Consider the following 57,671-nt stretch of genomic DNA (forward strand, 5'->3'; position numbering starts at 1 on the left):
GCAGCAGCAGGTAGAGCGTCAGCACAGCCGTAATCAATACTTCTAGCAGGCTGTCAGCGACACCAACAATCACCTCAAGCAGTTGGTCAGGCAGCTGAGCCACCTCGTCGGGCAGCATTTGCGCCAGCTGCGTTGTCAGCGCTGTGACATTTAAAGGAATGTGCTGAACCACTAGCCAAGCGTCTAGCGCCTGAAACTGCTCGCTACCCGACTCTAGCCAGTTGGGCAAGCGCGTTCCCAAATCTCCGAGCTGCAGTAGCAGAGCCGGCACCAGGGTAAAACCCAGAACCCCCACTAACCCAACCGTCAAAAGCAAAATTAGGGCAATACTGACACCGGGTCTAATGCCGCGCTTTTCGAGTTGCTCAATCGGATAGCTCAGCAGAAACGACAGCAGCGTGGCGGCAATCAGCATGGTAAACGGCGCTTGAAAGGTCTGAAAGACCTTGTAAAGCAGCCAGATATTCAGAATGGTTAGAGGCAGGGCAATTTCCCACACCAGCCAACGGGGCAGCTTATCAAATGCTTGCATGGTCAAGAGGCATAGCCTATTAATGCGGTCTATAAGACCTACGGTAGCGTCTTGCGATTGAGGCAAACGGCGCGCTGAGGTAGAGATTAGCGACTAACAAATGCCTTGGAAGGTCTGCCTGAGAGAGCGAAAAATTAGAGTTCCGCTAAACCTAAGTTTTTGAGGGAGACGGTATCTCTGGGCAACCTGCTGTCTGTCGGTTGGTGACGTCTTCTAGGGTAGGTGGTCAGGTGGCGGCGGCAGACGCCAAAAGCCGCAGCAGACTCAGCTTCAAACTGCCTTACTGTTCTTTAAAGGTAGTGCAACGTTGGGGTTCCATACTGCGCTCGCTAGGAGTGTAGAGGGAATGCTTAAGAAGCCATCCCTCAAGGTTAAACATGTTTACGCAAACCCGTAAGTTTCGCATTGGCGGTTATCAGCCGGGGCAAAAGCCGGACGACGTTAAGCATCACCAGATTGGCCGCTTTGGGAAAGAGGAGCTGCCGGGGCGGGTCGATTTGCGCCACCACATGACTGAGGTCGAAGCGCAGGTGGGCAACAGCTGCGTGGCCAATGCCTTTGTGGGGGCCTACGAATATCTAGCTAAGCGCGATCTGGGCGATGCCGGTGACGTCAGCCGTCTGTTTGTCTACTACAACGCGCGATCGCAGACCGGCAGCCACAACGAAGACCGCGGCACCCAGATGTACTGTGCGATCGAAACCCTGATGCAGCATGGGGCCTGCTCCGAAGACCTCTGGCCCAACGACGAAGAGCTGATCTTCACCGAGCCCGACACCGGAGCCTACGACCACGCCTCCAACTTCAAAATTATTGAAGCCGAGACCATCGACACTGACTTAGATCTCTGGCGGCATACGCTGGCTGAGGGCTACCCGATCGCCTTTGCTCTCAACACCTTTGAATCGTTTGACGAAGCCACCCGCAACAAAGGCCGCGTGCCCCAGCCCAAGCGCTCCGACAACGTGCGCGAAACCCACGGCTGGCACGCCATGCTCTGCGTTGGCTACTCTGACAAAGACCGCTTCTTTATTGTGCGTAACTCCTGGGGGCCAGAGTGGGGCGATCGCGGCTACTGCTACATTCCCTACGACTACATCATCCACGACGACTACAACGGCCATGACTCTTGGATTATCAAATCCCTGAGCGAACTCGACTTTAGCGCCGAAGTTTGGGAAGAGGACGAGTCATTCTTTGCCGACGATTGCTCGCTCTTGCTCTACGACTTCTATATTCACACCGAAGACCCCGAAGGCTTTACCGACGCGATCGCGGCCCTCTGCCTCAACTACGTTGAAAGCGAAGACGACTACTACTTCGACTACGACTATAACGAAGATGAAGGCAGCCCCTACCTGCTCAACATCCTCAACTTTGACCTCAGCGTCGAAGACGGCACCGAATTTGTCGCCGAGCTAGACGCCCTCTGCCAAGAGTATGCCGTCGATGAGTCCTACAGTTTTGGCTACGGCAGCAGCGACGAAGAGACAACCGAGGAAGACGAGGCCGGGGAGGAAGAATTCACAGAAGAGGAATCCGAGGAAGAGTACACCGACGAGGAGTCTGAGGAGGAGTACACCGACGAGGAGTCTGAGGAAGAATCCGAAGAAGAGGAAGAGGAGTATTCTGAGGAAGACGAGGAGTCCGAAGACGAGTACACCGAAGAAGAATAGCCGACTGACGGTACCCTGATTTCGATCAGCATGGCCTGCGTTTGAAGAATTTGCTAACGCAAGCCATGCTCACGGCAGCTGAGGATAGTTAGCTATAAGTAGGTCAATGGGCTGCATCGCTCTGGACAGCATGATAAAAGCTGCTTAGGCGGGTGCTACGCTTCAAAAGCTCACTGCGCGTCGACGAGCTACAACCCTTGAATGGATGCTAATTACATCTCAACGTTGAAACAGCGGGTCAGACAGCTTGCTCTAGAACTTGAGCAAACCAAGGCTCAACTGCAACTGGAACAGCAAGAACGTGCCCACGTAGAAGCGACCCTGCGCGAAAGTAACGAACAGCTTCAGCAGATTCTCAATTCTACCGACGCGGGTATTGCGTTTGTCGACGCTGAGCGGCGCTATCAGTTCGTCAACCGGTTTTATGAAGTGCGCTTCAACCGTTCCCGAGAGAGCATTCTAAATAAATACGTCTGGGATGTGATTGGTGAAGAAGCCTACGCCTCTGTCAAAGACTATGTTGAGCGCGTTTTAAAGGGAGAGCCTCAAAGCTTTGAATTTGGCATGGCCTACCTCAATGGTGACTGTGCCTATCTCACCAGCTGTTTGACGCCAGCCTTCAATAGTAATCAGGAGGTGATTGGCTACTACTTATTTGTTTTCGACAGCACAGAGCGCCGTCGTCTTGAGCAATCTCTTCAGGCAGCCAACACAAAGCTAGAGAAATTAGTCACCATAGATGGCCTCACTCAAGTCGCAAATCGACGAAAATTTGATGACTATTTAGAGCAGGAATGGCGGCGTGCCCTACACAGTCAGCAGCCACTCTCGTTAATTATGTTTGATGTTGATGCATTCAAACGCTACAACGATTACTACGGCCACCAAATTGGCGATGCCTGCTTGATTAGCATTGCTCAGACGGTGAAGTCAACCGTTGAACGGACGACTGATGTGGTGGCCCGCTACGGGGGCGAAGAATTTGTGGTTGTTTTACCGGATACTAATTTGTCCGGTTCAGCTGCGATCGCAGAGCAGATTCAACAGGCCATTAAAGCCTTGGCCATCCCCCACGAAGCCTCAACGGTCAGCCCCATTGTCTCAGTTAGTTTGGGTGTTGCCAGTCTAGTACCCACAGCTACCGGGTCGCCCAAGCAGCTCATTGCCAGTGCCGATCGGGCGCTCTATGCCGCTAAGCAGCAGGGGCGCGATCGATACGTTGTCGACAGCACCCAAGGGGAGGGGTAAGGCTGAATAAGAAGTAGCCCAAAAATGACTTGCCTTTATGCTATCTAAAGCCGGGTATCTCGGCTTTTCCCCTATGGAGTAGCTATGGATCCCTTTCAACAGTCTGGTGCGTTTAGCTGGTGCGAGCTGACTACCCCCGATGTCGCCGCCGCTAAAGAGTTTTATGGCCCCCTATTTGGCTGGACACTCAAAGAAGGGGCCGTGGGCAGTACTCCCTACACCGTCATAGAAGCCGGGGGAAGGGAAATTGGCGGCATGGCCCCACCGCCACCAAACCAGCCCAACATGCCGCCCACTTGGGGGGTCTATATCACGGTGGAGGATGTGGATGCGATCGTAGAACAAGCCAAAGCCCTAGGTGGCCAAGTGCTGCTGCCCCCCATCGTGATTGAAGGTACGGGCAAATTTACGCTGATTCGCGATCCGCAGGGAGCGATGTTCTGCGCGATTGAATATACCCAGCGCAGCTAAATGAAGCCTGCGGTATCTACGTCTGCAGAACAGGATGCAGTATTACAAATCAGACGCATTGATCAGATGACGGCGATCGCGATCGTCATTCAAACGAGAACCGGGCAGGCAAAGAGGAAAATGACTTCTTTAGACCAACAGTCATGGACTTTGCTTAATTCAGGCAAAATAGTTAAAAAACTTTAACTGGGTTCTATATTCTCAATTAAAAATCAGGTGAAAGATAGACAGCTAACAGTGCGCTTGAGCGGTAGGCAACCTCGAACTTAATCTAGAGGCTTTCAAAGTTTGCTCCAAGCAAATTAGAGCTTGCAATCGTACTCCCTGCTAGACAAGTAGCTTGAATGGGCGACGATCGCGCGCTAAATTGACCTCAGCCTAGCGTGCCTTCTTTCTCTGCCATTCGATAGGGGCTTCCGCTTGAAGAACTTTTTAGCATTAACAATGAACGCCTCAGTTTTACCTCTTTAACCCAGCCCTAATCCTATGAGTTTTCTTTCACTAGAAGAATTAAAAGAACTCGTCGAACAACCGCAGGGTTTGTGCATATCAATGTATATGCCGACTGTACAAGCGGGTTCAGATACAAAGCAAAATTCTGTCCGATTCAAAAATCTAATTCGGCAAGCGGAAGCGCAGCTAGAACAACATGAATCGCATCCGGTTGATCCAGCTCAATTCCTTGCGCCCGCCCTCGAACTGGATGAAGATGAGTTTTGGCAGCAGCAGAGCGCAGGTTTAGCTTTGTTTGTTGCGGAAGGATTCTTTCGTTTTTATTGCGTGCCGATCGAAATGCTTGAATTGGTGGTTGTGAGCGATCGCTTCCACCTTAAACCGCTAATTCCATTACTAAGCGGAGATGACCGCTTTTATATTCTCACGCTTGGTCAGCGCGATGTGCGCCTTTTGGAAGGCAATCGCTACGGCATCACTCGTGAAGTTGAAATCGAAGGCTTGCCGAAGGATATGGATGAAGCCTTGCAGTATGACGAAACATCGAAGGATCAACAGCGGCGGCAGGAAGGTGGTGCTGGTCGTGCAGGCTTGCAAGGAGGTGGCTCATATCATGGACAAGGAGCCGATCGCGAAAACGTCAAGGAAGATTTGTTGCAATATTTCCTGTTAGTAGATAAAGCGCTGCACAACTTTTTCCGCAATCGCCGTGCGCCGCTTGTTTTAGCCGGAGTTAGTTATTTGCTGCCAATTTACCACGAAGCGAATACCTACAACTTCATTGTAGAAGAAGGCATTCAACACAACACAAAGGAACAAACAGCGCAAGAACTTCATGCAGAGGCTTGGGCGATCGTGGAGCCACAGTTTGAGGCAGGCAAGCAAAGTGCGCTCGATTACTATCACGAGTCGATTGCCGCTGGTAAAGGATCAGATGACTTAGACGAAGTGATTCAAGGTGCGTTTTACGGTCGTGTAGATCAACTTTTCGTTCCTGTTGGGGTGCAGAAATGGGGACATTTTGATCCGGAAGCCATGGAACTTGAAATACACAATGATGCTCAACCGGGTGACGAAGATTTATTGAATGCAGCAGCAATTCAAACTATCTTTCACGGTGGAACTGTGTATGCAGTTGAGCCGCAAGAAATGCCGGATGAGGTATCTATCGCGGCAGTGTTTCGCTACTGATTGCGTGTAACAAGTCATACCCTCCTCTGCTCGGTCAGTAGGGATGAATACCTTGCACGCGATCGCTTTGCTGTGCCCTCCGTTAAAGGTTTAGAGGGCGATCGCATCATGCTGAAAAAACACGGTGTTGAGTTTGTATCAACTCAATCCGTGAGCGGGGCGATCGCAAGGAGGGCACTCCTACCCTAGCCACCTCAGTTTGCACTTCATTGATGGGTAGCCAGGATTCTTCGTCCTGTTTTCCTCCACCTTGCCCCCTCCTGGGACAAGGCTTGCTCACTGCAACACAGAAGGAAACAGACCCCATGCCCTCAATACCTTGAAACAGACGCCAATGGGGCGCTAATCTTCCGTCTGCCTAGCTGACAAACTCCATCCTCGGCCAAAGCGAGTGCACCACATGCTTTACGGTAGTCTCGCCGCTCTAGCCCGCATCATCAAAATCCTCTACACCCTAGCTACGCCGACCCCAACATATGGAGCTGCCCCATCCCGATGCCGTCCAACGCAGCCGACCCAAAAAAATGGTACGGTCGCTCGGGGATGAGACATGGATGGTTATCACAACCAAGACTGTGCGGATCGAGTGAGGCCTTCACTCCTACGAGCGTTGACTAACCAGTTGAATACAGTAGTTTGAGCTACAAACTCTCGCGATATCTCCTCCGAACGGGGGGCCGACTTTGGTTTAGTTTCTGCCCTTAGAGCGAAGGAGACACGCAGCTATTCTCCTAGGCTGAGACCATATTCAACCCGCACATTTCTAAACCGCTAAGACCTTCTTAGCCGTAACTGCGGTAACTCCATCTCAAGGTAGTTAATTCACTGAACTTCTCATTATTTGCCTTCAATTTTTTTGACGGGCAAATAACCAGCAATTTTTGAAAATATTGGATAGTGCCATGCTTACACTTTTTCGCTCTCATTTTTCGGCCGAGTTTTATCGTCCGCTCTCTAACTTTTTAGCGCGGCTAGGCTTAAGTTTCCAAACTGTGCAGATGGGTCGCCTAGCCACCCAGACGGTCGTTGTCAGCGTGCTAGCCATGGCCCTGTGGGTAGGCTCCATCGGTACCTACACTCAGGCTGCTCAGGCAGGCGACAATCTCGATGGCAGAGCCTATGAAGCCGAACATGTGCGTCAGTCCCGTGAGCCAGGTGGCCGCCAAAATGTGTCCGGCAGTGACCAACCCGTAGGAACTCCGAAAGGGCTCTCTCAGGCACCGGAAGACCAGGCTCAGGGTGTTCTAGACAACGTTAAAGATGCGGTTCAAAGCATCTTGCCCGGCAAGTCTGCCGGTGACGGAGTTGGGCAAAATGCTTATAACCCCAACACCAACCCAGACACCAATCCCAATACCCATGCCAATACCAATCCCGTCTCTAGCCAGAAGCGCTAGGGAATATAGTTGGCAGCCCCCATACAGCATTTCCGAAACGAGTGAAGTACATAGTCGCCCTAACCTTTGAAATTTAGGTATTGAACTGTACCTCACGCAGCAAAGAAATGCTGCTTTGCTCCCTCTCTCGAGGACACTCTTACCCTTCTACTGGAAAAATGAGCGATCGCGCTATGTATCGCCTGTTTTGAAAGTAGAGGGGTAAGTTTTTTGCCGTGCAGTTTTTTTGGTAGCAACCGCTCTGCTTAACGCGGATGATTTTGACAGCTAGTCTTCCCTAAAAAGCGGGTTAACCAATCGAAGTTTTTACAAACCCTCTTTGAAGAGGGATGTGAAGCAGGGGATCCAGAATTAGCGTTATTTCACAGATTAACATCAATAGCTAGCAAATTTTCCCAAAATCAGCTCAAGGGAAAGTCTATCTAGAGGATGTTTTAGTAAACGCGGCTAGCAGGGTAGAACTAGATAGTTAAATTCTATGAGGACTATGTCTATGAAGTCTAATCGTTTTATGAACCAACTTTCGGCCTTAGGTCGTAGAATGACTGCAACCCTGGTCTGCCTAATTGCGATCGCCTTCGTTTGGCAGAGCCCACTAGTCTCAAATATTTCAGCCATGGCTGCTCCTGGTGGAACCTTAATTGCGTCTGCAGACGCTGGCAATCAGGTTAAAGGTGCTGCTGAAGATATCAAAGGGGCTTCCAAAAATATAATCCGTGGTACGGAAGATAAAGTTAAAGACGCGGCTAGAAGCAACGCATCGAAAGTCGATCAGGCTGATGACACGGGGAGCGGTGTTGAGCGCAAAGCCAAGCGCGATCGCAATCGCATTGAGCAAAAAGCATCCAAAGACGCCGATCGCACTGAGCAGGCAGCGGAAAAATCAATGAATGCTGTTGAGCGTGCTGTGGACAACATTAAGGGTGCTTTTAGCGACTAGTTTTAGCAACTAAGAGTGCTAAAAACTAAGGTGTCTGGCATCTTAAAAACCACTCTTTGAGCACGTTGTAAGCTCTATTTGCCCACTAATTCAAGCGAATTAGTGGGCATACTTTATTTAAGGGAACAGGCACAATCAGTCCTACCTATTTCGTTCTTTGGCTACGGTTAATAAACCGTAAGCTAGAGCGGCAGGCTCCACGACTTCAGCGTTACTGGGCTCCCCAACAACTTACTGTGCCTTCGCAGTGAGTTGGGCCATGGGAACTGCCAAAGACGGTCACCGTAACAGGTGAAGTTTGAGTTAAACAGCATAAAATGCCAAGATTCAGGCTCACAGTGCATTTTTCGCTTTTCTATCTTCGTTCTTTTGCTATACAGCAGACTCTTCGGCATTGAGCTGCCCCTTTGAGAAAACTAGAAGCAGATCATAGGCAATCCGCTAGGCAACTTGAACCGTATAGTCAGCTATTGTGGTTGTTACGGTTTATGGTCTCGCTCATGTCTCAAAGGTGCTAGAGCCAGACTGTAGACAATCCCTATAGACTAGAACGCGCCATGCCGACCTATCGCTCTAAAACCTCCACCCAGGGACGCAACATGGCCGGGGCTCGCGCCCTCTGGCGCGCCACCGGCATGCAAACCGCAGACTTTGAGAAGCCCATTATTGCGGTGGCCAACTCCTTCACCCAGTTTGTACCGGGCCACGTTCACCTCAAAGATCTGGGCCAACTGGTGTGCCGCGAGATCGAGGCCGCCGGCGGCGTCGCCAAAGAATTCAACACCATTGCCGTCGATGACGGCATTGCCATGGGCCACGACGGCATGCTCTACAGCCTGCCCTCCCGCGAGATCATCGCCGACTCGGTTGAGTACATGGTCAATGCCCACTGCGCCGACGCCCTGGTCTGCATTTCCAATTGCGACAAAATCACCCCCGGCATGCTGATGGCGGCCCTGCGGCTCAACATTCCCGCCGTGTTTGTCTCCGGTGGCCCCATGGAAGCGGGCAAAACCAAGCTCTCGGAGCACAAGCTCGATCTGGTCGATGCCATGGTGGTGGCGGCCGACAGCAGCATCAGTGACGAGGTAGCCGATGAGTACGAGCGCTCGGCCTGCCCCACCTGCGGCTCCTGCTCGGGCATGTTCACCGCCAACTCAATGAACTGCCTCACCGAGGCGATCGGCCTGTCGCTGCCGGGCAACGGCACCACCCTGGCCACTCACTTCGATCGCAAAGATCTCTTCCTCACCGCCGCCCGCACCATTGTCGACATCACCCGCCGCTACTACGAGCAGGGCGACGAGTCGGTGCTGCCCCGCTCGATCGCCAGCTTCAAGGCTTTTGAGAATGCGATGATGCTGGACATCGCCATGGGCGGCTCCACCAACACGATTCTGCACCTGCTGGCTGCCGCCCACGAGGCCGAGGTCAACTTTACCCTCACCGACATCGATCGCCTCTCGCGCCAGGTGCCCCAGTTCTGCAAAGTTGCGCCCAATATCCCCGACTACCACGTGGAAGACGTGCACCGAGCGGGCGGCATCCCCGCCATTTTGGGCGAGCTGGATCGCGCCGGGCTATTGCACACCGAGGTGCCCACCGTTCACAGCCCCACAATGAAGGACTCCCTCGATCGCTGGGATGTGCGCCGCACCGACGACGAAGCCGTTCACACCTTCTTTAAGGCTGGCCCGGCGGGCATTCCTACCCAGCAGGCCTTTAGCCAGTCAACCCGCTGGCCCACGCTGGATTTAGATCGCGAAAAGGGCTGCATTCGCAGTGTCGACCATGCCTACAGTGCCGAGGGCGGCCTGGCAGTGCTCTACGGCAACCTGGCCGAGCGTGGCTGCATTGTCAAAACCGCTGGTGTCGACGAGAGCATTCTGGTGTTTGAGGGCAAGGCCCGCATCTACGAAAGCCAGGATGCAGCGGTGAATGGCATTCTCAAAGATGAGGTGCAGGCGGGCGATGTGGTGATTATTCGCTACGAGGGGCCGAAGGGCGGGCCGGGTATGCAGGAGATGCTCTACCCTACTAGCTACCTGAAGTCAAAGGGCCTGGGCAAGGTCTGTGCGCTGCTCACCGACGGGCGCTTTTCGGGCGGTACCTCAGGGCTCTCCATTGGCCACGCCTCGCCAGAGGCGGGGGCGGGCGGCAACATTGCCCTGGTGGAAGAGGGCGATCGCATCTTGATCGACATTCCCAACCGCACCATCAACGTCGATCTATCGGCGGAGGAGTTGGCCAATCGCCGGGTGGCCATGGAGGCTAAAGGCAAAAACGCCTGGAAGCCCGCTCAGCCCCGCCAGCGGCGGGTGACCGCTGCCCTCAAAGCCTACGCGCTGCTGGCCACCAGCGCTGACCAGGGCGGCGTGCGCAACCTGGAGATGCTGGAGTAGATCCTCCCACTTAGCAGGCTCCGTTGCCCAAACTGGGTGGCCCTTGCTCCAGATGAAATACCTGGTAGCGATCGCGCCCCTGCTGCTTGGCGGCGTAGAGGGCGGCATCAGCCTGGTCAATTAGGGTTTGAGGCTGCTGCTCGACGGTGGGCACGACGCTGGCAATGCCGAGGCTGAGGGTGATGCGCTGGCCCAGGGGCGAGGCACCGTGAAACAGCGCCAGCTCTACCAAGGCCTGCTGAATGGCGCGGGCGATCGCCTCGGCTCCAGCCCGATCAGTGTTGGGCAGCACCAGGGCAAACTCCTCGCCGCCGTAGCGGGCCACCAGGTCAGCGGGGCGTTTGGCTGCCTGCTCTAGGGCCTGAGCGACCCGCTGGAGGCACACATCCCCTGCTGGGTGACCGTAGGTGTCGTTGTACTGCTTAAAGTGGTCAATGTCGCACAGAATCAGGCTCAGGGGAGCCTGTGCTCGCAGCAGACGGCCCCACTCCTGCTGAAGATAGGTATCAAAGCTGCGCCGGTTGGCCACCTGGGTGAGGCCGTCGTGGGTGGCCAGATGTTCGAGCTGGCGGTTGACGTTTTGAATGTGCTGGTAAAGCTGCGACTGCTGAATTGCGATCGCCAGCTGAATAGCCAGCCGCTTCAGCACGTCTAGCTCAGAGGTTTCCCAAGGGGGCGGGCTCTGGCCGTGGTAAGCCAGCAGCATGCCCCACAGGTTGTTGTTCTGCACAATCGGCACAATCACCTTGGCCTTGGCCTGGATCAAGTGATCCACATGGCTGGGAATCGTCTCCTCCGTCTGGATATCGGCATAGGCTCTGACCTCGCCTCGTTGATCACTCGCCAGGTGGGTTTTGTCGGCGCTGGTTTGGATTCTTTGACCCAGCAGGGACGGCAGCCCCAGCGTCGCGGCTTCGGCAATCACCGTGCCACTGCCATCGGCCTCAAACCGATAGATCATCACTCGATCGGTGCCCAAAAACTGCTGCACCTCAGTCACGGTAGTGGTGAGAATTGCTTTCAGGTCGAGGGTTTGGCGAATGCGTTGGGCAATTTCACTCAGCAGCCGCTCCTGCTCAGCCCGCCGCCGCAGGGCTGCCACCTCCGATCGCCTGAGTTCAGTAATATCGGTAAACGAAAGCACCACCGCATAGGATTGGGGGTTATTTGGGTGCTGCAAGGGACGGGTGTTGCAGGAAATCCAGGTGGTGCCGTGGGGTTTGACCAGACCCAGCACCCAATTGTTGACGGGCTGCCCGGTTCTCAACGTGATCCACACTGGGTGGTCGTCGTTGGGGCAGGGAGAGCCATCGTCTTGGATAAAGTTCAACGTCATGTCGGCCAGCGATCGCCCTACGATCTGCCAGATCTGTAGTCCTAGGATCTTGGCCGCGCTGGCATTGCAGGTGAGCAGGGTGCCGTCTGCCTGCACCACAGCTACCCCCTCCGAGAGGGCCGCCACCACTGACCGATAGCGCTCCTCACTGTCTTGAAGCTCCTGCAGTAGGGTAGTTTTGGCCTCAAACTCCCTGGCTGAGTGTAAGCTGGCCGCCAAAAAGCCCGCCATCAGCTGTAGGGTTTGCCGATCAGACCCCGTAAAGGCGTTGGGCTGGCGTGAGAAGACTTTGATCACGCCGACCCGTTCTGCCTGATAGGTCAAAGGCACCACCACCATCGATCGGAGCCCCAGAGCCTGAATAACAGAGGACTTGCCCCACCCCTCGAGATCCACATCGGCGCAGTACAGCGTGCGGCCCTCGGTGAGGCACTGTCCGCCCAGGCTGTCGGTCAGGGGCAGTCGCCAGCCCAAATGGGCTTGAGCGATGCCGCTGCCGGCCTGGCACACGAGTTCGGTGCCTTCAAGGAGTTCAACGGCGGCCCCATCAGCGCGGGTGAGGGATAGAGCACTTGCGGCGATCACCGTCATCACCTGTTCGAGATGGGGATTGACCAGGGCCACCTTTTGCTGGGTCTCGACCACCTCAGACAGTCGCTCTAACTCCTGTTGTAGGGCACTTTCGGCCTGCCTGCGCTCGGCTTCGAGCTGGGCTCGTTCGCTGATGTCTTTCATAAAGCAGTAGTGACCTTGGCGCTGCTGCCGGTCATCGTAGGCCGTCACCATAAACAACTGCTTGTGGAAAATGGAGCCATCCTTGCGCCAGCCTCGAGCTTCGATATTGACACTGCCCTGAACCAGCATGGTGTCATAGGCCTGGTTGAGCCGACCTAGATCGTCGGGGTGAACGGTAATTTGCCAAGGTTGGCCCACCAGTTCCTCCGGGCTATAGCCCACCATGGCGGCATAGGCCTGGTTGACGCTGACGTAGCGCCCGGCGTTGTCCAAGCGCGAAATGCCCTCGACGGCATGAGCCAGGGCGGTGCTGATTTCGCGCAGCTCTTGCTCGGCCTGCACGCGATCGCTAATATCTTGGGCAATGCCGTACAGACGCACGACCTCACCCTGGGCGTTGCATTCAGCCTGACCTCGATCGTTGAGATAGCGGATGGTGCCGTCGCTGCCGGTACAGCGGATTCGTATGCTGTAGGGTTTGCCAGTCGTCAAGGCGTGTTCGACTGCCTGGCGCAGGTGGTCGCTATCGTCTGGGTGGTAAAGCCGCAGCAGTTCGTCGAAGCTGGGTTCGCCCAAGGCAGGGTCGCGCCCCAAGATGCGAAATTTTTCGGCGGACCAGATGACGTTTTGGGTGGCAACGTCATACTCCCAACTGCCGATGCGGCCGACACTCTGGGACTCTAGCAGCATGGCTTGGCTTTTGCGCAGGGCCAGCTCTGACTGCTGGCGCTCGTTGATATCCTGAATTTGAGACACAAAATAGAGCGGCACCTGATGCTCGTCGGTCACAATTGACACGCTGAGCAGCACCCAAATCCAGTGGCCTTGGCGGTGACGGTAGCGCTTTTCTAGGTGGTAGTGGCGAATCTCTTGGTTGAGCAGCTGCCTCACCAGGTCTAGATCGGTGTCTAGGTCGTCGGGGTGGGTAATGGCCTGAAACGTGGTGGCGAGCAGCTCGGCCTCGCCATAGCCTGTAATTTCGCACAGGGAACGGTTCACTTCCAGCCAATGGCCCTCTAGGCTGACCAAGGCCATGCCAATGCCGGCGTAGTCAAAGGCGTTGCGAAACCGTCGGTTGCTCAGGTGAAGAGCGCGGTTGCTGGCCTCTAGCTCGGCGTTGCGCTCGGCCAGCTCAGCGGTGCGCTCAGCCACCTTGACCTCTAACGACTGATTTAGCTGTCGCAGGGCGATCTCGGTGCGTTTGCGATCGCTAATGTTATAGGCTGTCGATCGGCTACTGACGTAGTTGCCCTGCTCGTCGTACTCAGCGATCGCGTTGAGCAAAATCCATCGGGTGGAGCCGTCGGCCGCCACCAGCTCAAACTCCAGGTCGTCAATGCGGCCTCGCTGCTTAAACAGAGGAAAGTTGGCGGCAAAGGTAGCCTGGCTGGTTGGGGTAATCACATCCCAAAAGCGCAGCCGGCCCACTACTGCCTCGCGGTCATAGCCCAGCCACCCCAGCTCGGTGTCGTTAATCTCAATAAATACCCCGTTGCTGTCGAGCGAGTGATAGCCGCAGGGAGCCCGATGGTAGAGGTTTTCGATGGCCACTCGCTGGGCGACTGTGGTCGCTATCAGCTGGCGGCTCGACAGCTGCAGCTCTAGCTGATCCATCACCACGGCGGCCAAGTCAACCAGGGTTTGGGCTTCGTCGGCGGTGAGCTGGCGGGGCTGGCGGTCGAGAATGCATAGGGTACCGAGGGTATGGCCATCGGGGGTGATGAGGGGAGCGGCGGCGTAAAACCTGAGGCCCAGCTCGCCCTGCACCAGACTATGGAACTGCGTGCGCGGGTCCTGACGGGCGTCGGCAATGGCATAGACCTCGCTTTGCAAAATCGCCGAGGCGCACAGCCCCAACTCTCGGTCGATCTGCTCCAGGGTCACCCCATGGCGCGACTTAAACCAGATGCGATCGCGATCGACTATGGTCACCAACGCCATAGGCACCTGAAACAGGCGAGCGGCGATCGCCGTAATCCGATCTAGGGCCCGATCCGACGGCGTATCGAGGATGTAGTAGCGCTGCACCGCCGCCAGCCGTTCAGCGTCGTCGGTTAAATTATTCATCCTGAGCCCGTGTGGCGAATTGTATGCAAACATGTGGGTTTGCATGCTTTCTTTATGATGCCCTCACATTCGGCGGGGCGATCGACGCGCCCTCGACCTTCACAGTCTGTAGTTAACGGGCTGTAGTTGATAGGTTTGGGCAAACTCAGCGCTGCAGACGCCCCCTGCCTGAACTTTAAAGCCCAGGGCGGTTTCCTAGCTCTCCCTCAGGGCATAACGATCGCGAGCGGCCAGCCAGGGCCAAAAATCGTTGCCGGCTAGGGGGCGAGCGATGTGGTAGCCCTGGGCCAGGTCGCAGCCAATGGTAGTTAGATAATCGAGAGTTTCAGCGTCCTCAACCCCCTCAGCGGTGCAGCGCAGCCCCAGACTGTGGCCCAGATCCACAATAAACTTCACCACCGTGCGCGACTCGGGAGACGTCATCGCCGTCATCACAAACGACTTGTCAACCTTAATCTCTGAGAAGGGCAGCCGCACCAGCTGTAGCATCGACGAAAACCCGGTGCCAAAATCGTCGATCGACAGGTGAAAGCCAATCATCCGCAGTCGGGTGAGCAGATCGAGGGAGGCCACTGGGTCATCCATCGCGCTGGTTTCGGTAAGCTCAAAAATCAGCCGGGTAGGGTCGACACTCTGGGCCTGACAGCGCTCCTGCACGCGCTCAAACAGAGCCCCGTTGCCCAGGGTGCGGGCCGAAATATTCACCGATAGCATCAGCTGGTTGCAGATCGCTGGAGACAGTGGGGTTGCCCCCGCCTTGCAGAGCGGCCCAAACCAGGCCAGGGCCTGCTCAATGACCTGATCGGTGAGAGGGTCAATCAGGTCACAGCTCTCCGCCAGGGGAATAAACCGCCCCGGCGGCAACAGACCGTAGGCGGGGTGACGCCACCGCACCAGGGCCTCAACCCCGGCCAGTTCACCCGTGGTACAGAGCACTTTGGGCTGGTAGGCCAGCACAAACTCACGGCGATCGAGGGCCTGGTGCAGGTCCGCTGGGGTCAGTTCCGGCGGGAGAGGGGCACCGGCAACCGGGGCCGGCAGGAGCGGGCTGGCAACTTGGCCCAGCAGCATTTCTCGCAGCTGAGGGGGCGAAAAGGGCTTGGCCAGCACCCCGGCAATATCGAGGCCGTGCTCGACCGCCGATCGCCCGGCCGCATCAAGCACTCGACTGCCGACGCCGCTGGTGATGATGATCTTGGCCCGACAGGATAGCTTGGCCAGCCGTGCCATAACCTGAACCCCATCCATGGTGGGCATCACCAGGTCGAGGGCAATGTGGGTGGGCCGCCACTCGTGGAGCAGGTCAAAGAACCGATCCGGGTCGGGGGTGAAACACACCTCCAGCCCAGCAAATTCAGCAATCCGCTGAATGGTTTCCCCGGTCATGGGATCGTCATCTAAAATCAACAGTCGGCGATCGTCCATGCCCTGCCCATTGCCCCCCTCAAACCGTTCTCGTGCTGCCATGGCCCCAGCCAATTTCCTCTCAGCCTGCCCACCCACACCTACCCATCCAGCACATCGCCAACTTTTTGGACTAAATTGGCCCGCCAGCAGGGCTTACTCAGCACCTTGACTCCAGAGCGAGCCGCCCTGGGTGAATAATGACCTGTGCTGAACAATTTTCAGGACCGCTGCTGCTAGCCGATGCCCGTAGTTACACACCAGGTTATGGTCTTTGACTAGGAAAAACCGTTCTTGACCAATCGCAGAGACTGCCATCGCTACGCTTTCAGAAACGTCTTGGGTTCCGTGATGTTTGGGTGAACATAGCCTAACCGGCGAGCCCTGCCCCAGCTTCAGCGCGATCGCGATCGATCCGTTGGACTGTTGGGCAAACCTACATACCATGCTAAGCCTTTGCGCGGTGCCCTGGCCCGTGTCTTTCGTTGTAGATGAGGGCTTACCAGGCTAAATAGATGCGCTCGGGCATTGCCCACATCATGATTGTGTTGGAGACGACAATTAGTTTGGATAGGTCTGCCGCAGCTCAGCCAGGGAAAAGTTGAGGAGATTAGGTCATGGGCAGCGGGGAGCAGTCAGCGCCTCTCGAATCTTTTGCGAGAGTTCGGTGCGGCCGTAGGGCTTGCTGAGCAGCTGTATGCCCGCATCCAACCGGCCTTGATGGACAATTGCATTTTCGCTGTAGCCCGAGGTGTAAAGCACCCGCAGCCCCGGCTTGATCTGCTGGGCCAGCTCAGCTAGTTCACGCCCGCTCATGCCGCCGGGCATCACCACATCGGTAAACAGCAGGTCAACGTTGTCTTGCTGGTGGAGCATGGCCAGAGCAGCCGGACCGCTATTGGCCGCCAGCACCCGGTAGCCCAGGTCAACCAGCTGATCGTGGGCGTAGCTGCGCACTAGCTCGTTGTCTTCCACCAGCAAAATTAGCTCTGATTGGCCGACCACCACTCCCTCTGGAGCGGGCAGGGAAGGCTGAATATCGCCCCAAAATCGAGGTAGATACATTCTGATGGTGGTGCCGTGACCCGGCTCGGAGTAGATTTTGATGTGCCCCCCCGACTGCTTGATGAAGCCGTAGACCATGCTCAGTCCCAGGCCGGTGCCCTTGCCCTGTTCTTTAGTGGTAAAGAAGGGCTCAAACACGCGCTCTAGATGCTCGGGGTCGATGCCTACGCCCGTATCCGACACCGACACCATGACGTAATGCCCCGGCACCACCTCCACATGCTGGCTGGCGTAGTCTTGACTGAGGTATGTGTTGGCGGTTTCAAGGGTGAGCTGGCCCCCTTGAACCATTGCATCGCGGGCATTGAGGCAGAGATTGAGCAGGGCGTTTTCCAGTTGGGCTGGGTCGACTAGGGCAGGCCACAGCTCGGCGTTCTCCACGGTAGCGATGGCAATGTGCTCGCCCAGGGTGCGGCGCAGCAGCCCATCCATACCGGCCATCAGCCGATTGACATCCACCGCTTCGGGGTCGAGGGCCTGGCGACGGGCAAAGGACAACAGCCGCTGGGTGAGTTCGGCTCCCCGCTGGGCGGCGCTGCCAATCATCTTTGCCAGGGGGTGCAGGTGTGGGTCAGCTTCTAGCATTTCGCTCAGTAGCTCGGCGTTGCCCAAGATGACGGTGAGCAGATTGTTGAAGTCGTGGGCAATGCCACCAGTCAGCTGCCCCACAGATTCTAGCCGCTGCGACTGGTGCAGACGCTCTTCAAGGGCCATGCGATCGGTAACATCCTGAAAATACACGGTCAGGCCCTCGATAGAGGGGTAGGCCCGCACCTCAAACCAAACGTTTAAGGGGGGATAAAACTCTCGAAACTCGACCGATTGCCCCTCGGCCAAGGCCATTTTGTACTGCTGCTCGAAGACAGTCCCAACCGCCTCTGGAAACGCTTCCCACAGGGATTGGCCCAGCAGATCGGCTCGCTGGCGCAGCAGCACTTGCTCAGCCCTACGGTTCACAAAGGTGAAGCGCCACTGGCGATCAAGGGTGAAAAAAGCGTCGGTAATGCTCTCCAGGGTGGTGTTGAGGCGATCGGCAATCTGGCGGGCCTCCTGTTCGAGCTGCTTTTGGTCGTGAATTTCGATCGCAGTGCCGTACCACTTAACGATTTGCTCGGCTTCGTCACGAATGGGCACTGCCTGCACCAGATGCCAACGGTAGTCGCCGTCATAGCGCCGCGTCCGAAGCTCAACCCGGTAGGGGCTGGCAGACTGCACCGCCGCCGTCCACATGGCCAAGCAGGGGTCAACGTCGTCAGGGTGCAGCAGGGTCATCCAGATCTGGCTTGGGGGCGTATCAGGGTCATAGATGCCGGTGTAGACCCGCAGAGCATGGCTGGCGTAGTCGACGGTGCCGTTAGGCTCGGCGGTCCACACGATCAGGGGCATAGCGTCGGCCAGCTGGCGAAACCGCTGCTCACTGCGCTCTAGAGATGCTTCGGCCTGCTTTTGAGCAGTGATGTCTTGGAATGCCCCCTGCACGGCCACGATGGTGCCCCGGTCGTTGCGCAGGGGCTGGCCAATGACGCGCACCCACACCCGTCGCTGGCGGGCCGTAATAATTTGCAGCTCTTCGTCAAAGGGCCGGCCGGTTTCGGTGCAGGCAGCAAAGACGGTGGCAATGCGATCGCGGTACTCAGGGGCATAAAACTCAATTCCTTTTGCCACGGTGGGAGCAAAGCCCGGCTCGACCTCATGGATGCGGCACACTTCCTCAGACCAACTCACCAATTGGGGGTCGAGGCGCACCATCCAGCCGCCCAATTGACCGCTCTCACTGGCGATTTGCAGCAGAGTTTGCTGAGTCCTTAAGGTGTCGTAGGTCTCGCTGAGTAACTGCTGGGCCTCTTTAACCCGGTGAAAGTACTGCAAAATTGCCAGAGTGAGACCACCGGTAGTGGCGGTTGCTAGAGCCGCCACCAGTCGATTGGCGATCGCATAGGCCAGGGCCGACCCCGTCAGATCTGAGGGCGACACAAAAAAGCCCGCCGCCGTTAGCCCCACACCAGCCACGGTCGCCCCCACAACCCACCGGCTATTGCGAGACAGCCCCGCCCCCGCCACTAGCGGCAGATACAGCATGCCGTGGGCAAACCCCAGGGGGGTGACTATATCGGCCAGAAACACCCCCACAAACCCAGCGAGGGTCAACCCCCGAGCCCAGCGGGGCGAGGGGCGAGGCACCCGAAATGTTAGAGCTGGGCCGCGAGAAAACATTCTCTAAGCTAACCTTTGGCGAGGGCTTGACGAACATGGTAGGCCAGCTCAGCTCGCTGGTAGGGCTTGGCTAGCAGTAAGATTCCAGGTTCTTGAGCCTCCTGGTTCACCAGGGCATTTTCGGTATAGCCAGAGGTGTAGAGGACCCGCAGCTGCGGCCGCAGCTGGTGGGCCGCAGCTACCAGATCGCAGCCAGTCATGCCGCCGGGCATGATCACATCGGTAAACAGCAGATCGATTTCAGGCCATTGATGGAGCAGCTCTAGGGCAGTCGGGCCATTTTCTGCCGCTAACACCCGATACCCCAGACTTTCGAGCTGCTGCTGGGCGTAGTCGCGCACCAGAGCGTTGTCTTCAACCAGCAAAATTAGCTCTGAGCCACTAGAACAAGCGTCCACCCATAGAGGAGAAAGCTGTGGGCTGCGACGGCCCTCTAAAGCTGGCCTACCATCACGGCATCGCGGCAAGTATAGCCGCACGGTGGTGCCTACCCCTGGCTCAGAGTCAATGGTGACGTAGCCGTTGGACTGGCGGACAAAGCCATAGACCATGCTCAGTCCTAACCCGGTGCCCTTGCCCTTGGCCTTGGTGGTAAAAAACGGTTCAAAAACCTGGCTCAACAGCTCTGGCCCCATACCCGCCCCATGGTCTGACACAGCAATTACAACATAGTCGCCGGGAGAGAAGTCGCCCTGGGGCTTGTCGCTGGGCGAGATAATGCAGGTTTGAGCGGTCGTGAGGGTAAGGCAGCCTACGCCACCCATCGCATCGCGGGCGTTGAGGCAGAGGTTGAGCAGGGCATTCTCCAGCTGGCTGGCATCGACTAGGGCGAACCCTAAGTAAGCGTCGTAGCGACAGCGCACCTCCACCTGTTCTCCCAACGTGCGGCGCAGCATTGCATCCATGCGGTCAAGTAGCTGGTTGACATCAACGGGTTTGGGGTCGAGGATTTGGCGGCGGGCAAAGACCAGCAGGCGCTGGGTGAGGTCAGCCCCCCGATGGGCCGCTCCGCTGATCATATCGGCCAGCGATCGCAGCCGAGGCTGAGTGTCGAGCAGTTCGACCAGCAGCTCGGCGTTACCCAAAATTACCGTCAACAGATTGTTAAAGTCATGGGCAACTCCACCGGTTAGCTGGCCAATGGCCTCCATTTTTTGGCTTTGCAGCAGCTGCGCCTCCAGGTTCTTTTGCTCAGTGAGGTTAAGCATGCCGCCAATCATCCGAATCGCCTGCCCCTGCTCATTGCGAATCACATAGCCGCGATCCATGACGTAGGCATAGCGGCCATCGTGGCAGCGAAAGCGATACTCATCTGTCCAGCTAGTAGCGTCTCCCTTCAGGGCTGTCTGCATTGAGGCCAGCAGCCGCTGGCGATCGTCGGGGTGCAGGCGGCTACGCCACCAGTCGTAAGAGGCCTCAACATCCTCGTCGTCGTAGCCAAACAGAGTTTTATACCCCTCGCCTCGCCAGGTGACATCGGTGCTCAAGTCCCAATCCCAAATGGCATCGTTGGTGGCCTTCGAAACCAGCCGAAACCGCTCTTCACTGGCCCGCAGGGTAGCCTCAGCCGTCTTCTGCGCAGTCACGTCGATTACCGTGCCTAGCTGCCGGCAGGGTTGCCCCTCGGCGTCTACCTCAATGTTGCCCCGGTCCGACAGCCAGCGCACATCCCCATCGGGGCGACGAATGCGGTAGGTGACCTCCAAAATTCCGCTCAACCTACCGACTTGGGCATGGTTGCTCAGCAGTTCGGGCCGATCTTCGGGCAGCACCCGCTCGATGAACCGCTCAAAGCTCTCAATGGGATCTTCAGGATGCAGGCCAAACAGGCGATAAGTGCCCGCCGACCAGACCAGGTGGTTGGTATTCAAGTCGAGGGCCCAGCTGCCCATGTTGCCAATGCGTTCGGCGCTGGTGAGCAAGGTGGCCTGCTGACGAATGCGGGTGGTCAAGCGCGCCTCGTTCTGTCGATGTTCAGCGTCAAGCTGCACCCGTTCGCCAATGTCGCCGTAGGCCGCGATCGCCGACTCCGATCGCGGCCTGCGGCGACGGGCCAGAGCACAGTCCAGGGCTCGACCAATCTCAGCGGCGGTTTGTCCCCAAATCAGGTAGTCCTCGGCCCCAGACCAAACCGCCTCTAATCCCAAGGCGGTCTGGTCCGGTTTAACTAGCACAACCACCGGCACGTCAGGTGCTTGGGCCTGAAGCGCCCCTAGCTGAGCCAGTGCCGTCGTTGCCGAGTCAGCCAAATTCAGCAAAATGCCGTCAACTCGATGGCCAGCGGCGAGGTGAGCCAGGGCAGCATCGACCTGCTCTAGGGCAACTATCGCCAGTTCAGACACAGGACGATCGCGTCCCAATGCCGATGAATTCTCCCCCACCCAAAGAATCTGATTGGCCAGATGCCCGGTCATAGGATTCCTCTTAGGCTCCATAGATGTGGCCCGTTGCTGTGGCTACTCCTTGTAGCGATCGGGCAACACGTTGTTCTTATCTATGGTAAGCATCGAGTCATACCCAAAAATATCTATGGCAATAATATCGTCGGGTCTTAGGCTTTCTGGGAAGGTGGCATGAACAGGTTATTCTGAGCATGATTTTGCATTCAGAGGGCAGTTCCCTATGGCTCCACCGTTTAAAGTCTGCATTGTGTTGGGCACTCGCCCCGAGGCGATTAAACTTGCGCCGGTGATTCAGTGTTTTCGTCAGTGCCCCGACTTTGACACCCAGGTGCTGCTCACCGGCCAGCATCGGGAGATGGTGGATCAGGTCATGGCGCTGTTTAACCTAGGCGCTGACCAAGATTTAGCGATTATGCAGCCCCGCCAAACCCTGACCGACATCACCTGTCGCAGCCTGCAGGGGTTGGAGGCGCTGTTTCAAGAACGTCGCCCCGATATTGTGCTGGTGCAGGGCGACACTACGACGGCCTTCGCCGCGGCCCTAGCGGCTTTTTATCAAAAGATTCCGGTGGGCCATGTCGAGGCCGGGCTGCGTACCGACAACATCTATAACCCCTTTCCCGAGGAGGCTAACCGGCGGCTGGTCTCCCAAATTACCCAGCTGCACTTTGCGCCCACGGCTCTCTCGGTGCAGCACCTAGAGCGATCGGGGGTGACCGGCAATCTGCATCAAACCGGCAACACCGTCATCGACGCCTTGCTGTCGGTGGCCGATCGCCATCCCGGCTGCGAGGTGCCGGGGCTAGACTGGAGCCGCCACCGAGTAATTTTATCGACGGTACACCGGCGTGAGAACTGGGGCGCACCCCTGGGGGCGATCGCCCAGGGGTTTCTCAAGGTGCTCGAACAGTTCCCCGATACCGCCCTGCTGCTGCCCTTGCACCGCAACCCGACGGTGCGAGAACCCCTCCAGGCCGCCCTTGGCGATCATCCCCGCGCCTTTTTGACTGAGCCTCTCGACTACACCCAACTGGTGGGCGCAATTCAGCGATGCTACCTGGTGATGACTGACTCGGGCGGCTTGCAGGAAGAAGCCCCTAGCCTGGGTAAACCGGTGCTGGTGCTGCGGGATAACACGGAACGCCCTGAGGCCGTGATGGCAGGCACCGCCAAGCTGATCGGCACCGATGCCGACCGCATGCTGGCCGAGGCCGAGACGCTGCTGCTGCACCCCGCGGCCTACCAGACCATGGCCGAGGCGATCAACCCCTTTGGCGACGGTCAGGCCTCCCAGCGAATTTTGGAGATTACGCGAGCCTACCTGCAACGGACCACAGAGGCGTCGGTTCGGCAGCCTCTGACGTGCTAGCGGTTGCCCCTTTAGCGGGGTTGGGGCGATCGCTGGAGAGCGTCCCACCATACAGCCCAATTTTGCGGAAGGGGTATAGTGCCGCCCGACGCTGCTGGGGCGATCGCTCCCAGGCTTACTCTGCTTGGGGTTGGCCCCGATCGAACTGCTGGGTTTCTAGCACCCCTTCCGCCTGGTTGGCGATCTGCCGCAGGCCATCTAGCATGTCGGCCTTAGCTGTGGCCCACAGCCCCCGCTGGTTGGCTTCGAGCAGGCGCTCGGCCATATCCCGCAGCGCCCAAGGGTTTGAGGTTTGCACAAAGGCCTGCACCGCTGGATCGAGCAGGTAGGCCTGGGCCACGCCTTCATACATATGGTCGGCGACGCAGTGGGCCGTGGCATCGTAGGCGAATAGGTAATCGACGGTGGCGGCCATCTCAAAGGCCCCCTTATAGCCGTGGCGCATGACGCCCTCGATCCACTTGGGGTTGACCACGCGGGAGCGGTAGACCTTGGCAATTTCGGCGTCGAGCGATCGCACCTTGGGCTTGGCCGTCACCGCGTTGTCGCCAAAGTAAGTGGCGGGCTGCTGCCCCTGGAGAGTTCTGGCAGCTACCGTCATGCCCCCCTGAAATTGGTAGTAGTCGTCGGAGTCGAGCAGGTCGTGCTCGCGGTTGTCCTGGTTGTGGAGCACCACTTGCAGATGCTTGAGCCGCTGCTCAAAGGCTTCGGGCATGGCGTGGCCTTGGGCGTCGCGACCGTAGGCGTAGCCGCTCCAGTTTAGGTAGGCACGGGCCAGGTCTTCGTCGCTAGTCCAGTTTTGCGATTCGATCAGCCCCTGCAAGCCAGCCCCATAGGCTCCTGGCTTAGAGCCAAAGATGCGGTAGCGCGATCGCAGCTCCGCCTGCTCTGCCGTCAGCCCCTGCCGCTGCCATTCGGCACTCTCCTGCTGCGATCGCGCCGCTAGGGGATTTTGCTCTGGCGGTTCATCTAAAGCCGCCACCGCCACTACGGCCTGGTCTACCAGGTCAATCAGATTGGGGAAAGCATCGCGAAAGAAGCCCGAAATCCGCAGGGTGACATCGACGCGGGGCCGCCCGAGCGCCGACAGTGGCAGCACCTCAAAATCGACCACTCGCCGCGAGGGGCCATCCCACACCGGGCGCACCCCCATCAGGGCCAGGGCTTCAGCAATGTCATCCCCGCCGGTGCGCATGGTGGAGGTGCCCCACACCGACAGGCCCAGGGTTTGGGGATAGTCGCCGTGATCCTGGGTGTACTGCTCCACCAGCACTTCCGCCGCCCGCCGCCCCACATCCCAGGCGCTCTCGGTGGGAATGGCACGAATATCTACCGAGAAGAAATTGCGCCCGGTGGGCAGCACGTCGGGGCGATTGCGGGTGGGGGCTCCAGCCGGGCCGCTGGGCACGTAGCGCCCGTCGAGGCCAGCCAGCAAATTGGCGATCTCGTCGGTGGTGCGGGTCAGGGCGGGGATGAGGCTGTGCTGAATCCAGTGGAGTTCAGTGGCGAGGACTGTCCCCCTCTCCCCCAACTCCTCTTCCCTCTCCCCCAGCCCCTCTCCCTGGGGGAGAGGGGAGCTAGAACGTCCTCCGGTTCCCTCTCCCCGAGGGAGAGGGCTAGGGAGAGGGCGGCTCGGGGCAGCAACTTGTGGCAATAACTCCTCCACCAAACGCGACGCTTCCTCTTCCAAGGCCTCGACAACGTCTCCAGCGATGCGGCAGGTGGAGAGGTGAGGGGACGAGGGGATGAAGGGTTCACCTAGATCAACAGTGAGGGGATCGATGTCGAGACTCCAGGATTCTGCGATCGCTCGCGTTAATCCCTGTCGGCCAGGACCAGGGTGGCGGGCGATCGCCACAATCAAGTCCCGCAGTTGCTGGCCATCGGGGCATTGCCCGAAGATATGTAGCCCGTCGCGAATCTGGGCTTCCTTGAGGTCGCAAAGATAGGTGTCGAGGGTCGGGAGGAGGGTGGGGATGGGTGGGTGGGTAGATGGGTGGATGGGTGGATGGGTAGGGGAAATTTCGGTTAGGAGGCTAGTTTCAGTGAGCAGGGTGAGGATGCGATCGCCAATCAGCGCCAACCGGCTCGGATCTAAACTTTGGGCTTCGTAGTATTCGTCCACCAAACCTTCCAGCTTTTCGAGGGGGCCATAGAGTTCGGCGCGGGTCAGCGGTGGAGTGAGGTGGTCAAGAATGACCGCCTGGGCGCGCCGCTTCGCCTGAGAACCTTCGCCGGGGTCGTTGACGATAAACGGGTACAGGTGAGGCATGGGGCCAAACATGGCCTCGGGGTAGCAGTCCTGGGATAAGCCAACGCCCTTGCCAGGCAGCCATTCCAAATTGCCGTGCTTGCCCAGGTGAACGATCGCCTGAGCCCCAAAGCTATGCCTTAGCCAGAGATAAAAGGCCAGGTAGTCGTGGGTCGGCTCCAGATCGGGCGAGTGGTAGTTGAGGGAGGGGTCGAGGTCATAGCCCCGGCTGGGCTGAACGCCGATGAAAATGTTGCCGAGCTGGATGCCGGGAATGGGGAAGGGGGCGGGTAAGGTGTGGGAAGTAGGGGGTAGAGAGTTTTGAATTTTGAATTTTGAATTTTGAATTTTCCCCTCATCTCTTCCATCTTCCCCATCTCCCGCAGGCATGCCCCAACGATCGCTCATACCAACACGCACCGCTTCCGGCAAAGTCTCAAAATGCTGACGGTAATCAGCCAAGGACAGGAACTGGCGAACTTCCCGAAAATCGCGGCCTTCGGGGTCATTAGTTACCCCTGCGGTGAGCTGGCGAATTAGGTCGTCGCCATTGATGGGAATGTCGCCCAGGGTGTAGCCCGCCGCCTTGAGGGCGTGGAGAACTTCGATCGCACTCTGAGGCGTGTTTAAACCAACTCCATTCGCCAAACGGCCATCGCGGTTGGGGTAGTTGGCGAGAATCATGGCGATGCGGCGATCGCCTGCCGGGGTGCGGCGCAGGGTAGCCCAACGGGCAGCTAGGTCAACGACAAAGGCGATGCGATCGCCCACCGGCTCGTAGGTGACCACATCGGTTTCTAACGCTTCACTGCGCTGGTTGACCGATTTAAACGAAACAGCGCGGGTGATGATGCGCCCATCCACCTCGGGCAGGGCCACATTCATCGCAATATCGCGGGGCGAGAGGCCCAGGCTCTGGCTTTCCCATGCGGCTTTGGTACCACCGCTAAGAATCACTTGCAGCACCGGCACGTCCAGGGTTTCCCACAGATCTAAATTGGGCGTGGCACCGTCCAGTTTCGCCACCGAAAAGCTGGTAGTATTCAGCAGCACGTCAATGCCCTGGCCCTCTTTAGGCCTAAGCAGAGCAACCAAATCCTTCTGCACCTCAGGATCTTGCAGCGACGACACAAACACAGGCACCGGACGCAGATGCCGTTGCACCAAGGCCGCACACAGCGCGTCAATGGGCGCAGTGTTGCCCGCCAAGTAGTGAGCCCGGTAGAAGATCAAGCCGATTTTGGCCGTTGTCTGCTCCAGTTCCCCTCTCCCCACAGGAGAGGGGCTAGGGGAGAGGGAGCCGGGGTCCAGTTCTTGCTGACCAGTGGGATATACCCCAACTTTGGGAATTTCCTGGGGCTCGGGGGGGTGGTAGGCGGTGTGGAGAAGGCGATCGCACACCCACATCAACCCGTTCGCCATATTCTCGACGCCGCCTTCGTTGAGGTAGCGCCACAGCTGGTTGGCCACCGTCAGCGGCACGGTGGAATGGCTGATTAGATCGGGGGCGGGGCGATCGTCGCCGGGCAGCACAATCAGGGCAGCCCCGGTTTCGGTAGCCATATCCCTGACGACTTCCAGTCCGTAGGGCCAGTAGGCGCGACCCCCCAGCAGCCGCACCACGATGAGTTGGGCGTGGCGCAGCACATCGTCAGCGTAGGTGTCGATCGCCAACTGCTGTTGAAGCTGAAGCAGGTTGGCCACTCGCAGGGCCGGAAAATCGACCGGAAAACTGGCCCGAGCCAGGCTCTGAATTTCAGTGTCAGCGGCGGTGAGAAACACCAGCGGTGCTGGGGTCTGCTCGACAAAAATGACGCCCTCAGTATCCGGCGTCCAGCCGCCGGGGGTAGCGGCTAAGCGATGCATGGGCGGTCTCTAGAACAACAACAAATCTGAAGGAACTCTAGCGTAAGCCAGGGTCGGCCCTCAACGGAAGCTACCATAGGGACTCCCCAACATGGGGCTGCCCAAACCTTAAGGCTTTCTTTGGCAACTCCCCGTTTCGAACCACCGCAGTGGGCGCCCTCGGCCTCAGAATATAGAAATGCCTGACTCTATAGCCCATGGCACCAAACAGGTCATGCCCAAGGCTGCTCTAGTTTTGCTAGAGCAGTTTTTGCGTCAGTACTGCCAGCAGCACCAGCTGACCCTGCTCTCCGCAGCTGACCTACCCGCCGACACCCCTGACGACGACAGTTTTTGGTGTCTCGGGGGGCCAGAACTTGCGGTGGTGGTAACGGCGCACCCTCAGGATGACGATCACGTCGTGGTTGGTCTCACCGCCGAAGCTGCCGTCGTAGAAGCATTTTTGGCCCAGCGGGGCCTGAGCCAGCCCGTATTTGCCACCAGCCTCAGCGCCCTCAGCCAGTTTATGCTGGCCTGGATTCAGGCCTGTGCCGAGGTGCCGGCTCAAATCGTCATCAACCGGCAGCGAGAGCGTCGCCTGCTGCTCAACCAGGTGATTACCAAAATTCAGGGCAGCCTAGAGCTAAGCGAAATTTTAGAAACCACTGTGGCCGAGGTGCGCCAGTTTCTCCAGGCCGATCGGTTGCTGATCTACCAATTCGACCAGGTGCCCAGCACTCCAGTTAAATCGATGGATAGCGCTGCTCCAGACCATTTCAGTGGGGCAGGCCCGATTGGCTACATCACCTACGAGTCGCGATCGCGCGATCGCCTCGCCTCGGTACTCAACTACACCGAAGACCTCTGCTTTCACGACCACCCCGATTATCCCCACCAGGAGCGTCGCTACCGCCACGGGCACCCCCTCGCCATCGACGACGTGGCCCAGGCCTATCCCCATGCCCCCTGCATGGCCACCTTTCTCCAACAGATGCAGGTGAGGTCAAAGGCCGTAGCTCCTATTTTGGTGGGGCAGCAGCTCTGGGGGCTGCTGATTGTGCACCAGTGCGACTACCTGCGCCAGTGGCAACCCTGGGAAACTGAGTTTTTGCAGCACATCGCCGAACACCTGGCGATCGCCATTAGCCAGGCCCAGCTCTACCACCAGCTCCAGCAGCAAACCCAAAACCTGGAGGTTTGTGTTGTCGAACGCACCCAAGACCTGCGCGATGCCCTGGTGGCCGCCGAGGCCGCCAACCGGGCCAAAACCGAGTTTTTAGCCACCATGAGCCACGAGCTGCGCACCCCCCTCACCTACATCATTGGCATGTCGGCCACCCTGCTGCGCTGGTCCCTGGGCGAACTCACCCCCCGCCAGCGCGACTACCTCTCCACCATTCAAACCAGCGGCGAGCATCTGCTGCGCGTCATCAACGACATTCTCGACGTGTCAAAAATTGAGGCTGGGCGCACCGTTTTAGAAGTGCGTCAGTTTTCCCTCACGTCCCTGTGTCGCCAGAGCGTCGATGCCTTTCGCACCGAGGCCGCCCAAAACGACATTGACATTGCCCTTGACCTCAAGCTGCCCAACGGCCAAGACGCCTTCTTAGCCGACCCCCGGCGGGTGCGACAAATTCTGGCCAACCTGCTCAGCAATGCCGTCAAATTTACCAATGCCGGCGGCAAAGTTGTTCTGCGCGTGCGGCGCGAGCAAAACGACGCCGTCTTTCAAGTTGAAGACACCGGCATAGGCATCTCAGCCGCTGCCCAATCTTTGCTGTTCGGCAAGTTTCAGCAGCTTGAGAGTGTGCTCCAGCGAGAACACCCGGGCACGGGCCTGGGCCTAGCCCTCACCAAGCAGCTGGTCGAGCTCCACGGCGGCGCCATCAAAGTCAGCTCTGAGGCCGGCAAGGGTTCTATTTTTACCGTCAGAATCCCGCTACAGCGATCGACTGAACCCCTCGTCACTGAGCCATCGCTCACGGCTGAACCCGTCGTGGGGCGCATTGTGCTGGTCGAAGACAACGAAGAAACTGCCAGCATCATCTGTGACATGCTCACCGCCGCTGGCTACCAAGTCATCTGGATTGTGGACGGATCGCGAGTGCTCGACCAGGTAGAGCTGCTTCAGCCCGCCGCCATGATTACTAGCCTCAGCCTAGCCAGCGCCGATGGCAACGACATCATTGCCACCCTGCGCCAGCGCTCAAGTTCCCCAGAGCCAAAAATTCTGGCCCTAGTCGATCTAGACAGCCCCGACCAAACAGAGCAAGCCCTTAGAGCTGGAGCCAACGACTGCGTCAGCAAACCCATCGACCCCCGACGACTGCTGGCAACAGTCAACGCCGTGATGACGGCCCAAACGGTGTAGTTCAGCATTCTGCTTGGACATTCCCAATTTAGGGAGTTAACAGGCTAACCCCAATGAATGTCACGGTCTGGAATTGGGGGTTTCGAGTCTAGATGCGGTGGCACCGCTGGTTCAAAGGAGTCAAGCTCTGATCCGGTCACTTCCTCATAAACACAGTGGGCATCATTCCTCAGAACAATGCCCACTGTGCATAGACCAGCGTTGCTTACGTTGAGCCGCCCGCCCTAGGTTTCAGAATTGGAGGGCTGATTGCCAAGGATGGGTGTGAGGTAGGCCACCAAAGCACCAATCAAAAAACCGGCAATGTTGCGCGTCAGAGGTAGCCAGTCGCTGGTGCGGGTCACCACTGGGCCAATGCCAAAGGCAAAGAACAAAATTCCCCACAGTGGCGAGAAAATCAGCACCCACTGCCAGGCAAAAATCTGACCGGGCTTGCGGGGATGGGCCGCAAATCCACAGATCACGCCGCCGACAATGGAGGTAATCAGTGTCAGCACCCACTGCTCTTGGGGCAGGCCGGGCACCACGTTACAGCCCCCCTGGCGCAGGCAGCCCTGAATCGATTCAAGAGCGCTAAGAATGGAATTATCTTCGCCGTTTTCGCGCACAAAGAACTGATTGCCGTAGCGGGTTTGCAGCTCAATCCAGAAGGTGCGGGGCAACAGGTCGTAGACAGCATCGCCCACGCTGAAGTTGAGTAGGTTGCCGCCGCGCGGGTCAGCTACCAGCATGATGCTGCGATCGTCTAGGCCCCAAAAGTCTTTTACTGCGCGGCCTGGGGTTTGGTCATACTGGGTCAGCACCCGCAGCTTCCAGCCCGTCTCAGATTCAAAGTCATTGAGCTTAGAGTCGAGGCTCTCTTCTTGGCGAGCGCTGAGCGACTTGGCCAGGTCGATGATAGCGGTCTGGGTGTCAGGCAAGAGTTCGGGGTTGTCGTAGGCCAGGGCCGGTGCCATCGGCAGCCAGGCGCAGAGGCTTACTACACAAATGACCAAAATGTTTAGCGCGTGTCTCATACTGGCTTGCCGTAAGAACATGAAAACGACGAAGGCACCCACCGCTGGCCCAAGGTAAAGCCAATAGTGGAGTATTTTCCTTAATTTAGTCTATACCTTTGTTAACAGTTGTTTACATAACTCTAATGTTTCTCTGCCCAGGGGGCAAGGGTACTTAGCTGTCAGATCGGACAGTGCTAGCTAATTTGAAGGCTTGGGTGCAGGGTGTAAGGTTTAAGGCAGATTCACACCGTAAACCCTATACCCTGTACCCAAAACCCCTTCTAAAGCCTGTAACTTTCGATTAACGAGAGGGCAGAGGCAGGTGCAAGCTAAAGCACGCCTCACCAGCGGGGCTAGGGACCAGCACGAGATCGCCGCCGTGGGCGCGGGCGATCTCGCGGGCTAAGCTTAGGCCTAGGCCCAGTCCTTCCGTTTGGCGGGCGCGGGCGGGGTCGCCACGATAGAAGCGATCGAACAGGCGGCTGGCTTCACTAGGGGCGAGGGGTGACGTGGCGTTGGTTAGCGTCAGCTGCACCTGTGCCTGAGCGCAGTGGGCTTTGACTCGTACCCAGCCCTGGGGCAGGTTGTATTTAGCCGCATTGGTGATCAGGTTTTGGACGACCTGGGCCAGCAGGTCGCGATCGCCCATCACCCCCAGGCCTAGCTCAATCTCAACGGTCACCGCCAGATCGGGGGCCAGTAGCGAGAGATCCTCCAGCTGATCCTGCACCAGAGCGCTAAAGTCGACCGGCTGGCGATGAATGCTCATCTGCCCGGCATCGGCCAGCGACAGCAGCAGCAGTTTGCGCACGATACCGCTCAGGTGGCGCACCTGGTCGAGTAGCTGGCTGAGGGTTTGCTGGGCTGCTGAGCCGGTTTCGACCTGTTGAATGGCCCGCTCTAGCTCGCCTTGGAGAATGGTGAGAGGAGTCTTAAGCTCGTGGGCAGCATCGCCGCTGAATCGGGAGGCCTGCTGAAAGCTGCGCTCTAGCCGCTCTAGCATGGCGTTGAAAGCAGAAATTAGCGGCACAAACTCGGGGTCGGAGTCGGCGGGCACTCGCTGGTGTAGTCCCTGGGCCGTTACCTGGCCAATGCTATGGCTGAGCTGGCGCACGGGCCGCAGCGCCTGGCCTGCGATCGCCCAGGCTCCGCCCCCAATCACCAGCAGCAGGCCGGGAATGGTCAGGACGTAGATGCGTCGCAGGGTGGCCATCTCCTGGCGGAGCGCGTCGAGGTTAGCGGCGATCGCGAGCTGCCCCAGGGGGGTAGCCCGCACAACCACGCGCCAGGGACCACTGGGAGTTTGCACAGTCATCAGGCGACGCGGCCCTCGGCGACCCTGGGCCGGGTTGGGCGCGGGGGAGATCTGAGCGATCGCGCTGGGCCACTGAGGCGATTGATAGACCACTTCCCCGGTGCGGCCCACCAGCAAAAGCCCCACCTCGGCATCGGCAGGCAGGCCCAGGTCCCGGGCCAGGTCCGATTCTGGGTTAGGGGGCAAGCCACTGCGATCGCTCGGCGGCAGTTCACCGCGATCGCCGGGGCGACCCAGGGGAGCCGTGCGCTCTAAACGAGCGTCGAGGCGATCGAGCTTGGCCTGGTAGATCAGCCAGCTCGACAGTAGGGCAAACCCTAGCAGCGCCCCCCCGGCCAGGGCGGCAGACCACAGCGCCAGCCGCAGCTGCAGGGAGAGTCGGGGCAGCAGCGGTCGCGTCACGGGCGTGCCCCCCGAGAAATTGACTGGGTGCTCTCTTCTGGGGGGCGAAAGCGGTAGCCCACCCCGCGCACGCTCTCGATCCACTGGGCCGCCTCTAGCGGGTCGAGCTTTTTGCGCAGCCGCTGAATGGCCACATCGACGACATTGGTGCTGGGGTTAAAGTCGTAGCCCCAGACATGTTCCAAAATTTGGGTGCGGGTCAGCACTCGGCCGGGCGATCGCATCAAATATTCCAGCAGATTAAACTCCCGCGCTGTCAGCTCAACCTGCTGCCCGCCGCAGGTAACTTCGCGGGTGATGCGATCGAGGCGCAGGGGGCCAGCGGCCAAAAAATTCTGCCGTTCGCCGCTGCTGCGCCGTACCACCGCATGCATGCGGGCCACCAGTTCTTCGACATAGAAGGGCTTGGCGATGTAGTCGTCGGCCCCCAGATTCAGCCCGGCCAGGCGATCGTCTAGCTCGTTGCGGGCGGTAATTAAAATTACCGGCACGGCGTAGCCTGCGCTCCGCAGCGCCTTGAGAATGGCCAGCCCATCCATCCCGGGCACCATGATGTCGAGCAGCACCACGTCGTAAGTGCGATCGGTGGCCAGGGCATAGCCTTCGGTGCCGTTGGGGCAAGTGTCGACCACAAAGCCCTGTTCTTGCAGCCCCTGGGCTACAAAACTAGCAATTTTGGCCTCGTCTTCGACTAATAAAACGTTCATAGGCGCTCACAGCCCAGCACTCGACCAAGCGACTTAGGACAAGCTTTGTGACTTGGGGTTCAGGGTTTAAGGTCTCAGGTTCAAGGCAGGTCGTGAACCCTAGGCCCCAAACCCTAGACCTTGCCCCCTCACTGGCCTGTCACTTTTAACTTAACCAAACTACTAGCACTCCCAGCGGGTCGCAAAAATGACAAAGCTGTAATTTGGCGGCCATGGTTGTGCCATAGTGCCCAGGCTTAATAAAAATCGTCAACCTAAACCACCGGAGCAAATCATCCATGGTAATTCATCGTTCACTGCTGACCGCTGGCCTGGCCGCTGCCCTGGTGGGAGGCCTGGGTCTGGCCGCCTTTAGCCAAACTACCCAGGGCCAACCTCCGCAGCCCGCAGCTACTCCGACCGAGCCCGCCCAGCGGCCCGAGGGCCAGGGTCGAGGTCACGGGGAAGGGTTGGCCAACGCTGCCGCTGAGCTGGGCGTTAGCGAAGCCGCCCTCAAGGCCGCCTTGGGCCTGCCTGCCGAGCCACCACCGCGTCCTGACTTGGCCGCCGCCGCTACAGAGTTGGGGGTGAGCGAAACTGAGCTACAGGAAGCCCTGCGCAGCGGCAGAGATGGCGATCGCGGCCAAAGACTGGCCACCGCCGCTACGCAGCTGGGCGTCAGTGAAGCCGCCTTGAAAGAAGCCCTGGGCCTGCCCGCCGAGCCGCCGCCACGCCCTGACCTGGCCGCTGCCGCCACTGAGCTAGGCGTCAGCGAAACTGACCTACAGGAGGCCCTGCGCAGCAACATGGGCGGAGGCCGAGGGGGTGGATGCGGTCCCGAAGGCGGTGACCCGCCGCAGTAATCCTCCACCGACCGTCAATCGTCACTCCCCTACTGCGCCCTGGATATCACTCCAGGGCGTTTTTTGGTTCAAGACATTGTTCTCAAGCCCGTACCTAATCTCAATTGGGGACTAGCTGCCTTTGGCCACATCGGGCAGCGAGCGCCGCCCGACATACAGCCACAGCAGCCCAGCCACCCCCAGCGCTATGCCGGCGAGGCTCACCACCTGAGCCATTCGCAGCGGCCCCAGCATCAGGCTGTCAAGGCGCAACCCTTCAATCCACAGGCGACCCAGGCTATAGGTAGCAAAGTAAACCAAAAAGAGCGTGCCGGTCTTCAGCCGTTCGGGGTGGCGCAGACCCCAGAAAAATAGCCACAGCACCAGGGCGAATACCCCCAGATTCCATAGCGACTCGTATAGAAAGGTGGGGTGATAGTACTCCACAGCCTCCAGACCGAGGGGGCGCTGGGCGGGGGGAATGTAAACTCGCCAGGGCAAGTTGGTCGGGCCACCAAAGGCTTCGGAGTTAAAGAAATTGCCCCAGCGACCGATAGCTTGGCCCAGCACCAAAGCCGGGGCCACCACATCCGCCAGTGCCCAAAACGACAGTCGATTGAGGCGGGCAAACAACAGCGCCGCCAGCATACCGCCCAAGATCGCCCCGTGAATGGCAATGCCCCCCTGCCAGATGGCGAAGGCACTCAGCGGGTTGTTGGCGTAGCGATCCCACTCAAAGGCGACGTAATAGAGTCTTGCGGCGGGCAGTGCCCCCAGCACCAGCCAGATCGACAAGTCAGCGATCGCCTCAGGGTCAAGCCCGCGCCGCTGGGCCAACCGCTGCGCCAGGGTAATGCCAATTGCCAAGGCAATCGCAATCAGCAGGCCATACCAGCGAATGGCCAATGGCCCCAGCTGAAAGATAATTGGTCCCGGTGACGCCAGCTGCGCTAATCCACCGACCGCTAGCCCCAGTTCTATGCCTGCTAACCCCATTGCCCGCCTACCTGCTTACGTCTTGGCCTCCGAATCGGGAATGCCAAAACCACTATGACATTATATTGAAGCTCTCCGGTCGACACACCGCTGGACTAAACCAGCTAAACGCCAGTTAGGGTCAAAGCACTGGGCCAGGGGCAGGTCTTGGCCCAGTTTTACCGATTCGCCAACATTGGGCTGCAACAAAGATGCTCGCAAGCAATTCTCCCACCCCCGAAAACGGGGGTGGGAGAATCGAGGTTTTTACAGTTTTCCTGAGCGCTAAGCTACCGATGGCGCGTAGCCCGCCGTGGCTGCAAAGCTGCGAATGAGCTTGGCCCGCAGGTAAACCGTTTGCCCCGTCTCAACGCCCAGGTCGCGGTACTGCTCTCGGTTGATGTGAGCGGTAATCGGATGGCCGTTTTCGAGGGTGAGTTCGATGCGAATTGTCCAGCCCAGGTGGATGATGTGGTTGATCGTGGCAGCGACGCTGCCGTCTTGATGGTCGGTGAAGATCTCGATGTCGTGGGGGCGCAAAAACACCTCCCCGTGGGTGGGGGCGTCGCGGTGAAGCGATTTCCAGGTGTTGTCGGGAGAGAGCACGTTGACTGCGCCGATAAAGCTCATCACAAAGGGAGTGGCTGGGTTCTCGTAAACCTCAGCGGGGGAGCCCACCTGCTCGACTCGACCCTGGCTCATCACCACGATTTCGTCGGCAATTTCCATCGCCTCTTCCTGGTCGTGGGTAACGAATACAGTGGTGACATTCACATCGTTGTGGAGATGGCGCAGCCAGTCGCGCAAGTCCTTGCGCACCTTGGCATCAAGGGCACCGAAGGGCTCGTCGAGCAGCAGCACCTGGGGCTCAACGGCGAGGGCCCGCGCCAGGGCCACCCGCTGCCGCTGACCGCCCGACAGCTGAGAGGGGTAGCGATCGCCCAACCCATCCAGCTGCACCAGATCTAGCAGGGTATCAACCCGATTCTTAATCCGCTCTTTGGGCCACTTTTGTAGCTCTAGGGCAAAGGCCACGTTTTTGCGAACGGTGAGGTGCTTAAACAGCGCGTAGTGCTGAAACACAAAACCCACCTGGCGGTCTTGCACCGTCTTGTGGGTGGCATCTTGAGCCGAAATGTAGATTCTGCCGGTGTCGGCCTGCTCTAAACCGGCAATCACCCGCAGCAGGGTCGACTTACCCGAGCCCGAAGGCCCCAGCAGGGCCACCAAAGAACCACTCTTAATATCCAGAGTGATGGGCTCAAGGGCCTGAAAATCCCCAAACCGTTTTGAAACGTTGTCTACTCTGATTCCCACGGGTGTTTCCTAAAATCGACAGTGTGCTTCAACGGGGATGCGACATCGGAGCTTAGCGAAGCGGTGCCACGTTTCCCATCACCTCAAACCCAAACCTAGGCAGCAGGGGCAGGGTGCGCCTCAGTTCTTCAGGGGCGTTCACCAAGTGTCCCCAAAGGGGAATCGCCCACTGACCGAGCTGCAATGTGAACCTACGCTACCCCACCCACAATAAAATTGCAACTCATCCCAAAACCAGACCGATCCAATTCTAAAAAAATGTGCAAATGACTTCAACTTCATTTTGGATCTAAGTCCAAAATTTTATGATACAGTCCATAGACGTAATCCTCGAAAACCCTATCGAGATACCGGAGATTCTTTGGAGAGCTACCCATGACATCACCTCAACGTTATATTTCGCGGCGATCGGCAATCTTGTTTGCGGCCGGTCTAGGGCTGGCGGGTACCCTAGCCGCCTGCGGTAGCACTACATCGACTCCCGAAGCCAGCAATGGCGAATCGACCACCGCTGCCGCCGGCCCCGTAGAGCTCACTCTGGTCTCCTACGCCGTGACCCAGGCTGCTTACGAGCAAATCATTCCTAAGTTCACCGAGAAGTGGAAGACGGAAACGGGTCAAGATGTCACCTTTAACCAGAGCTACGGTGGCTCAGGCTCCCAAACTCGGGCTGTGCTCGACGGGCTAGAGGCTGATGTTGTCGCCCTGGCCCTGGCTGGAGACACCAAGAAAATTGAAGAGGGCGGCCTGATTGAAGCGGGCTGGGAAAGCGAAGCTCCCAACAGCGCCATTGTGCATTCCTCAGTAGCGGCGCTGGTCACCCGCGAGGGCAACCCCAAAAATATCCAGGGATGGGAAGACCTGGCCCGCGACGATGTGCAGGTGGTGACCGCCAACCCCAAAACCTCCGGCGGTGCCAAATGGAACTTTTTAGCAGCCTGGGGTTTTCAGACCCAGACCGGTGGCGATGATGCCGCTGCCCTAGACTTCGTCACCAAGGTCTATCAGAATGTGCCGGTGCTGCCCAAGGATGCGCGAGAATCCACCGACGTGTTTTTCAACCGAGGCCAGGGCGATGTGCTCATCAACTACGAAAACGAAGTGCTGCTGGCCGCCCAAAATGGCGAAGAGCTGCCTTTTGTAGTTCCCGAGGTGAATATTTCCATTGATAACCCCGTTGCCGTTGTCGATGCCAATGTGGATAAGCACGGCACCCGCGAGGTCGCTGAAGCCTTTGTGGAGTTTCTGTTTACCCCAGAGGCCCAAGAGGAGTTTGCCAAAGTGGGCTTCCGCCCCTCCGACCCAGAGGTGGGTGAACAGTTTGCCGATCAGTTTCCTAAAATCGAAACCCTGTTTACGGTGGCTGATCTAGGCGGTTGGGAAGAGATCGACAAAAAGTTCTTTGCCGATGGGGCAATTTTTGACCAGGTTCAATCCAAGGTCGGCAAGTAGGTAGATGGCCCTTACCTCAGCCCTAGTCGATTGAGCGCAGGCTGAGGTAAGGGTCATTAGAAATCGATCAATCGACATGTTTTCTCTGCACCCATGACTTCATCCCCACCGTCTTCATCCCCGGGTCTTTGGCACCAGATTCTCCATGCTCCCTGGACTTGGCGGGTCACCTGGTTCTATCTCATTCTGTTTTTGTTTTTGCCGATGGCGGCGCTCGTACTCAAGGCGCTGACCCTCAACCCGGCAGAAATTTGGCGCATTGCTACCGATCCGGTAGCCATCTCGACCTACAACGTCACCTTTTTTACGGCGCTGGTGGCCAGCATTATCAACGGCTTTGCTGGGCTGATTATTGCCTGGGTGCTGGTGCGCTACGAGTTTCCGGGAAAGCGATTTTTAGATGCCATCATCGATCTGCCCTTTGCTCTACCCACGGCGGTGGCTGGCTTAACCCTGTCCACTATCTACAGCACCAACGGCTGGATTGGCGGCTTTCTAGAGCCCTTTGGCATCAAAGTATCGTTTACCCGACTGGGGGTGCTGGTGGCGATGATCTTCATCGCGCTGCCCTTTTCGGTGCGGACGGTGCAGCCAGTGCTGCAAGACATGGAGCCAGAAATGGAGGAGGCCGCCTGGTCTATGGGGGCTTCCCAGTGGCAGACCTTTAGGCGGGTAATTTTGCCGCCGCTGATGCCTGCCATTCTTACGGGCGTGGCCATGGGCTTTTCGCGGGCGGTGGGCGAATACGGCTCAGTGGTGATTATTGCGGGCAATATTCCCTTTCAAGACCTAATCGCCCCAGTGCTGATCGTTCAGCGTTTGGAACAATTTGACTACGCCGGGGCCACGGTAATTGGCACGGTGCTGCTGCTGATTTCGCTATCGGCACTGCTGGTGATCAACCTTATTCAAGCCCGCGGGAGGCGCTTCTATGGCTGATTCATCTCTACAACAACCCGTTGCCGCCGCTGGGTCTAAATCTCAGGGAGCAGCGTTTCAGTGGGGCAAGTGGCTGCTGGTAGCCTTTGTCTTTGGCTTCCTGGGGCTAATTTTGCTGGTGCCGACCCTCAACGTCTTTGTTCAAGCATTCAAGGCGGGTCTGCCCGGGTTGCTTGAAACGTTTAGCAACAAGTTCTTTTTGAATGCGGTTAGGCTGACGTTGATTACGGCAGCAATTACGGTACCGCTGAACACGGTATTTGGGCTCTGTGCGGCGCTGTCGTTGGCCAACAAAAATTTTCCGGGGCGATCGCTCCTAATCAGCATCATCGACCTGCCCTTCTCGATATCGCCGGTGGTTGCGGGTCTTATGCTGGTGCTGCTGTTTGGCAACCGGGGGTGGTTTGGGCCTCTGCTCGATGCCAACGGCATCAAGATTATCTTTGCCCTGCCGGGCATCGTCATGGCCAGTATTTTTATCACTATGCCCTTTATTGCCCGTGAGGTGCTGCCCGCCCTCGAAGAAGCGGGCACCCAGCAAGAAGAGGCGGCTGCCACCCTGGGGGCAAGTCAGTGGCAGACCTTTTGGCGGGTCACGCTGCCGTCGATTAAGTGGAGTTTGCTCTACGGCCTAATTTTGACTAACGCGCGGGCCATGGGTGAGTTTGGAGCGGTAACCGTGGTTTCGGGCAACATTGTCGGCAAAACCCAAACCCTGCCCCTCTTTATTGAAGAGGCGCACATCCAATACAACAGCCAAGCGGCCTACACCGCCGCCCTGCTGCTGGCCTGTTTGGCTGTAGTCACCCTGGTGGTGAAGTTTGTGCTAGAGCGCGGCGCCGGCATTCAGAGCAAAAGTCACTAAGGAGGCTTGCGATGGCGTCTATTTCTCCCGACTATGGCCTTGAGGCAATCCACCTTAAGGATCCAGAAAGCCTGGTGCAAACCCAAGTCAAAATTCGCATTCCCAAGGCGCGCCACCCCGACCCGGTCATCTCAAACCTGATCAACCGCTACGGGCTTAAGGTGAATATTTTGGGTGCCCTGCTAGGGGCTAACGGCCAGGAGGACGGCTGGTTTGATCTAGCCATTGAGGGCCAGGCCGGCACAATTCACGAGGCCCTGCTCGATTTAGTCGAGCTAGATGCCGATTTGTGGTTCAACACTGAAGCCGACGACGGTTACTAAGGTTGTCTTGTGATTTTGTTGGGGGGCGGCTTGATGCCCTAGGCGATCGCTCGCTGCCCTACCATTTACTGTCAGCTCAGCTGACCCTACGCGGTTCAATTCTCCAATTCAAACACAGGTCAATCGAGATTGCGGTCAAGAATTCTTGAGCAAGCGTAGTTTTCGAGGGACAATGGCGGGGTAACGAACCTGTAGTGCAGTATGGCAAGGCAAAAAGGCCAGGTTGCGGCGACTGATGCCGTCGAAACCTTGACCACAAAAAGTTTTTTGTTTCAGGGCCTAGAGGCCAAGGACCTGCTCAACGGGTTAGACCCTAGCGTCTTGGTCGTAGAAAAGCTGTACTCTAATCGGCCGGTGTATACGGCCTTTCGTCCGCAGACCTGGTTAGAGCACCTCTACGTGGTGGTCGAGGGCGGCCCGGTGATCATGCGCAGCACCCCCCTCGACCGGGTGATTGCCATGACCTACCCCGGAGCCTGTTTTGGCATGCGCAATTTGCCGGTGGGGTTTGGGCCGGTGGTGCGGGCGTTTCCTAGCTTAGTAGAGGCTTATAAAACCACCGACGTGATCAAGGTGCCGGTGACGGTGGTGCAATCGCTGTACGACCAGCACGAAGCTTTTCGCGATCGCTACTCGCTTCTATTTGAGCTACGCGAAAAGTTTCAGTATCACCTGCTCAATTGCAGCACTTATCCCCCCCAGGCGGTGGCGGCGCTGCTGCGGGCGCTGATCTACCAAGAGCGCAGCCTGGGCAGTCAACCCCAGGGCACCAGCTCCAGCTACTGCTTTGACCTGCCCATCGATCTAATTGCCCGCGCCTGCCAGCTCAACCACCGCACCGTTGAGCAGGTCTTAAAGGGGCTAACGAAAGCAGGCTACATCAAAACCAGCAAAACCGCCGAGTCGGCCAATGACCAGGTGCAGGTAGTTGACCCCGAGGGGCTAAAGGAAGTGTACGGGGCCACCCGCGACAAGGTGTCGTGGTGGCCCCTCAAGTAGACCTAACCCCGATCGCCCATGCAGATTAGACCCGGCGCGGCAACAGATGGCGTGGCGATCGCGGCCCTGCTCACTGCCCTCGATTACCCCGTCACCCCCGACTTTGTCAGCCACAGCCTCCAGCGGCAGCTCACCCATGCCGATGCGGCGCTTCTCGTCGCCGTGGAAAATGACGCCGTCGTCGGTTTCATCTCGCTGCACTTTATCCCGCAGCTGGCCCTGCTGGGCGATTTTTGCCGCATCAGCTATTTTTGCGTTGCTCCAGAAGCGCGGGGGCAGGGGGTGGGCGCGGCCCTGGAAACAGCGGCCAGTGAGCTAGCTTGGGCGCGGGGGTGCGATCGCATCGAAGTGCACTGCCACAGCCGCCGCGAGCAGGCCCATCGGTTTTACTACCGGCAGGGCTATGTGGAGTCGCCCAAATATCTGGTCAAGCCTGCCCAGCCCTAGCGTCGACAGCGAGGCGCTCATACCTGAGCCATCGTCACGGGTTATAGCCTGGGCGTAGTCGCTGTAGATGGTTCAATTCCGTTGGTGAACGCTATGATGGCAGCGCTCAATTCGCTTGAAATCTCTGGCTCAGCTAGAATTCCGGCGGCATCTAAATTTTTGCCCAGCAAAGAAACCGTAACGCAGGCTTCAGGCACAATCCGCCCTGCCATCGTAGTCACAATTTCGATCAGCGATGCCTGGGCGTGAGTGGCTCGGGGTGAAGCATTGAATAACGCAACTGGCTTGCCTATAAACTCCTCGCCACTTACCAACCAGTCCAGCGCGTTCTTCAAGACGCCCGGTACGCCGTGGGCATATTCGGGGGTAGAAATTATGATGCCATCTGCCCCTCTCACCTGGGCTCGCAGACCGGCTACAGATGGCAGTTCCACGGTCTCCAGGTCGGGGTTGAAGTGGGGCAAGTTACCAAGGCCGTCATACAGATTCATTTCAACAAATTCTGGTGAGAGGGCGATCGCCGCCTGTAGCAAAGCGGTGTTGGATGAAACTTGACGTAAACTGCCTAAAATTGCCAAAATTCGCAGAATTCGAGCCGTGGGCACAACGTCTGCAAAGTCACTGTTTTGTCATCCATGACTGAGGGGCTATTTAGGCAGTTGTTAAGAACAAAAAATGGCCACGCGATATGGGTCGAAAGAGCTAATTTTACCGTCTTAACAGACTGAACTTTGAAGGAGCAAACATCTTAACCAGTAGCTCAGCGATCTGCTCCGCAGTTCAACCTCAATTCGAAGATAGTAATAATTGCTTGTCTTAACACCGTTGCCAGATGGTCTGCCAAAAGATGGATGGAATCTGTCTTTACACTTCGCAACATGTAGTGGAAGTCCGATGAATTGATTTAGTTCAATTCATTTTCTGAAAAATTGTAGTGAGAAATCATGGCCAGCCAAACCCAGCAACAATCCTTTCTCGATAAAGTCTTAGAGCGGAGTAGTTTGCAAACCGCTAACGATGCTGAGCGAGCAACAAATATAGTGTTCCGAATTTTGCGGGATATGATGTTGAACAAAACCAGCGATCGGATTGAAGAAGATCTCAAAGCAAACGCGTCTGAATCGGAGCAAGAAGTGCTCGATCTTTGGAAAGATCCCAACGTCATGGTCGCTTTTTTTAGCCGCATTAGCCCCGCACAAAATTTACACATTAAGCCCGGGACATTTATGCTGCGTCTACAGCAAGAAGGTGCCTTGCCCGCCGGGGTTGCTCCCGAGGAAGTGACAGAAGCCGTATTCTCAGCCACGAAGGAAATTTTACCTGCCGAACGAAACCAGGAAATTGCTTCAATTCTTCCCGGTGAAATCCGACAAATTTGGGAGCAGGCCTAATCGCCACCGCTCAACTGTTAACGGGTGGCCATAGCCACAATCCACTCCTAGCGTAGCCTGTGGGCAAAAATCCCAGGGTTTTAGTTCTAGCTCTACAGACCGACCCGTAGAGCTGACTAAAACCCTGGGATTTAGTAGTTGCTAACCTTCGTCGTGGGCAAAGCGATTGTAGAGAAAATCGAGGGCGTGGTTGCGCAACTGGTAGTACTGGGGATCTTCCATAATCTGATCGCGATCGCGGGGCCGCTCGAAGGGGATATCCATCACCTCGCCGATGGTGGCGGCAGGGCCATTGGTCATCATCACTAGGCGATCGGCTAGGAATAACGCCTCATCGATGTCGTGAGTAATCATCAAGACCGTACACCGGTGGTCGTTCCAAATCTGCAGCAGCTCTTCCTGAAGTTCTTCTTTAGTGATGGCGTCGAGCGCCCCAAAGGGTTCGTCGAGAATCAGCACCTCAGGGCGAATGGCTAGGGCACGGGCAATGGAAACTCGCTGGCGCATGCCGCCGGAGATCTGATCGGGGCGCTTGTCGGCGGCTTCGCTGAGCCCTACCATGGCCAGGTGATCGCGCACGATCGCTCGCTTTTGGGCCTCGGGCTTGTTGGGCCACACTGTTTTCACCGCCAGGTAGACGTTCTCAAACACGGTGCGCCAGGGCAGCAGGGCGTAGTTTTGGAAGACCACCATGCGATCGGGGCCGGGTTTGAGGATGGGTTGGCCGTTGAGGGTGACGGAGCCTTGGGTAGCCTGCTGAAAACCTGAGACCAGGCTGAGCAGAGTCGATTTGCCGCAGCCGGAGTGGCCAATAAAGCAAACGAATTCGCCTTGTTGAATGGTCAGATTGACGTTTTCTAGTACTGGAAATCTGCCCTTGGCAGTGGGAAAGCTTTTGCAGACTTGATCAAAAACCAGAAAGCCCTGATTGGGGTAGGGCTGGTTATAGTTCACCTCGGACTGAGCGGGGCGACGGGACTTGAGTTTGAGAGGGGTAGGTTGCATGGTTTTGCTCCTGAATTTTTGGTTGGGATGTTCTAGGCATTGAGATGTTGGTTGCCGAGGGGATCTGCGAAGGCATGAGTTATATGGCTGACGGAGGTGACGGGTGAGGAGCCAGAGGTACCGCTGGGGCCATTTCGCTGGCCCCAGACCCCCTTCTCGAAGGGCGTTCCGCCGCCCTTCACCCCACGGAAAGGATTGGCCGATCATCGGTTTAAACCCTTGTTCTGCTAATGAAGGTGTTGGGGACAATAAACCCTGAGGTTCCAAACCCTGACTTGGATGAATAAGGAGATAGCGTCACCCATCCACCCATCCACCCGCCTACCCCCCACTCTCTTACCCCTACGCCGCCAAAGCTGCCACTCGCCCATCAAACACCACCTCGGCAATAGTGATGTCGCGCTTGATAGCGAGGCTGTTGAGGTAGCCGATCGGGTCTTGGGCGTCGAAATCGGTGCCGTCGAACAGGTGAATGCTGCCGCGCGTAAATTTGGCGTCGAGCAGGCCCAGTTCGCGGGCGGCGGTGCTGTAGACATCGACCCGTACGATACGTTCGAGAATCTCTAGCCAGTTGCGAGGGAAGGGAACGTCGCCCCAGCGAGCAAGCTGGGTCATGTGCCAGAGGTGCTCGGTGCGGCTGGGGCGGTTAGCTCCGTCGCCAAAGAACAGGTGGTGGGCGTACTCGCGCATGGGCTTTTGTAGCTCGCAGACTTTGGTGTTGGGGTCGCCCAGGTGAATGTAGTCGATTGGGGTGCCCAGGTAGGCTCGCTGGGAGAGAATCTGGCGAATCTCTAGCTCGTTTTCGGGGTCGGCGCAGTAGCGGCAGGCGTCGAGCAAGGCCTTGGTAAGGGCGATGTGGGTGTTGGGGTAGGCGGCAGCCCAGTCTTCGCGCACGCCGAGCACCTTGCCGGGGTGGCCGTCGTAAATTTCGCGATCGGTGGCAATGGTAAAGCCTACCTCGTCCATGGCAGCGCGCAGGTTCCAGGGTTCACCGACGCAGAAGCCGTCGATCGCGTTGTTCTTCAGATCCACCACCATCTGGGCTGGGGGAATGGTTTGCAGCGCCAGGTCGCGATCGGGGTCGATGCCGCCCGCCGCTAGCCAGTAGCGTAGCAGCAGGTTGTGCATCGACGACGGATGCACCATACCCATGCGGTGCTGAGTTTCGGGAGTGCGGTGCAGCATATCGCGAAAGGCATTCAGGCTATGGACGCCCTGCTCGTAGAAGCGCCGCGACAGAGTGATGGCGTTGCCGTTTCGGGTCATAGTCAGCGCACTGACCACGGGCAGCGGAGTATTCTTGTGGCCGCCGAGAGAAAACCACAGGGGCATCCCGGAGGGCATTTGGGCCGCATCTAGGTAGCCTCCAGCGATGCCGTCCACAATGCCGCGCCAGCTGGTTTCGCGGGTCAGGTTGACTTCCTCCAGGCCGTGCTTGGCAAAAAAGCCTTTTTCCTTGGCGATCGCCACCGGAGCACAGGCGGTCAGTGGCACAAAGCCAATGTCCAAGTTCACCTTCTCTAGCCCGTGGCGAGCCACCGCCGTAGTTTTTCTGGCCCGCAGCTTCTTGATCCGCTTTTGCTGGTTGAGGAAGTAAATAATTTCGCTGCGCAGACTGTAGTAGCTGGGGTGCTCTACCACTTCCATGCGCTGGCGGGGGCGGGGAATATCAACCTCTAAAATGTTGCCAATTTCGGCACCGGGGCCGTTGGTGAGCATAACGATGCGATCGCTGAGCAGCACCGCCTCATCCACATCGTGGGTAACCATCACGGCGGTAACGTTGTTCTCATCGCAGATCCGCATCAGCTGGGTTTGCAGATTACCGCGCGTCAGGGCGTCCAGCGCTCCAAAGGGTTCATCCAGCAGCAGTAGCTTGGGGCGAATGGCCAGGGCGCGGGCGATCGCCACCCGCTGCTTCATCCCCCCCGAGAGCTGGTCGGGCCATTTGTCGGCAGCATGCTGCAAGCCCACCAGGTTAATGTGCTCTTCGACAATGGCGCGGCGATCGCCCTTGGGCATGTCGCCATAGACCGAGTTCACTGCCAGAGCAATGTTCTCGCGCACCGATCGCCAGGGCAACAGCGAATAGTTTTGGAACACCACCATGCGATCGGGGCCGGGTTCGGTGATTTTCTTGCCCTCCAGGGTGAGCACTCCCGAGCTGGGCAGCGAGAGGCCAGCAATCATATTTAGCAGGGTCGACTTACCACAGCCCGAGTGGCCAATAAAGGAAACAAATTCGCCTGTTTTAATCTTTAAATCAATGCCTTTAAGGGCGATATATTCACCACCATCAGATAAGGAAAAGATCTTATTAACCTGGTCTACTGCCACCAATAAGCTCATAGTTCTATCCTCGCGATCGTCGTAGAGTAATGCCGTAGGGTGGGCAATGCCCACCACCTAAATTTGCAAAAGTTGAATAACCCTACAGGTCTTCTACTTTCTAGCCGGAGCAATCTTCATCTGCAAAAAGGCGATCGCGCGATCGAGCAGCAGCCCTACAAAGCCGATATAAAACACCGCCAAAATAATTTCGCTGATGTAGTTCTGCTGGTAGGCATCCCAGATAAAGAAACCGATGCCCACAATCCCCGACATCACAATTTCTGCCGCAATAATCGCCAGCCAGGCCAGACCGATTGCAATCCGCAGCCCGGTAAAGATATAGGGCAGCGCCGACGGAAACAGAATGTTTAAGTAATAGTCTTTGCGAGACAGTTGCAGCACCTTGGCCACGTTGTCGTAGTCCTCAGGAATCTGCCGCACGCCCTCAATGGTGTTGATCAAGATGGGCCACACGGCCGTGATGAAAATCACGAAGATGGCGGCGGGTTGGTTTTGTTGCAGCGCCACCAGGGCGATGGGTACCCAGGCCAGGGGTGCCACCATCCGCAAAAACTGAAAGATTGGGTAGGTGGCCTTATTGAGCCAGGGGCTGGTGCCCACCAAAACCCCGACCGAAATACCGACCACAGCCGCGGCGGTGTAGCCTTGGGCCACCCGACCCAGGCTGGCCCAGGTCTGCCAAAAGAGCCCCTTATTTAACCCGCCCAGATCGTAAAACGGGTAGAGCAGCAGCTCACGGGTTCGAGTGTCAGTCCAAAGGCTGAGGGGGCCTGGTAGCCGAGTTAGCCCCGACGACGACACCAGTTGCCAGATTGTTAAAAATACCGCAATACCAATGATAGGGGGAACCAGGTCAGGGCCGCGCTTTTGCCAAAACTGCTGGACCGAAGCCAGAACTGGGTTAGGGCGCGCCTGCTTGCGAACTTGAGAGTGAGTAACCATAGTTGCCGTACCTAAGCTAAAAGGAAAAAATCACAAACGCTTTGAGGAGGAAACCCACCTCGGCCTTTCTTTGGGGAGACCGGCCGAGGTAGGCTGGTTCAGGCACCGAGGCAAGAGGGAATGGGGCTGCTGTGGACGATGGACCCCATGCTCTCGCCTCTGGTCATCTCTCTCTGAACCAGTGCTGTTGGAAGGATTAGGGGTAGATGGGTGAATGTCTGGATGTGTAGATGGAGAAAGGAGTTAAGCATGATCACCCACCTACCCATCCACCCGCTTACCCATCTACCCCTCTCCTCCTAGACCCGCTTAATCTGAAGGCTGTTGAGGTATGCCTCAGGGTTAGCAGGGTCAAACTTGATGCCGTCGAAGAAGGTTTCAACACCGCGAGACGTATCGGCAGGAATGTCGGCGGTAAACCCTGCTTCGGTAGCAGCCTCGCGCCAGAGGTCTTCGCGGTTGACGGCGTCGACAATGCGTTTAACGGTGTCGATGTCGGCGAGCTTATCTTTGTGGAAGCCCCAGCGCAGACTTTCGGTGAGAAACCATAGGTCGTGGCTCTTATAGGGATAAGAAACGCTACCCTTGGGGTCTTTCCAGTACAGCGGCCCAGCATCAAAACTATTGATGTCGGCCTTGCCATCGCCCATGGCGTAATTGCCTTTGAACGGATTCGTCAGCACGTCGGGAGGAATGTTGAAGTAATTGCGACCAGCGGTGATCTGCACTAACTCATCGCGGTTTTCGGGCTTATCGGCCCATTGTTGGGCCTCCATAATGCCTTTAAGTAAGGCCTTGGTCGCTTTGGGGTTAGCATCGACCCAATCGGCTCGGATTGCCAGGTATTCCTCAGGATGAAAGGCCCACATTTCTTGGGTCAGTGCTCCCAAGAACCCAACTTTGTCGCTCACAATTCGATAGGGCCAGGGATCACCGGTGCTGAAGGCATCCATGGTGCCGTTGCGCATGCCCTGCAACGTTTCGGCGGAGGGCACTGTCAACAGTTCAATGTCTTGGTCGGGGTCAATGCCGCCAGCAGCGAACCAGTAGCGAATCCAAAAATCCTGGTTGGCGTTGGGAAAGGTGAAGGCTGCCTTAAACTTGCGGCCCTGGCTAGCAGAGAAACCCTTGATGTAGTCTGCCGCCCCAGAGAGATCTAGCCCAAAGCCTTTACCTTGGTGCAGATTGGCAATAGCAATGCCATTCCCTTGGGTGTTGAGCATAGCCAACACATACATAGGAACTTTTCTGCCGTCGGTAATAATGCCTTCGCTGAGCAGATGGGGCATGGGCATTTGCCACTGGCCACCGTCAATGCCGCCTCCGGCAGAACCAATGGTGACGTTATCCCGCGCAGCGGCCCAGCTTGCCTGCTTGGCGACTTCTACCTCGGTCATGCCGTACTTGGCAAAAAAGCCCTTTTCCTGGGCAATGATCAGCGGGGCCGCTTCCACGATGGGAATGTAGCCCAGCTTGACTTTAGGGGTCTCAGGCGTGTCAGCGGCGGATAAGGGAGCAGCGGCAGCTACCGGCGAGGCGGTAACCGTAGCCGATGGGGGATTGCCCAAACAGCCTTTGAGCAGCAACGAACTAGCCGCCGATACACCAGCAGTAGCCAGAAACTTGCGACGCGAATAACCGGACATAGAACCTCCTTTCAGCAATCTCCGCGGGGGGAGCGCCGGTAGCTAAATGACTATGAGTTAGTTGAAAAGCTGTGGGTGAGCAGACTAAATCACAAGGCTTACGCCCCAGTGAGCATAGGGCTTTGGCCAGAGAGAACATTTAGAATGTGGATTGACTAAAGTCAATTGCACATTCCCTTTGCATGAAAATGAGTCTATAGCTATTTTCACGTCAGTGGATCATCTTGAAGCGCAGGTTTGCAATGCAATTTTTAATTCAATTGATAGGTTTGGCTTATTTAGAGTGATTTATCTATAGCTTCAATTAATGGCGAAGCCACATATACCGGCGTGCACTCGGTTAGTCGTGGCCATACGTTGTCTCATGAAACACCCAGAGAATGACGCTGAAGATGTCGAGCCTCGCGCTGACCGGGGTTGGGCCAGAGCAAAACTTGAGAATTAATGGGCGATCGCACCTGCCTGTCACAGATTCGCTGCTGCACAAAAAGAACGCGCCCCGCGTCGGAAACCAACGCGGGGCGCACCAAGACAAACAAGACTTGGCTTCAGAACATAAGTTCAACCTTGCTCTACATCTACTCCCCAGTCGGTGCAGCCGACGGAGCCGGCTCCGCCGCTGGCGGAGGACTAGCCGGGGGTGGTGAGGGTGGTGCAACTGGCGCGGGTGGCGGAGCCGCCGGAGCAGCCGGAACGGGGGCTGGAGGAGCACTGGGCGCAGGTGGAGGGGTAGGCGACTGCACCGGAGGCGGGCTCGCGGGTGCTGGCTCTGGCTCTACAGGCTCTGGCTTCGCTGGTTCCGGCTCCGCTGGTTCTGCCGGTTCTGCCTCTGCGGGCTCTGTCTCTACGGGTTCTGGCTCTGCTGGCTCTGGTTCTGACGTCGCTGATGGGGTTGGGGTTGGGGCTGGCTCAGCGGCGTCAACAGGTGGAGCCGGCGTGGTCGTTGGTTCGGGGCTCGGCTCAGTTGCTGCTGTCTCGGGAGTGGGGGTGGCCTCTGGCGGTAGCTCTACCGCCTGGCGATCGCCCCGACGACGGGCATCGCGGTTGCGACGCGACCCTTCAATGGTTAGGTCATACTCGATGGGAACGCTGGCGCCGCCGCTGACGGGTTGAAATTGTGAGTTGCGGGCGGCCTGAATGGCAGCCTGGTCGATCGCCGGGTTGCCACTGGAGCGAGTCAGGGTGACACTGCGAACGCTGCCATCGGGATTGATATCGACGCTGACCATGGGTTGGCCTTCAGCACCAGCATCTAGGGCGCTTTGAGGATAAGCGGGACGCACGCAGTTTTGACAGGCTACAGTGCGCGACCCCTGGCCCGTGCCACTACCGCTGCCACTGCCACTGCCACTGCCGGTACCGTTACCACTGCCACTACCACTGCCGCTGCCCGTGCCACTACCGCTGCCACTGCCGCTACCTGTGCCGCTACCGCTGCCACTGCCACCACTGCCGTTGGAAGGAGCAGTGGCGACTCCATTGCCGTCTCCAGCAACACCATCTCCAGCAGCAGCTGAGTCAGCGGCGGTCTGAGCTTGTGCATCGCGCAGACGCTGCAAAAAGTCGCGCAGGTTTTCAGCTTGAGATTCCGTAGACTCAGCAGTTAGAGCTTCTTGCTCTAGGTCTTCTGTTTCTGAGGTTTCTGGCTCAGTCTCTGGTTCTTCTTCTGAGATTTCTGGCTCAGTTTCTGGCTCTTCTGTTTCTGAGATTTCTGGCTCAGTTTCAGGTTCCTCAACGACTGAATCGGCTTGGGTATTTCGCTCAGGTTCAGGCTCCGATTCAACCCGCTCTACAGGAGGTGCGACTCGGGCAGGGGCAGGGGGTGCTGTGACCTGAGCTGCCGTAAAGTTGCCGCCGGCACCTCCGCCTGGTGCGGAGTCATTGACTTCGGTGCTGATTTCAGCGGGCAGGTTTGGGTCGGGAATGGCTTCAGGTGTATCGGGCAGGGGTTCGACGACAACCAGCTCAATTGGCTCAATGTCATCGGCAGCCAGCCTCTGCCAAAAATCGAGCTGACTGAGACCAAGACCTACCCCATGCACTCCCACGGAACCTAAAATTCCCCAAAGCAGAATCTTGCGGAGTTTTTGCTGCTCATGCTGGTGTTGTTGACTGCAAATCTCTGAAAGACTCATTAGTGCTTGCCCAAGTAACGGCAAAAATCTTCTTAGCTATATTACACAATCGGCAAGCAGTTGCATTAAGACCGACATTTTTAATGCCGGATTATCCTTAAAGACGATCACTAAGAGAATCGAGATTTTAGTCAAAAGCACCCTTGGGCAAGGTTTCTATACGTTTGCGTCCTTAATTTGCTCCCCGAAATTGCTGCCAAGCCTAGACATGCTGTTGAAAATAATCCTAATTTAACCTTGACATTGGCTCGCAAATCGGAGTGAATGCTTCTTGACACCGTTTTTCAACAAAAGCCTATGGGTACTATTTTTGCAGCGGGCGGCATCGTCATGTGGCCACTGCTGGGGTTCTCGATTCTGGCGATCGCGCTCATCGTCGAGCGGACGGTCTTTTGGTTTCGCATCAATCGCCGCCAGCGTCCAGTGATGCAAGACGTTTTGCGCACCTATCGGCAAGCCCCGATGGATGTGTACCCCAAACTGCGGCAAAACGTGAATCTGCCCACGGCCCGCATTTTCCTTGAAGCCTTAGAGCTAGAAGGTGCTAAACCCAGCCAGTTTCATTTGGCCCTGCTCAGCGCTATGCAAGCTGAGCTACCCCATCTGCGCCGGTTTAATACAGTTTTTGCCACAATTGTCACGCTTTCGCCGTTGCTGGGTCTGTTAGGCACTGTTTTGGGTCTAATTGCAGCCTTTAGTGCCTTAGGGATTGGCGACGTCAACTCGAATGCGGCTGCCGTGACGGGTGGTATTGCCGAAGCTCTAGTCTCAACCGCTTCAGGAATGGTTGTGGCTATTTTCACGCTGCTGTTTGCCAATCTTTTCAGGGGTCTCTACAAGCGGCAGGTATCGTTGATTCAAGAGTACAGCGGGCAACTTGAGATCCTCTATGAAACCCACTACGACCGCAAGACTCAGCTTAGGGAAGAGACCTTTGCCAGATAGGGAATAGGTGTCAGGTGTTAGGTACCGGATATAGGTCAAGAAACTATACCTGGCACCCATCCACTCCCCACTCTCCTACCCATCCACCCTCCCACCCATCCACTCCTATGTCCTACCTTCCTGAAGAGCCAGAAGAAGAGTTTGAACTCAACGTCGTGCCCATGATCGACGTTATTTTTGCGATTTTGACCTTTTTTATTATGTCGAGCCTGTTTTTAACTCGCTCTGAAGGGCTGCCGGTGAATTTGCCTAAGGCGGTCAGTGCTGAAATGCAAAAACAAAATCAGATCACCGTAACGGTGCAGGAGTCGGGAGACATTGCCTTGAACAAAGAGGCGATCGCCTTGGAAAAGCTGCAAACTGGCGTGCGTGATCTGATGGGCACATCCCAGGAATCAGTGATTGTGATCAACGCCGATGAAGCCGTTAACCACGGTCGCGTGATCGCGGTTATGGATGAACTGCGGGCGATTGAGGGTGCAACCTTGGGGATTGCAACTCAGCGAGGAGAGTAGGGATCGGTTCAGCGTTTTCGACGAATTGATATGAATGCAAAGACGGTGCAACCCCAATCCCTAGCTCTCTCTAAATCGCCAGTATCTCTAGCGCTGGGGTTAGGGCTGGGCAGTGGTCTTTTGCTGGTTTGCCTACTGTGCAGCATTCTGCTGGGAGCGGCGGATATTAGCCCCGAAACAGTGTGGCAGGCCATTTTTCAGTTTGATGGCTCGACGGAGCACCTAATTATTCGCACGGTGCGGCTGCCCAGGGCATTTCTGGCAGTGGTGGTGGGAGCGGCGCTAGCGGTAGCGGGGGCGATTACGCAGGGGTTGACCCGAAATCCTTTGGCAGCGCCTGACATCTTGGGCATTGATATGGGAGCAGCACTGGCAATGGTGCTGGCGATATTTTTGCGGGGTAGCGGCGGCAGCTATGTGGGGTTTGCCTTTGCAGGGGCCGCGATCGCCGCCATCACCGTCTACTGGATGGGCTCCATGGGCCGCAGTGGCCTCACACCGCTGAAACTGGTGATCGCTGGCTCGGCCATTTGGTATCTGCTCAGCTCGCTCACCTATGGCATTCTCATCCTCAGCCAGCGCACCCTAGATGAAATTCGCTTTTGGCTAGCCGGGTCGCTGGCCGGGCAGGATCTGGCCTCTATGCTGCCAGTGCTGCCCTACATCGCGGTGGGGCTAGTGGCTTCCCTGGCTCTAGGGCGACAGCTGACGCTGATGAGCCTGGGAGAAGAGGTAGCCCAGGGCTTGGGGTTGCAAACGGCTTGGGTAAAGGTGGGAGCGGCGATCGCAGTCGTTCTGCTGGCGGGCAGCGCCGTCGCCTTGGCTGGCCCCATTGGTTTTGTTGGCCTGGTGGTGCCTCACGTGGTGCGTTTTGCCGTCGGTGTCGACTACCGCTGGATTTTGCCATACTCAATACTTTTTGGAGGCATTTTGCTGTCGGTGGCCGACCTCGCTGCGCGCCTGATCATTCGCCCCCAGGAGCTGCCGGTAGGCATTATGACGGCACTGGTAGGAGCACCATTCTTTATTTATTTGGCCAGGTCGAAGCTCAAGCGGTAGGGCACAGGTTGATGGTGGGCAATGCCCACCCTACCAAGCTTAAAACTTAAACCCGACACCTCAAACCCTTTCCCCATGTCCACTACAAAACCCTGGATCTCCCTTCGACCCCGGCGATTCCCGCTCTCTTTTCGGGTTGATCGCCGTGTCCCTGTGGTGCTGGTGGCGCTGCTACTGGTTGCTTTACTGTCGCTAGTGCTCAACGTTAGCCAGGGAGAATATCCAGTGCCGCCGCTGGAGGTGGTGAAGACGATTTTGGGCTTCTCAGCGAACCCTGACTACGCCTTTGTGATAAATACCCTGCGACTGCCCCGCGCCCTGGTGGCGCTGCTGGTGGGGATGGGGCTAGCAGTAGCGGGGGCAGTCTTACAAGGCATAACCCGCAACCCCCTAGCCGCTCCAGAAATCATCGGCATCAATTCAGGAGCCAGTTTAGTGGCGGTGGCGCTGATTGTTCTGTTCCCGCAGGTGGCGACGGGCTGGCTACCGATCGCCGCTTTTTTGGGCGGGCTGGTGGCGGCGATCGCCCTCTACCTGTTGGCCTGGAATGGTGGCAGTTCTCCCATTCGGTTGATTCTAGTAGGCATTGGCCTGACGGCTCTGACTGGTGCCCTCAGCAACCTGATGATAACTTTTGGCGAAATTAACACGGTCAGCCAGGCGTTGGTGTGGCTGACCGGCAGCGTCTACGGCCGCAGTTGGGAACATTTTTGGCCGCTGCTGCCCTGGCTAGCCATTTTTTTGCCGCTGACCATGGTGCTGGCTAGAGATCTCGATACCCTCAACCTAAGCGATAACCTAGCCCAGGGGCTCGGCAGCCGAGTGGAATGGACCCGCAGCCTGCTGCTCCTCTGCAGCGTGGCGCTGGCTGGGGCGTCGGTGGCCACTGCTGGCACGATTGGGTTTGTCGGCCTGATGGCTCCGCACCTGGGGCGGCAGCTGGTAGGGCCTTCCCACGCAGGGCTAATTCCGGTGGCAGCTCTGACCGGGGCCTGCATTGTTGAGCTGGCCGACTTGGTAGGCCGCCTGGCCTTTGCCCCCATCGAGCTACCCTGTGGTTTGATTACGGCGGTAATTGGCGCGCCCTACTTTTTGTGGCTACTCTACCGCGATGGTCGGTGACCGGCCCAAGGGGGCCATCGCAACCAGTAAGGCGAAGAAGATCGAAGGCAGAAATTCAAAATTCAAAACTCAAAGTTCAAACCTTCCCCATGCTGACTAACACCGCTACCCAAATCGCCCTCACCACCCGCAAGCTCACCCTGGCTTACGACGGAAACGTAATTATTCAGGGGCTTGATCTGGCCATTCCCCAGGGGCAGATCACCACGCTGGTAGGGCCAAACGGCTGTGGCAAGTCAACGCTGCTGCGGGGCATGGCGCGTCTGCTCAAGCCTCAGGGCGGCACGGTGTATTTAGATGGCGATGCGATCGCCCACCTGCCCACCAAAGAACTGGCCAAACGCCTGGGCATGTTACCCCAAAGCCCCGCCGCCCCAGAAGGGCTAACCGTGCGCGAGCTAGTCGCCCAGGGTCGCTACCCGCATCAAACCTGGCTACAGCAGTGGTCGAAGGACGATGAGCTGAAGGTGGAGGAGGCGATCGCCACCACCCACCTGCACGAGTTTGCCAATCGCCCCCTCGATACCCTCTCCGGCGGCCAGCGCCAGCGGGCCTGGATTGCCATGGCCCTGGCCCAAGACACCGAAACCCTACTGCTGGATGAGCCCACCACTTACCTCGATCTGGCCCATCAAATTGAGGTGCTGGATCTGCTTTACCAGCTCAACCGCCAGGCCAAGCGCACCATCGTCATGGTGCTCCACGATCTAAATATGGCCTGTCGCTACAGCCATCATCTGGTTGCTCTGCGCGACGGACAGGTCATCGCCCAGGGTCAACCCGCCGCAGTGGTAACCGAAACCATGGTGCAGCAGGTTTTTGCCTTGAAGAGCCGCATTATTACCGACCCCGTGTCTAACACCCCGCTATGCCTGCCCATTAGCCAGTCTATCGAGAATTAGTCTTATCATCGTGTCAGTAGGAGGACCAGCGGCTTGTGACGATTACCTTTCAGGATGGCGAATTGCGCCAGCTCCTTCGAGAGCATGTTCAGCACACGCAGCCAGAGCTATTGGCGAATGAAAAAGACCAAACCCTAACCTATCCTGACTGGCTAGGTACTGGCTACAAGCGCGATGTTGGCCTGCCCAGCGGTATTGATCTAACCCTGCATCGCTACCGTTTGCATCAAAATCTAGTGCAAACCTGTTCGCCCCAGCAAAGCAGCTGTTTTGAATTTGTCTTTAGCCTGACAACTCACAGTCAATACAACGAAGGGCCGGTATTTTGCGATCGCCACGCCCATCTGCTTGGCCCAGAATGGCAAGACAGCCGTTGGCGAGAATTTGCGGATCAAGATTATCTAGCGGTCGATATTCACCTCGACCCATCCTTGCTAGCGGCGTTAACTGAAAGTCATAGCGACAAGCTACCAAAAACGCTGCAAACCATGCTGGCGGGAGAACACAAATTTCCCTTTGTTGACCCCATCTCGATCACCCCAGAGATGCAGACTGCCCTCTGGCAAATCCTACAGTGCCCTTACCAAGGAATAACCCAAACCCTTTATCTGGAGGCTAAATCCCTCGAACTGATTGCTCTTTTTCTAGACGCAATCGACGATGGGGTCACCGCTAAGCCTATCCTTCATCAAGGCGATCTAGAACGTATCCACCAGGCGCGACAAATTTTGCAAAGCAACCTTCAAACTCCCCCTTGCTTAGTCGATTTGGCACGGCAGGTGGGCCTCAACGATCGCAAGCTCAAAGAAGGATTTCGTCAGGTATTTAACACTACCGTTTTTGGCTACCTCACCCAGCAACGGATGGAAAAAGCTTGCCAACTACTCGGGCAACAGCGTTCCGTTGCGGCTGTTGCGGCGATCGTTGGTTACGCCAGCCCAACCGCCTTTAGCGGTGCCTTTCGGCGCAAGTTTGGGGTGACGCCAAAGGCGTATCAGTTAGCAAGTTGTCGGGGAGCTTAGAGGTTAGGTTTACGGCTGAAGATGTAGGGCCTACGGCTGAAGCAGTAGCCGTGGGCTCGGCGCTTTGCGTGACTATCTTCTTGCTGCTTCAAAAAGTCCCGATTGAAGAGAAAAAAGTCCGGGTCGCAGAGAAAAGCCCTGCCTAAACCCCATAGTCTAAAGTTGGCTTAATTGAGAATGCTTCTCGTTTGTAAGCGCCGACGAACTGATGGCTAGTTGTGGTGTGGAGCATGATGACTTCGAAAACCTTCGGTTTTGGACTGTTTGTAATGAGTCTGCTGGCGGGCGTGACCGCCCCTTTGGCTGGAGCAGAGTCACTATTTCAAGAGGCTGAGCCAGTTCCAGCGTCGGCCCAGAACCTCGACTCAGCGGCACTCACTGTGGAGGAGTGGATCGCCCAGGAACAGAGCGCCGCAGCGGTGATTAACGACGTGCAAATCACTGATACTGCCGGGGGCTTGAGAATTGAACTGGTCAGCGATCGCCCCTTGGCGATCGGCACCTCTCGCACCGAGGGCAACGCGCTGATTGCTGATATTCTCAATGCAACGCTGGAGTTAACTGACGAGGCTGCCGCCGAGCAGTTTGCCCCTGCGGAGGGCATTGCCCTGGTTCAGTTAACGAGCCTGCCTGACGGCACTGTGCGGCTGTCCATTACCGGCACCGACGGGCCGCCCACGGCCCAGATTGACACAGCCGCAGGAAACTTGGTCTTTAACATAGCGCCAGGAGTTGCCCAGCTTGACGGTGCTGAAGACGCCATTCAAATCGGAGTTACGGGCCAGGGGCAACAGGATTACCGAGTTCCCAACGCCGCCGTCGGGAGCAGAACCGATACCCCCCTGCGCGATTTACCGTTTTCGGTGCAGGTAGTGCCCCAAGAACTTCTGCGAGATCGCCAGGTACAAAGCGTCAACGAAGCCTTGCGGACGGTGGTGGGCGTTACCCCCGACAACTCGTCTCAGTCGGCCTTTGAGGGCTATACCATTCGCGGATTCTCGGGTAGAAACATCTTGCGTAATGGATTGCGAGATGACACCAACGTGACGTCTCGCATCGCGATTCCTAACATTGAGCGGATTGAGGTTTTGAGAGGTCCAGCGGGAGCCTTGTTTAGCCAGGGTTCCCCCGGTGGCACCGTCAACATTGTGACCAAAAAGCCGTTGGCAACCCCCCACTACATTGTAGAGGGAACGGTTGATAATTTTGACACCTATGGCGGCTCCATAGACTTTACCGGGCCGCTCAACCAGTCTGAAACCCTGCTCTACCGCCTCACTGCCGGTGCTTCTAGTTCGTCAACCTTCATTGACTTGTTTGAGCGCCGAAACTATGTCATTGCGCCCACTATCAGTTGGCAAGTTGGACCTAACACCCAAATCAACTTTGAAGGCGAGTATACGATTTCTGAACAGCCCAACGATCGCGGGCTGCCCGCAGTGGGCACAGTGCTGCCTAACATCAATGGTCAGCTGCCCCGCAACCGATTCGTTGGAGAACCCAATAATGATTTAGATAAAAACGATCGCTACTTGCTGCGGCTTGGGTACACCCTTGACCACCAGATCAATCCTGACTGGCAACTGCAAAATTCGTTTCGAGCTAGTTTTCAGCAGACGCCCCAAAATTCACTTTTCCCAACGGCGCTGCTTGATGACCAGCGCACGTTAGAACGAAGTATTTTCAGCACCAGTGATCAATCTCAA

Annotated in this window: 41 protein-coding genes (2 of these 41 cut by a window edge); 24 read left to right on the plus strand and 17 right to left on the minus strand. The window is 57.3% G+C overall.

The features are described from left to right. Positions 1–532, minus strand: the 5' portion of a protein-coding gene (locus H6F75_RS15510; protein WP_190753372.1) for an AI-2E family transporter. 518 nt of this gene lie to the left of the window's left edge; only the first 532 of its 1,050 coding nucleotides appear in the window; it begins with the start codon at positions 530–532; its stop codon lies off the left edge, out of view. 377 nt (positions 533–909) lie between these two features. Between H6F75_RS15510 and H6F75_RS15515 the strand changes: the two genes are divergently transcribed. The 7 genes from H6F75_RS15515 to ilvD all read left to right on the plus strand — a co-directional run bounded on the left by H6F75_RS15515 (position 910) and on the right by ilvD (position 10,310). Further along, positions 910–2,208: a C1 family peptidase gene (locus tag H6F75_RS15515; RefSeq protein WP_190753373.1), complete on the plus strand. Its 1,299-nt coding sequence runs from the start codon at positions 910–912 to the stop codon at positions 2,206–2,208. A 201-nt stretch (positions 2,209–2,409) separates the two neighbouring features. After that, entirely contained in the window at positions 2,410–3,456 is a 1,047-nt protein-coding gene (locus H6F75_RS15520; protein WP_190753374.1) for a diguanylate cyclase, read from the plus strand. Between the two features lie 84 nt (positions 3,457–3,540). Next, positions 3,541–3,927, plus strand: a complete 387-nt coding sequence (locus H6F75_RS15525) for a VOC family protein (protein ID WP_190753375.1) — start codon at positions 3,541–3,543, stop codon at positions 3,925–3,927. 486 nt (positions 3,928–4,413) lie between these two features. Then, a complete protein-coding gene (locus H6F75_RS15530; protein WP_190753376.1) occupies positions 4,414–5,571 on the plus strand; it encodes a hypothetical protein in 1,158 nt (385 codons plus the stop codon). A gap of 902 nt (positions 5,572–6,473) precedes the next feature. Further along, positions 6,474–6,968, plus strand: coding sequence for a hypothetical protein (locus tag H6F75_RS15535; RefSeq protein WP_190753377.1), 495 nt, complete (start codon positions 6,474–6,476; stop codon positions 6,966–6,968). A gap of 493 nt (positions 6,969–7,461) precedes the next feature. Beyond that, positions 7,462–7,908: a hypothetical protein gene (locus tag H6F75_RS15540; protein WP_190753378.1), complete on the plus strand. Its 447-nt coding sequence runs from the start codon at positions 7,462–7,464 to the stop codon at positions 7,906–7,908. A gap of 557 nt (positions 7,909–8,465) precedes the next feature. Beyond that, complete coding sequence (gene ilvD, locus H6F75_RS15545; RefSeq protein WP_190753379.1) at positions 8,466–10,310, plus strand: dihydroxy-acid dehydratase; 1,845 nt, start codon at positions 8,466–8,468, stop codon at positions 10,308–10,310. A 10-nt stretch (positions 10,311–10,320) separates the two neighbouring features. Here the strand turns inward: ilvD and H6F75_RS15550 are convergent, their stop codons facing one another. The 4 genes from H6F75_RS15550 to H6F75_RS15565 all read right to left on the minus strand — a co-directional run bounded on the left by H6F75_RS15550 (position 10,321) and on the right by H6F75_RS15565 (position 21,545). Then, positions 10,321–14,448 carry a PAS domain S-box protein gene (locus H6F75_RS15550; RefSeq protein WP_190753380.1) on the minus strand — a complete coding sequence of 1,376 codons (4,128 nt, stop codon included), beginning with the start codon at positions 14,446–14,448 and terminating at the stop codon, positions 10,321–10,323. A 195-nt stretch (positions 14,449–14,643) separates the two neighbouring features. Further along, on the minus strand, positions 14,644–15,915 hold the full coding sequence (locus H6F75_RS15555) for an EAL domain-containing response regulator (protein ID WP_190753381.1): 1,272 nt from the start codon (positions 15,913–15,915) through the stop codon (positions 14,644–14,646). 552 nt (positions 15,916–16,467) lie between these two features. Beyond that, the gene (locus tag H6F75_RS15560; protein ID WP_190753382.1) at positions 16,468–19,131 is read right to left on the minus strand and encodes a PAS domain S-box protein; all 2,664 of its coding nucleotides are present in this window, start codon (positions 19,129–19,131) and stop codon (positions 16,468–16,470) included. An 8-nt stretch (positions 19,132–19,139) separates the two neighbouring features. Continuing rightward, entirely contained in the window at positions 19,140–21,545 is a 2,406-nt protein-coding gene (locus H6F75_RS15565; protein WP_190753383.1) for a PAS domain-containing hybrid sensor histidine kinase/response regulator, read from the minus strand. Between the two features lie 208 nt (positions 21,546–21,753). Between H6F75_RS15565 and wecB the strand changes: the two genes are divergently transcribed. After that, positions 21,754–22,902, plus strand: a complete 1,149-nt coding sequence (gene wecB, locus H6F75_RS15570) for a UDP-N-acetylglucosamine 2-epimerase (non-hydrolyzing) (RefSeq protein ID WP_190753384.1) — start codon at positions 21,754–21,756, stop codon at positions 22,900–22,902. Between the two features lie 115 nt (positions 22,903–23,017). Here wecB and cobN read toward each other — a convergent pair whose 3' ends face one another. Continuing rightward, entirely contained in the window at positions 23,018–27,019 is a 4,002-nt protein-coding gene (gene cobN, locus H6F75_RS15575; RefSeq protein ID WP_190753385.1) for a cobaltochelatase subunit CobN, read from the minus strand. A 178-nt stretch (positions 27,020–27,197) separates the two neighbouring features. Here cobN and H6F75_RS15580 point away from each other — a divergent pair, with 178 nt between their 5' ends. Beyond that, positions 27,198–29,369: a GAF domain-containing hybrid sensor histidine kinase/response regulator gene (locus tag H6F75_RS15580; protein ID WP_199303962.1), complete on the plus strand. Its 2,172-nt coding sequence runs from the start codon at positions 27,198–27,200 to the stop codon at positions 29,367–29,369. A gap of 224 nt (positions 29,370–29,593) precedes the next feature. On the opposite strand, the gene H6F75_RS15585 is transcribed toward H6F75_RS15580, so the two are convergent. The 3 genes from H6F75_RS15585 to H6F75_RS15595 form a co-directional block, all read right to left on the minus strand. Next, on the minus strand, positions 29,594–30,325 hold the full coding sequence (locus tag H6F75_RS15585) for a TPM domain-containing protein (RefSeq protein ID WP_242020049.1): 732 nt from the start codon (positions 30,323–30,325) through the stop codon (positions 29,594–29,596). Positions 30,326–30,668: 343 nt separating this feature from the next. Further along, the gene (locus tag H6F75_RS15590) at positions 30,669–32,084 is read right to left on the minus strand and encodes an ATP-binding protein (protein ID WP_347710658.1); all 1,416 of its coding nucleotides are present in this window, start codon (positions 32,082–32,084) and stop codon (positions 30,669–30,671) included. Then, positions 32,081–32,791: a response regulator transcription factor gene (locus H6F75_RS15595; RefSeq protein WP_190753387.1), complete on the minus strand. Its 711-nt coding sequence runs from the start codon at positions 32,789–32,791 to the stop codon at positions 32,081–32,083. Before H6F75_RS15595 ends, H6F75_RS15590 begins: the two co-directional genes overlap by 4 nt. 278 nt (positions 32,792–33,069) lie before the next feature. On the opposite strand from H6F75_RS15595, the gene H6F75_RS15600 reads away from it, so the two are divergent. Continuing rightward, positions 33,070–33,633 carry a hypothetical protein gene (locus H6F75_RS15600; RefSeq protein ID WP_190753388.1) on the plus strand — a complete coding sequence of 188 codons (564 nt, stop codon included), beginning with the start codon at positions 33,070–33,072 and terminating at the stop codon, positions 33,631–33,633. A gap of 111 nt (positions 33,634–33,744) precedes the next feature. On the opposite strand, the gene lgt is transcribed toward H6F75_RS15600, so the two are convergent. Together lgt and H6F75_RS15610 are read right to left on the minus strand one after the other, a co-directional pair. Next, positions 33,745–34,608 carry a prolipoprotein diacylglyceryl transferase gene (gene lgt / locus H6F75_RS15605; RefSeq protein ID WP_190753389.1) on the minus strand — a complete coding sequence of 288 codons (864 nt, stop codon included), beginning with the start codon at positions 34,606–34,608 and terminating at the stop codon, positions 33,745–33,747. Between the two features lie 264 nt (positions 34,609–34,872). Then, positions 34,873–35,904 carry a TOBE-like domain-containing protein gene (locus H6F75_RS15610; RefSeq protein WP_190753390.1) on the minus strand — a complete coding sequence of 344 codons (1,032 nt, stop codon included), beginning with the start codon at positions 35,902–35,904 and terminating at the stop codon, positions 34,873–34,875. Positions 35,905–36,279: 375 nt separating this feature from the next. On the opposite strand from H6F75_RS15610, the gene H6F75_RS15615 reads away from it, so the two are divergent. From H6F75_RS15615 to H6F75_RS15640, 6 genes are all read left to right on the plus strand, one after another. Further along, the gene (locus H6F75_RS15615; RefSeq protein ID WP_190753391.1) at positions 36,280–37,356 is read left to right on the plus strand and encodes a sulfate ABC transporter substrate-binding protein; all 1,077 of its coding nucleotides are present in this window, start codon (positions 36,280–36,282) and stop codon (positions 37,354–37,356) included. Between the two features lie 93 nt (positions 37,357–37,449). Next, the gene (gene cysT / locus H6F75_RS15620) at positions 37,450–38,295 is read left to right on the plus strand and encodes a sulfate ABC transporter permease subunit CysT (protein ID WP_190753392.1); all 846 of its coding nucleotides are present in this window, start codon (positions 37,450–37,452) and stop codon (positions 38,293–38,295) included. Beyond that, a complete protein-coding gene (cysW, locus tag H6F75_RS15625) occupies positions 38,288–39,160 on the plus strand; it encodes a sulfate ABC transporter permease subunit CysW (RefSeq protein ID WP_190753393.1) in 873 nt (290 codons plus the stop codon). The genes cysT and cysW overlap by 8 nt, the downstream gene beginning before the upstream one ends. A gap of 11 nt (positions 39,161–39,171) precedes the next feature. Further along, a complete protein-coding gene (locus H6F75_RS15630) occupies positions 39,172–39,483 on the plus strand; it encodes an NIL domain-containing protein (RefSeq protein WP_190753394.1) in 312 nt (103 codons plus the stop codon). Between the two features lie 201 nt (positions 39,484–39,684). Then, a complete protein-coding gene (locus H6F75_RS15635; RefSeq protein ID WP_190753395.1) occupies positions 39,685–40,482 on the plus strand; it encodes a Crp/Fnr family transcriptional regulator in 798 nt (265 codons plus the stop codon). Between the two features lie 18 nt (positions 40,483–40,500). Continuing rightward, positions 40,501–40,929: a GNAT family N-acetyltransferase gene (locus H6F75_RS15640; RefSeq protein ID WP_190753396.1), complete on the plus strand. Its 429-nt coding sequence runs from the start codon at positions 40,501–40,503 to the stop codon at positions 40,927–40,929. A gap of 41 nt (positions 40,930–40,970) precedes the next feature. Here H6F75_RS15640 and H6F75_RS15645 read toward each other — a convergent pair whose 3' ends face one another. Further along, the gene (locus H6F75_RS15645) at positions 40,971–41,534 is read right to left on the minus strand and encodes an NADPH-dependent FMN reductase (RefSeq protein ID WP_347710659.1); all 564 of its coding nucleotides are present in this window, start codon (positions 41,532–41,534) and stop codon (positions 40,971–40,973) included. 339 nt (positions 41,535–41,873) lie between these two features. On the opposite strand from H6F75_RS15645, the gene H6F75_RS15650 reads away from it, so the two are divergent. Beyond that, positions 41,874–42,320: a DUF2267 domain-containing protein gene (locus H6F75_RS15650; protein WP_190753397.1), complete on the plus strand. Its 447-nt coding sequence runs from the start codon at positions 41,874–41,876 to the stop codon at positions 42,318–42,320. A gap of 141 nt (positions 42,321–42,461) precedes the next feature. On the opposite strand, the gene H6F75_RS15655 is transcribed toward H6F75_RS15650, so the two are convergent. From H6F75_RS15655 to H6F75_RS28530, 5 genes are all read right to left on the minus strand, one after another. Next, a complete protein-coding gene (locus H6F75_RS15655) occupies positions 42,462–43,325 on the minus strand; it encodes a nitrate ABC transporter ATP-binding protein (protein WP_190753398.1) in 864 nt (287 codons plus the stop codon). Between the two features lie 342 nt (positions 43,326–43,667). After that, positions 43,668–45,674 (minus strand): nitrate ABC transporter ATP-binding protein, encoded by a 2,007-nt coding sequence (locus H6F75_RS15660; RefSeq protein WP_190753482.1) that lies wholly within the window; start codon positions 45,672–45,674, stop codon positions 43,668–43,670. Between the two features lie 93 nt (positions 45,675–45,767). After that, entirely contained in the window at positions 45,768–46,619 is an 852-nt protein-coding gene (gene ntrB / locus H6F75_RS15665; RefSeq protein ID WP_190753399.1) for a nitrate ABC transporter permease, read from the minus strand. A 299-nt stretch (positions 46,620–46,918) separates the two neighbouring features. Continuing rightward, positions 46,919–48,265, minus strand: a complete 1,347-nt coding sequence (locus tag H6F75_RS15670; protein WP_190753400.1) for a CmpA/NrtA family ABC transporter substrate-binding protein — start codon at positions 48,263–48,265, stop codon at positions 46,919–46,921. Positions 48,266–48,843: 578 nt separating this feature from the next. Then, on the minus strand, positions 48,844–50,400 hold the full coding sequence (locus tag H6F75_RS28530; RefSeq protein ID WP_190753401.1) for an energy transducer TonB: 1,557 nt from the start codon (positions 50,398–50,400) through the stop codon (positions 48,844–48,846). A 297-nt stretch (positions 50,401–50,697) separates the two neighbouring features. Here H6F75_RS28530 and H6F75_RS15680 point away from each other — a divergent pair, with 297 nt between their 5' ends. The 7 genes from H6F75_RS15680 to H6F75_RS15710 all read left to right on the plus strand — a co-directional run. Next, on the plus strand, positions 50,698–51,345 hold the full coding sequence (locus H6F75_RS15680) for a MotA/TolQ/ExbB proton channel family protein (RefSeq protein ID WP_190753402.1): 648 nt from the start codon (positions 50,698–50,700) through the stop codon (positions 51,343–51,345). A gap of 107 nt (positions 51,346–51,452) precedes the next feature. Then, positions 51,453–51,860: a biopolymer transporter ExbD gene (locus H6F75_RS15685; RefSeq protein WP_190753403.1), complete on the plus strand. Its 408-nt coding sequence runs from the start codon at positions 51,453–51,455 to the stop codon at positions 51,858–51,860. Positions 51,861–51,890: 30 nt separating this feature from the next. Continuing rightward, positions 51,891–52,919, plus strand: a complete 1,029-nt coding sequence (locus H6F75_RS15690; RefSeq protein ID WP_190753404.1) for an iron ABC transporter permease — start codon at positions 51,891–51,893, stop codon at positions 52,917–52,919. Positions 52,920–52,994: 75 nt separating this feature from the next. Next, positions 52,995–54,041, plus strand: a complete 1,047-nt coding sequence (locus H6F75_RS15695) for an iron ABC transporter permease (RefSeq protein WP_190753405.1) — start codon at positions 52,995–52,997, stop codon at positions 54,039–54,041. 92 nt (positions 54,042–54,133) lie between these two features. After that, positions 54,134–54,943 carry an ABC transporter ATP-binding protein gene (locus H6F75_RS15700; RefSeq protein WP_279308309.1) on the plus strand — a complete coding sequence of 270 codons (810 nt, stop codon included), beginning with the start codon at positions 54,134–54,136 and terminating at the stop codon, positions 54,941–54,943. Between the two features lie 35 nt (positions 54,944–54,978). Next, positions 54,979–55,965, plus strand: a complete 987-nt coding sequence (locus H6F75_RS29030; RefSeq protein ID WP_190753407.1) for an AraC family transcriptional regulator — start codon at positions 54,979–54,981, stop codon at positions 55,963–55,965. Positions 55,966–56,195: 230 nt separating this feature from the next. Then, positions 56,196–57,671 carry the 5' portion of a TonB-dependent siderophore receptor gene (locus tag H6F75_RS15710; RefSeq protein ID WP_199303963.1) on the plus strand. The gene runs 1,056 nt beyond the window's last position, so the window shows 1,476 of its 2,532 coding nt (coding positions 1–1,476); its start codon is at positions 56,196–56,198; its stop codon lies off the right edge, out of view.

Origin of the sequence: Nodosilinea sp. FACHB-131 (assembly GCF_014695395.1) — a bacterium.
In the GTDB taxonomy this organism is placed as follows: Bacteria; Cyanobacteriota; Cyanobacteriia; order Phormidesmidales; family Phormidesmidaceae; genus Nodosilinea.

Coding starts and splice junctions, on each gene's coding strand:
- H6F75_RS15580 (WP_199303962.1), top strand. CDS start 27,198: ATGCCTGACTCTATAGCCCATGGCACCAAACAGGTCATGCCCAAGGCT.
- H6F75_RS15630 (WP_190753394.1), top strand. CDS start 39,172: ATGGCGTCTATTTCTCCCGACTATGGCCTTGAGGCAATCCACCTTAAG.
- cysT (WP_190753392.1), top strand. CDS start 37,450: ATGACTTCATCCCCACCGTCTTCATCCCCGGGTCTTTGGCACCAGATT.
- cysW (WP_190753393.1), top strand. CDS start 38,288: ATGGCTGATTCATCTCTACAACAACCCGTTGCCGCCGCTGGGTCTAAA.
- lgt (WP_190753389.1), bottom strand. CDS start 34,608: ATGGGGTTAGCAGGCATAGAACTGGGGCTAGCGGTCGGTGGATTAGCG.
- cobN (WP_190753385.1), bottom strand. CDS start 27,019: ATGCATCGCTTAGCCGCTACCCCCGGCGGCTGGACGCCGGATACTGAG.
- H6F75_RS15640 (WP_190753396.1), top strand. CDS start 40,501: ATGCAGATTAGACCCGGCGCGGCAACAGATGGCGTGGCGATCGCGGCC.
- ntrB (WP_190753399.1), bottom strand. CDS start 46,619: ATGGTTACTCACTCTCAAGTTCGCAAGCAGGCGCGCCCTAACCCAGTT.
- H6F75_RS15585 (WP_242020049.1), bottom strand. CDS start 30,325: ATGGCACCGGCCCTGGCCTACGACAACCCCGAACTCTTGCCTGACACC.
- H6F75_RS15690 (WP_190753404.1), top strand. CDS start 51,891: ATGAATGCAAAGACGGTGCAACCCCAATCCCTAGCTCTCTCTAAATCG.
- H6F75_RS15560 (WP_190753382.1), bottom strand. CDS start 19,131: ATGTTTTCTCGCGGCCCAGCTCTAACATTTCGGGTGCCTCGCCCCTCG.
- H6F75_RS15530 (WP_190753376.1), top strand. CDS start 4,414: ATGAGTTTTCTTTCACTAGAAGAATTAAAAGAACTCGTCGAACAACCG.
- H6F75_RS15600 (WP_190753388.1), top strand. CDS start 33,070: ATGGTAATTCATCGTTCACTGCTGACCGCTGGCCTGGCCGCTGCCCTG.
- wecB (WP_190753384.1), top strand. CDS start 21,754: ATGGCTCCACCGTTTAAAGTCTGCATTGTGTTGGGCACTCGCCCCGAG.
- H6F75_RS15650 (WP_190753397.1), top strand. CDS start 41,874: ATGGCCAGCCAAACCCAGCAACAATCCTTTCTCGATAAAGTCTTAGAG.
- H6F75_RS15670 (WP_190753400.1), bottom strand. CDS start 48,265: ATGTCCGGTTATTCGCGTCGCAAGTTTCTGGCTACTGCTGGTGTATCG.
- H6F75_RS15520 (WP_190753374.1), top strand. CDS start 2,410: ATGGATGCTAATTACATCTCAACGTTGAAACAGCGGGTCAGACAGCTT.
- H6F75_RS15565 (WP_190753383.1), bottom strand. CDS start 21,545: ATGACCGGGCATCTGGCCAATCAGATTCTTTGGGTGGGGGAGAATTCA.
- H6F75_RS15595 (WP_190753387.1), bottom strand. CDS start 32,791: ATGAACGTTTTATTAGTCGAAGACGAGGCCAAAATTGCTAGTTTTGTA.
- H6F75_RS15680 (WP_190753402.1), top strand. CDS start 50,698: ATGGGTACTATTTTTGCAGCGGGCGGCATCGTCATGTGGCCACTGCTG.
- ilvD (WP_190753379.1), top strand. CDS start 8,466: ATGCCGACCTATCGCTCTAAAACCTCCACCCAGGGACGCAACATGGCC.
- H6F75_RS15525 (WP_190753375.1), top strand. CDS start 3,541: ATGGATCCCTTTCAACAGTCTGGTGCGTTTAGCTGGTGCGAGCTGACT.
- H6F75_RS15685 (WP_190753403.1), top strand. CDS start 51,453: ATGTCCTACCTTCCTGAAGAGCCAGAAGAAGAGTTTGAACTCAACGTC.
- H6F75_RS15555 (WP_190753381.1), bottom strand. CDS start 15,915: ATGGCAGCACGAGAACGGTTTGAGGGGGGCAATGGGCAGGGCATGGAC.
- H6F75_RS15695 (WP_190753405.1), top strand. CDS start 52,995: ATGTCCACTACAAAACCCTGGATCTCCCTTCGACCCCGGCGATTCCCG.
- H6F75_RS15635 (WP_190753395.1), top strand. CDS start 39,685: ATGGCAAGGCAAAAAGGCCAGGTTGCGGCGACTGATGCCGTCGAAACC.
- H6F75_RS15550 (WP_190753380.1), bottom strand. CDS start 14,448: ATGAATAATTTAACCGACGACGCTGAACGGCTGGCGGCGGTGCAGCGC.
- H6F75_RS15660 (WP_190753482.1), bottom strand. CDS start 45,674: ATGAGCTTATTGGTGGCAGTAGACCAGGTTAATAAGATCTTTTCCTTA.
- H6F75_RS15515 (WP_190753373.1), top strand. CDS start 910: ATGTTTACGCAAACCCGTAAGTTTCGCATTGGCGGTTATCAGCCGGGG.
- H6F75_RS15535 (WP_190753377.1), top strand. CDS start 6,474: ATGCTTACACTTTTTCGCTCTCATTTTTCGGCCGAGTTTTATCGTCCG.
- H6F75_RS15615 (WP_190753391.1), top strand. CDS start 36,280: ATGACATCACCTCAACGTTATATTTCGCGGCGATCGGCAATCTTGTTT.
- H6F75_RS15655 (WP_190753398.1), bottom strand. CDS start 43,325: ATGCAACCTACCCCTCTCAAACTCAAGTCCCGTCGCCCCGCTCAGTCC.
- H6F75_RS15540 (WP_190753378.1), top strand. CDS start 7,462: ATGAAGTCTAATCGTTTTATGAACCAACTTTCGGCCTTAGGTCGTAGA.
- H6F75_RS28530 (WP_190753401.1), bottom strand. CDS start 50,400: ATGAGTCTTTCAGAGATTTGCAGTCAACAACACCAGCATGAGCAGCAA.